The sequence below is a fragment of the Ruegeria sp. C8 genome (assembly GCF_056537565.1).
Map to the genome: position 1 here is coordinate 168,824 of NZ_JBQFRV010000001.1, position 54,193 is coordinate 223,016.

Annotated in this window: 62 protein-coding genes and 1 tRNA gene (2 of these 63 cut by a window edge); 28 read left to right on the forward strand and 35 right to left on the reverse strand. The window is 57.9% G+C overall.

Annotated elements, in window-relative coordinates; all coding sequences use genetic code 11:
* A protein-coding gene (locus ACR0KL_RS00830) for a class II 3-deoxy-7-phosphoheptulonate synthase (RefSeq protein ID WP_170373710.1) crosses the window boundary here: on the forward strand, positions 1-202 show its final stretch. 1,169 nt of this gene lie to the left of the window's left edge; 202 of the gene's 1,371 nt are visible here — the last part of the coding sequence; its start codon lies off the left edge, out of view; the stop codon is at positions 200-202.
* Positions 203-256: 54 nt separating this feature from the next.
* On the opposite strand, the gene ACR0KL_RS00835 is transcribed toward ACR0KL_RS00830, so the two are convergent.
* Entirely contained in the window at positions 257-889 is a 633-nt protein-coding gene (locus ACR0KL_RS00835) for a PAS domain-containing protein (RefSeq protein ID WP_480554383.1), read from the reverse strand.
* A 296-nt stretch (positions 890-1,185) separates the two neighbouring features.
* Here ACR0KL_RS00835 and ACR0KL_RS00840 point away from each other — a divergent pair, with 296 nt between their 5' ends.
* The 12 genes from ACR0KL_RS00840 to ACR0KL_RS00895 all read left to right on the forward strand — a co-directional run bounded on the left by ACR0KL_RS00840 (position 1,186) and on the right by ACR0KL_RS00895 (position 12,916).
* Positions 1,186-2,076: a YicC/YloC family endoribonuclease gene (locus tag ACR0KL_RS00840; RefSeq protein ID WP_170676046.1), complete on the forward strand. Its 891-nt coding sequence runs from the start codon at positions 1,186-1,188 to the stop codon at positions 2,074-2,076.
* Positions 2,077-2,093: 17 nt separating this feature from the next.
* The gene (gene gmk, locus ACR0KL_RS00845; protein WP_170487126.1) at positions 2,094-2,735 is read left to right on the forward strand and encodes a guanylate kinase; all 642 of its coding nucleotides are present in this window, start codon (positions 2,094-2,096) and stop codon (positions 2,733-2,735) included.
* Positions 2,732-3,256: a gamma carbonic anhydrase family protein gene (locus tag ACR0KL_RS00850; protein WP_170676047.1), complete on the forward strand. Its 525-nt coding sequence runs from the start codon at positions 2,732-2,734 to the stop codon at positions 3,254-3,256. Before gmk ends, ACR0KL_RS00850 begins: the two co-directional genes overlap by 4 nt.
* Positions 3,257-3,277: 21 nt before the next feature.
* Positions 3,278-4,324, forward strand: coding sequence for an ATP-binding protein (locus tag ACR0KL_RS00855; RefSeq protein ID WP_170676048.1), 1,047 nt, complete (start codon positions 3,278-3,280; stop codon positions 4,322-4,324).
* A 184-nt stretch (positions 4,325-4,508) separates the two neighbouring features.
* Positions 4,509-5,549 (forward strand): substrate-binding domain-containing protein, encoded by a 1,041-nt coding sequence (locus ACR0KL_RS00860; RefSeq protein ID WP_170676049.1) that lies wholly within the window; start codon positions 4,509-4,511, stop codon positions 5,547-5,549.
* 85 nt (positions 5,550-5,634) lie between these two features.
* Complete coding sequence (pstC, locus tag ACR0KL_RS00865) at positions 5,635-7,107, forward strand: phosphate ABC transporter permease subunit PstC (protein ID WP_170676148.1); 1,473 nt, start codon at positions 5,635-5,637, stop codon at positions 7,105-7,107.
* Complete coding sequence (gene pstA, locus ACR0KL_RS00870) at positions 7,104-8,435, forward strand: phosphate ABC transporter permease PstA (protein ID WP_170676050.1); 1,332 nt, start codon at positions 7,104-7,106, stop codon at positions 8,433-8,435. Before pstC ends, pstA begins: the two co-directional genes overlap by 4 nt.
* 13 nt (positions 8,436-8,448) lie before the next feature.
* The gene (pstB, locus tag ACR0KL_RS00875; RefSeq protein WP_170373719.1) at positions 8,449-9,246 is read left to right on the forward strand and encodes a phosphate ABC transporter ATP-binding protein PstB; all 798 of its coding nucleotides are present in this window, start codon (positions 8,449-8,451) and stop codon (positions 9,244-9,246) included.
* 16 nt (positions 9,247-9,262) lie between these two features.
* Entirely contained in the window at positions 9,263-9,970 is a 708-nt protein-coding gene (phoU, locus tag ACR0KL_RS00880; protein WP_170373720.1) for a phosphate signaling complex protein PhoU, read from the forward strand.
* Between the two features lie 12 nt (positions 9,971-9,982).
* On the forward strand, positions 9,983-10,672 hold the full coding sequence (gene phoB, locus ACR0KL_RS00885) for a phosphate regulon transcriptional regulator PhoB (RefSeq protein WP_170373721.1): 690 nt from the start codon (positions 9,983-9,985) through the stop codon (positions 10,670-10,672).
* A 126-nt stretch (positions 10,673-10,798) separates the two neighbouring features.
* Complete coding sequence (locus ACR0KL_RS00890) at positions 10,799-12,028, forward strand: acyl-CoA dehydrogenase (RefSeq protein ID WP_170676051.1); 1,230 nt, start codon at positions 10,799-10,801, stop codon at positions 12,026-12,028.
* A 120-nt stretch (positions 12,029-12,148) separates the two neighbouring features.
* Positions 12,149-12,916 carry an SDR family oxidoreductase gene (locus tag ACR0KL_RS00895; protein WP_480776546.1) on the forward strand — a complete coding sequence of 256 codons (768 nt, stop codon included), beginning with the start codon at positions 12,149-12,151 and terminating at the stop codon, positions 12,914-12,916.
* Here ACR0KL_RS00895 and ACR0KL_RS00900 read toward each other — a convergent pair.
* Genes ACR0KL_RS00900 through ACR0KL_RS00915 form a run of 4 tightly spaced genes read right to left on the reverse strand, consistent with a single transcriptional unit; the run spans position 12,913 to position 16,922 of the window.
* Positions 12,913-13,782 (reverse strand): acyl-CoA thioesterase, encoded by an 870-nt coding sequence (locus tag ACR0KL_RS00900; protein WP_480776547.1) that lies wholly within the window; start codon positions 13,780-13,782, stop codon positions 12,913-12,915. The genes ACR0KL_RS00895 and ACR0KL_RS00900 overlap by 4 nt on opposite strands.
* A 51-nt stretch (positions 13,783-13,833) precedes the next feature.
* Complete coding sequence (locus ACR0KL_RS00905) at positions 13,834-15,057, reverse strand: serine hydrolase domain-containing protein (RefSeq protein WP_480554386.1); 1,224 nt, start codon at positions 15,055-15,057, stop codon at positions 13,834-13,836.
* A gap of 18 nt (positions 15,058-15,075) precedes the next feature.
* Positions 15,076-16,101: a phosphotransferase family protein gene (locus ACR0KL_RS00910; RefSeq protein WP_170676053.1), complete on the reverse strand. Its 1,026-nt coding sequence runs from the start codon at positions 16,099-16,101 to the stop codon at positions 15,076-15,078.
* A gap of 2 nt (positions 16,102-16,103) precedes the next feature.
* Positions 16,104-16,922 (reverse strand): SDR family NAD(P)-dependent oxidoreductase, encoded by an 819-nt coding sequence (locus tag ACR0KL_RS00915; protein WP_480776548.1) that lies wholly within the window; start codon positions 16,920-16,922, stop codon positions 16,104-16,106.
* A 105-nt stretch (positions 16,923-17,027) separates the two neighbouring features.
* Between ACR0KL_RS00915 and ACR0KL_RS00920 the strand changes: the two genes are divergently transcribed.
* From ACR0KL_RS00920 to ACR0KL_RS00930, 3 genes are all read left to right on the forward strand, one after another.
* Positions 17,028-18,029: an NADPH:quinone oxidoreductase family protein gene (locus ACR0KL_RS00920; RefSeq protein ID WP_480776549.1), complete on the forward strand. Its 1,002-nt coding sequence runs from the start codon at positions 17,028-17,030 to the stop codon at positions 18,027-18,029.
* Positions 18,030-18,144: 115 nt separating this feature from the next.
* The gene (aroQ, locus tag ACR0KL_RS00925) at positions 18,145-18,594 is read left to right on the forward strand and encodes a type II 3-dehydroquinate dehydratase (protein ID WP_170466932.1); all 450 of its coding nucleotides are present in this window, start codon (positions 18,145-18,147) and stop codon (positions 18,592-18,594) included.
* Positions 18,591-19,346, forward strand: coding sequence for a LuxR family transcriptional regulator (locus tag ACR0KL_RS00930; RefSeq protein WP_170717970.1), 756 nt, complete (start codon positions 18,591-18,593; stop codon positions 19,344-19,346). The genes aroQ and ACR0KL_RS00930 overlap by 4 nt, the downstream gene beginning before the upstream one ends.
* 362 nt (positions 19,347-19,708) lie before the next feature.
* Here the strand turns inward: ACR0KL_RS00930 and tsf are convergent, their stop codons facing one another.
* The 5 genes from tsf to ACR0KL_RS00955 all read right to left on the reverse strand — a co-directional run bounded on the left by tsf (position 19,709) and on the right by ACR0KL_RS00955 (position 23,490).
* Positions 19,709-20,584: a translation elongation factor Ts gene (tsf, locus tag ACR0KL_RS00935; protein WP_170373730.1), complete on the reverse strand. Its 876-nt coding sequence runs from the start codon at positions 20,582-20,584 to the stop codon at positions 19,709-19,711.
* Positions 20,585-20,661: 77 nt separating this feature from the next.
* Positions 20,662-21,444 (reverse strand): 30S ribosomal protein S2, encoded by a 783-nt coding sequence (gene rpsB, locus ACR0KL_RS00940; protein WP_170466928.1) that lies wholly within the window; start codon positions 21,442-21,444, stop codon positions 20,662-20,664.
* A gap of 166 nt (positions 21,445-21,610) precedes the next feature.
* Positions 21,611-22,465 (reverse strand): lyso-ornithine lipid O-acyltransferase, encoded by an 855-nt coding sequence (gene olsA, locus ACR0KL_RS00945; protein ID WP_170676057.1) that lies wholly within the window; start codon positions 22,463-22,465, stop codon positions 21,611-21,613.
* On the reverse strand, positions 22,452-23,207 hold the full coding sequence (olsB, locus tag ACR0KL_RS00950) for an L-ornithine N(alpha)-acyltransferase (protein ID WP_170676058.1): 756 nt from the start codon (positions 23,205-23,207) through the stop codon (positions 22,452-22,454). Before olsB ends, olsA begins: the two co-directional genes overlap by 14 nt.
* A gap of 100 nt (positions 23,208-23,307) precedes the next feature.
* Positions 23,308-23,490: a DUF3553 domain-containing protein gene (locus ACR0KL_RS00955; protein WP_480776550.1), complete on the reverse strand. Its 183-nt coding sequence runs from the start codon at positions 23,488-23,490 to the stop codon at positions 23,308-23,310.
* 40 nt (positions 23,491-23,530) lie between these two features.
* Between ACR0KL_RS00955 and ACR0KL_RS00960 the strand changes: the two genes are divergently transcribed.
* Complete coding sequence (locus ACR0KL_RS00960; protein ID WP_480776551.1) at positions 23,531-24,127, forward strand: histidine phosphotransferase family protein; 597 nt, start codon at positions 23,531-23,533, stop codon at positions 24,125-24,127.
* Here the strand turns inward: ACR0KL_RS00960 and ACR0KL_RS00965 are convergent.
* From ACR0KL_RS00965 to ACR0KL_RS01005, 9 genes are all read right to left on the reverse strand, one after another.
* Entirely contained in the window at positions 24,124-25,386 is a 1,263-nt protein-coding gene (locus ACR0KL_RS00965) for a glutamate-5-semialdehyde dehydrogenase (RefSeq protein ID WP_480776552.1), read from the reverse strand. The two genes, ACR0KL_RS00960 and ACR0KL_RS00965, sit on opposite strands and share 4 nt — an antisense overlap.
* 21 nt (positions 25,387-25,407) lie before the next feature.
* On the reverse strand, positions 25,408-26,514 hold the full coding sequence (gene proB / locus ACR0KL_RS00970; RefSeq protein ID WP_170676061.1) for a glutamate 5-kinase: 1,107 nt from the start codon (positions 26,512-26,514) through the stop codon (positions 25,408-25,410).
* Positions 26,502-27,536 (reverse strand): GTPase ObgE, encoded by a 1,035-nt coding sequence (gene obgE / locus ACR0KL_RS00975; protein ID WP_170676062.1) that lies wholly within the window; start codon positions 27,534-27,536, stop codon positions 26,502-26,504. The genes proB and obgE overlap by 13 nt, the downstream gene beginning before the upstream one ends.
* A gap of 38 nt (positions 27,537-27,574) precedes the next feature.
* The gene (locus tag ACR0KL_RS00980; RefSeq protein WP_170458229.1) at positions 27,575-28,111 is read right to left on the reverse strand and encodes a GNAT family N-acetyltransferase; all 537 of its coding nucleotides are present in this window, start codon (positions 28,109-28,111) and stop codon (positions 27,575-27,577) included.
* Positions 28,108-28,716, reverse strand: coding sequence for a LysE family translocator (locus ACR0KL_RS00985; protein ID WP_170676063.1), 609 nt, complete (start codon positions 28,714-28,716; stop codon positions 28,108-28,110). Before ACR0KL_RS00985 ends, ACR0KL_RS00980 begins: the two co-directional genes overlap by 4 nt.
* A gap of 96 nt (positions 28,717-28,812) precedes the next feature.
* Positions 28,813-29,082 carry a 50S ribosomal protein L27 gene (gene rpmA, locus ACR0KL_RS00990; protein WP_039535512.1) on the reverse strand — a complete coding sequence of 90 codons (270 nt, stop codon included), beginning with the start codon at positions 29,080-29,082 and terminating at the stop codon, positions 28,813-28,815.
* Positions 29,083-29,093: 11 nt separating this feature from the next.
* Positions 29,094-29,705, reverse strand: a complete 612-nt coding sequence (locus tag ACR0KL_RS00995; protein ID WP_170373741.1) for a 50S ribosomal protein L21 — start codon at positions 29,703-29,705, stop codon at positions 29,094-29,096.
* Positions 29,706-29,914: 209 nt separating this feature from the next.
* Positions 29,915-30,715, reverse strand: a complete 801-nt coding sequence (locus tag ACR0KL_RS01000) for a DUF2059 domain-containing protein (RefSeq protein WP_170676064.1) — start codon at positions 30,713-30,715, stop codon at positions 29,915-29,917.
* On the reverse strand, positions 30,715-31,557 hold the full coding sequence (locus ACR0KL_RS01005; RefSeq protein WP_170676065.1) for a DUF2059 domain-containing protein: 843 nt from the start codon (positions 31,555-31,557) through the stop codon (positions 30,715-30,717). Before ACR0KL_RS01005 ends, ACR0KL_RS01000 begins: the two co-directional genes overlap by 1 nt.
* Before the next feature lie 123 nt (positions 31,558-31,680).
* On the opposite strand from ACR0KL_RS01005, the gene ACR0KL_RS01010 reads away from it, so the two are divergent.
* Positions 31,681-31,770: transfer RNA gene (locus ACR0KL_RS01010), tRNA-Ser, on the forward strand.
* A 581-nt stretch (positions 31,771-32,351) separates the two neighbouring features.
* Positions 32,352-32,906, forward strand: coding sequence for a hypothetical protein (locus ACR0KL_RS01015; RefSeq protein ID WP_170548657.1), 555 nt, complete (start codon positions 32,352-32,354; stop codon positions 32,904-32,906).
* A 3-nt stretch (positions 32,907-32,909) separates the two neighbouring features.
* On the opposite strand, the gene ACR0KL_RS01020 is transcribed toward ACR0KL_RS01015, so the two are convergent.
* Positions 32,910-33,032, reverse strand: coding sequence for a hypothetical protein (locus ACR0KL_RS01020; RefSeq protein ID WP_480554393.1), 123 nt, complete (start codon positions 33,030-33,032; stop codon positions 32,910-32,912).
* Between the two features lie 47 nt (positions 33,033-33,079).
* Between ACR0KL_RS01020 and ACR0KL_RS01025 the strand changes: the two genes are divergently transcribed.
* The gene (locus ACR0KL_RS01025) at positions 33,080-34,108 is read left to right on the forward strand and encodes an alcohol dehydrogenase catalytic domain-containing protein (protein WP_480776553.1); all 1,029 of its coding nucleotides are present in this window, start codon (positions 33,080-33,082) and stop codon (positions 34,106-34,108) included.
* A gap of 58 nt (positions 34,109-34,166) precedes the next feature.
* Here the strand turns inward: ACR0KL_RS01025 and rpsI are convergent, their stop codons facing one another.
* From rpsI to ACR0KL_RS01040, 3 genes are all read right to left on the reverse strand, one after another.
* Positions 34,167-34,652 (reverse strand): 30S ribosomal protein S9, encoded by a 486-nt coding sequence (gene rpsI / locus ACR0KL_RS01030; protein ID WP_039535473.1) that lies wholly within the window; start codon positions 34,650-34,652, stop codon positions 34,167-34,169.
* Positions 34,653-34,658: 6 nt separating this feature from the next.
* Entirely contained in the window at positions 34,659-35,117 is a 459-nt protein-coding gene (gene rplM, locus ACR0KL_RS01035) for a 50S ribosomal protein L13 (protein ID WP_170373746.1), read from the reverse strand.
* Between the two features lie 162 nt (positions 35,118-35,279).
* Positions 35,280-36,683, reverse strand: coding sequence for an aminotransferase-like domain-containing protein (locus tag ACR0KL_RS01040; RefSeq protein ID WP_480776554.1), 1,404 nt, complete (start codon positions 36,681-36,683; stop codon positions 35,280-35,282).
* A gap of 99 nt (positions 36,684-36,782) precedes the next feature.
* Between ACR0KL_RS01040 and ACR0KL_RS01045 the strand changes: the two genes are divergently transcribed.
* Positions 36,783-37,010: a DUF1127 domain-containing protein gene (locus ACR0KL_RS01045; RefSeq protein WP_170373748.1), complete on the forward strand. Its 228-nt coding sequence runs from the start codon at positions 36,783-36,785 to the stop codon at positions 37,008-37,010.
* 63 nt (positions 37,011-37,073) lie between these two features.
* Here ACR0KL_RS01045 and ACR0KL_RS01050 read toward each other — a convergent pair whose 3' ends face one another.
* Positions 37,074-37,517: a PaaI family thioesterase gene (locus ACR0KL_RS01050; protein ID WP_170373749.1), complete on the reverse strand. Its 444-nt coding sequence runs from the start codon at positions 37,515-37,517 to the stop codon at positions 37,074-37,076.
* Positions 37,518-37,575: 58 nt separating this feature from the next.
* On the opposite strand from ACR0KL_RS01050, the gene ACR0KL_RS01055 reads away from it, so the two are divergent.
* From ACR0KL_RS01055 to gluQRS, 4 genes are all read left to right on the forward strand, one after another.
* Positions 37,576-38,361 (forward strand): enoyl-CoA hydratase, encoded by a 786-nt coding sequence (locus ACR0KL_RS01055; RefSeq protein ID WP_170676081.1) that lies wholly within the window; start codon positions 37,576-37,578, stop codon positions 38,359-38,361.
* Between the two features lie 257 nt (positions 38,362-38,618).
* Positions 38,619-39,959 carry a methylenetetrahydrofolate--tRNA-(uracil(54)-C(5))-methyltransferase (FADH(2)-oxidizing) TrmFO gene (gene trmFO, locus ACR0KL_RS01060; protein ID WP_170676082.1) on the forward strand — a complete coding sequence of 447 codons (1,341 nt, stop codon included), beginning with the start codon at positions 38,619-38,621 and terminating at the stop codon, positions 39,957-39,959.
* 37 nt (positions 39,960-39,996) lie between these two features.
* On the forward strand, positions 39,997-40,611 hold the full coding sequence (locus tag ACR0KL_RS01065; RefSeq protein WP_170676083.1) for a class I SAM-dependent DNA methyltransferase: 615 nt from the start codon (positions 39,997-39,999) through the stop codon (positions 40,609-40,611).
* The gene (gluQRS, locus tag ACR0KL_RS01070) at positions 40,608-41,480 is read left to right on the forward strand and encodes a tRNA glutamyl-Q(34) synthetase GluQRS (protein WP_170676084.1); all 873 of its coding nucleotides are present in this window, start codon (positions 40,608-40,610) and stop codon (positions 41,478-41,480) included. Before ACR0KL_RS01065 ends, gluQRS begins: the two co-directional genes overlap by 4 nt.
* Before the next feature lie 55 nt (positions 41,481-41,535).
* Here gluQRS and hisI read toward each other — a convergent pair whose 3' ends face one another.
* Positions 41,536-41,925 carry a phosphoribosyl-AMP cyclohydrolase gene (hisI, locus tag ACR0KL_RS01075; protein ID WP_170548634.1) on the reverse strand — a complete coding sequence of 130 codons (390 nt, stop codon included), beginning with the start codon at positions 41,923-41,925 and terminating at the stop codon, positions 41,536-41,538.
* 48 nt (positions 41,926-41,973) lie between these two features.
* Here hisI and ACR0KL_RS01080 point away from each other — a divergent pair, with 48 nt between their 5' ends.
* Both ACR0KL_RS01080 and ACR0KL_RS01085 read left to right on the forward strand, forming a co-directional pair.
* Positions 41,974-42,426 (forward strand): iron-sulfur cluster assembly scaffold protein, encoded by a 453-nt coding sequence (locus ACR0KL_RS01080; RefSeq protein WP_170638675.1) that lies wholly within the window; start codon positions 41,974-41,976, stop codon positions 42,424-42,426.
* Positions 42,427-42,485: 59 nt separating this feature from the next.
* Positions 42,486-43,124, forward strand: a complete 639-nt coding sequence (locus ACR0KL_RS01085; RefSeq protein ID WP_170373756.1) for a MarC family protein — start codon at positions 42,486-42,488, stop codon at positions 43,122-43,124.
* 186 nt (positions 43,125-43,310) lie between these two features.
* Here the strand turns inward: ACR0KL_RS01085 and ACR0KL_RS01090 are convergent, their stop codons facing one another.
* The 5 genes from ACR0KL_RS01090 to sciP form a co-directional block, all read right to left on the reverse strand.
* Complete coding sequence (locus tag ACR0KL_RS01090) at positions 43,311-43,433, reverse strand: hypothetical protein (RefSeq protein ID WP_256439826.1); 123 nt, start codon at positions 43,431-43,433, stop codon at positions 43,311-43,313.
* A 113-nt stretch (positions 43,434-43,546) separates the two neighbouring features.
* Positions 43,547-45,637 (reverse strand): ATP-dependent DNA helicase RecG, encoded by a 2,091-nt coding sequence (gene recG, locus ACR0KL_RS01095; RefSeq protein WP_480776555.1) that lies wholly within the window; start codon positions 45,635-45,637, stop codon positions 43,547-43,549.
* A complete protein-coding gene (gene ligA / locus ACR0KL_RS01100) occupies positions 45,634-47,886 on the reverse strand; it encodes an NAD-dependent DNA ligase LigA (RefSeq protein ID WP_170676086.1) in 2,253 nt (750 codons plus the stop codon). Before ligA ends, recG begins: the two co-directional genes overlap by 4 nt.
* A gap of 125 nt (positions 47,887-48,011) precedes the next feature.
* Positions 48,012-48,728: a response regulator transcription factor CtrA gene (gene ctrA / locus ACR0KL_RS01105; protein WP_170466869.1), complete on the reverse strand. Its 717-nt coding sequence runs from the start codon at positions 48,726-48,728 to the stop codon at positions 48,012-48,014.
* 84 nt (positions 48,729-48,812) lie between these two features.
* Entirely contained in the window at positions 48,813-49,106 is a 294-nt protein-coding gene (sciP, locus tag ACR0KL_RS01110) for a CtrA inhibitor SciP (protein WP_170466867.1), read from the reverse strand.
* Positions 49,107-49,234: 128 nt separating this feature from the next.
* Between sciP and mnmA the strand changes: the two genes are divergently transcribed.
* Positions 49,235-50,380: a tRNA 2-thiouridine(34) synthase MnmA gene (mnmA, locus tag ACR0KL_RS01115; RefSeq protein ID WP_170676087.1), complete on the forward strand. Its 1,146-nt coding sequence runs from the start codon at positions 49,235-49,237 to the stop codon at positions 50,378-50,380.
* Here mnmA and ACR0KL_RS01120 read toward each other — a convergent pair.
* The 5 genes from ACR0KL_RS01120 to lpxA all read right to left on the reverse strand — a co-directional run.
* Entirely contained in the window at positions 50,377-50,922 is a 546-nt protein-coding gene (locus ACR0KL_RS01120; protein WP_480776556.1) for a carboxymuconolactone decarboxylase family protein, read from the reverse strand. The two genes, mnmA and ACR0KL_RS01120, sit on opposite strands and share 4 nt — an antisense overlap.
* Before the next feature lie 80 nt (positions 50,923-51,002).
* A complete protein-coding gene (locus ACR0KL_RS01125) occupies positions 51,003-51,578 on the reverse strand; it encodes a hypothetical protein (protein ID WP_170676089.1) in 576 nt (191 codons plus the stop codon).
* The gene (gene lpxB / locus ACR0KL_RS01130; RefSeq protein WP_170676090.1) at positions 51,571-52,737 is read right to left on the reverse strand and encodes a lipid-A-disaccharide synthase; all 1,167 of its coding nucleotides are present in this window, start codon (positions 52,735-52,737) and stop codon (positions 51,571-51,573) included. The genes ACR0KL_RS01125 and lpxB overlap by 8 nt, the downstream gene beginning before the upstream one ends.
* Positions 52,737-53,531, reverse strand: coding sequence for an LpxI family protein (locus ACR0KL_RS01135; RefSeq protein WP_480776557.1), 795 nt, complete (start codon positions 53,529-53,531; stop codon positions 52,737-52,739). The genes lpxB and ACR0KL_RS01135 overlap by 1 nt, the downstream gene beginning before the upstream one ends.
* Positions 53,532-53,535: 4 nt before the next feature.
* Positions 53,536-54,193, reverse strand: the 3' portion of a protein-coding gene (gene lpxA / locus ACR0KL_RS01140) for an acyl-ACP--UDP-N-acetylglucosamine O-acyltransferase (RefSeq protein ID WP_170373766.1). 128 nt of this gene lie beyond the right edge of the window; only the last 658 of its 786 coding nucleotides appear in the window; its start codon lies off the right edge, out of view — the gene reads right to left on this strand; it ends in the stop codon at positions 53,536-53,538.

Sequence of the window (54,193 nt, forward strand, 5' to 3'; positions counted from 1 at the left end):
TGTGCATTTCGAGATGACCGGTCTGGACGTCACCGAATGCACCGGCGGCGTGCGTGCCGTGACCGAAGAGGACCTCTCGGACCGGTACCACACGGCGTGCGACCCGCGTTTGAACGCGTCGCAATCGTTGGAACTGGCCTTCCTGGTCGCCGAAGAACTGACCAACCTGCGCCGCGACCGCACCAAGCGCGAAGCAAGCTAAGGTTCAATCAATCAAAGAAAACGGCGGGTCCTTAGCCCGCCGTTTTTCTTTGGATCAGTCGTCGCGCGATGCAACCAGCCTGAGGTGCCCTTTGGGGCGTTTGAACTCTGCCTTGCCCTCGGCAAAGCCCTCAGCAAAACCGTCCGTGACTTCCAGCTTTGGCTTGGCCGGCGCCTGAACCTCGCTCACCGGTTTGATCCGGCTGTCTTGGATCGAGAAGCGGCGCGGGGTCGCTCCGATCGCGCCGTCACTGACCATGACGCCCATAACGCGGCTGACATCCCCCAGATCGCTTTTCAGCGGCAAAAGCAGCATACGCGCCTGCATCCGGGCGCGCCCGAACGCGCCCCTGGACACCATATCCAATTCGGCAATTGCGGGGTTGGCAAAGACCTGCTCTAGAGCATTCGTGGCTGCCTTACGCGCCTCGGGATCGAAAAACGCGGTCAGAGGCATGCCCCGCACTTCCATCCCGGCCAGCTTGTTCAGGTGGCTGCCCGCAAGGCGAAACCGGGCCAGACCGGGGGCAATCCGCTCGAGAATGAAGGTGTATTCCAGAATATTCTCAAGCCCGCGCGGATCAATCTGCGACCGCATGGGCACGCCATTCCCGTCAAGCAACGCGGTCCAGTAGGCCTCGGCCTGACGGATCGGTGAGAGGCTGCACCCGCTGTCAAAGCGATCCATTGCGACAATCTTTCCAAGTTTGGACTTCGAGCCAGTCCCGAAAAAGGTTCCCATTTTCATTACCCTAGCGCCTAATCACCGTCATTTTCATAAAATGCAACATATCGGAGGCATTTTCGGCCAAACGACCGAGCTAGAGACATGATTGACATGGGTTAAGTCAATTTTGGAGTAATTCTTTAACGAATGGTTAACTTCTGTCGGACAGAGGCGGTCTCAGCAAACTCTTGCTCTGCACCGGGCAATGGCATTAGGTGCGGCAGACACGAAGACTGACAGCGATGGAAAGGGCAGTGATGATCAAATCCATGACCGGGTTCGCCTCGGGCAAGGGAGAATTCGGCCCCCATAGCTGGACATGGGAGCTGCGCAGCGTGAACGGCAAGGGGCTGGACATGCGCATCCGCGTCCCCGACTGGCTGACCGGGCTTGAGGCCGCGTTGCGGGGTGTTCTGTCCAAATCGTTGAGCCGGGGCAATGTGACCCTGTCGTTGCGGATCAGCCGGGACGAATCTCAGCCGGATCTGGCGTTAAATTCGGTTGCGATGTCGGCGGCCTTGGATGCCTTGCAACAGACACAGCTCATGGCCGAGGCAAGGGGGATTGCACTTGCCCCCTCCAAGGCGAGTGATCTGTTGACCCTCAAAGGCATGCTGGATGCGGGGGCCGAGGCAGACGATCCCGCGCCGCTGGTCGCGCAGATGACCACCGAATTCACTCCGCTTCTGGCCGCGTTTCTCGACATGCGTCAGACCGAGGGTGAAGCTTTGGCCGCGATCCTGGCGTCTCAGCTGGATCAGGTCGCGGCATTGACGTCGAAGGCCGCCGAACTGGCCGAACAGCGCAAGGACAAGATGGCCGAGGCGCTGCGCGAAAACCTCGCCCGCGTGTTGGACAACGCCCAAGGAGTCGAACCTGAGAGAGTGGCGCAGGAACTCGCCCTGATCGCCGTCAAGGCCGACATCACCGAAGAAATCGACCGCCTCAGCGCCCATGTCACCGCCACGCGGGACCTTCTGGCGCAGGATGGCGCGGTTGGTCGCAAGTTGGATTTCCTTATGCAGGAGTTTAACCGGGAGGCCAACACCCTCTGCTCCAAGGCGCAAAGCGCCGATCTGACCTCGGTCGGGTTGGAGTTGAAAGCGGTGATCGACCAGATGCGAGAGCAGGTACAAAACGTTGAATAAAAGTAGGAAGAACTGACATGGCAGATCGCCGCGGCCTCCTTATCATCCTGTCATCCCCTTCGGGCGCGGGCAAATCCACATTGGCCCGCAGACTGATGGCCTGGGATACCGACCTCGAATTCTCGATCTCGGCCACAACCCGCGAACCACGTCCGGGTGAAGAACATGGCCGCGAATACTACTTCTTGTCGGAAGACGAGTTCAAACAGCAGGTGGCCGATGGGCAAATGCTGGAACACGCGCATGTCTTCGGCAACTTCTATGGCTCACCCGCCGGCCCGGTGCGCGAGTCCATCGAATCCGGCAAGGATGTGCTGTTCGACGTGGACTGGCAGGGCGAGGTGCAAATCCGAAACTCAGATCTGGGCAAACACGCGCTGTCGATCTTCATCCTGCCGCCCTCGATCCCAGAACTACGCCGCCGGTTGGAAAGCCGGGCTCAGGACAGCGCCGATGTGATCGGCAAGCGCATGCTGAAAAGCTGGGATGAGATCAGCCACTGGGGCTACTACGACTATGTATTGGTGAATGACGATCTGGATTCGACAGAGGAAAAGCTGAAGACCATCGTCAGCGCCGAACGGATGCGTCGCATACAGCAACCGAAACTGCAAAACCACGTCCGCACCCTGCAGATGGAATTCGAGGAGCAGTCATGACGATCTACGCACTGGGAGATCACACGCCCCAAATCCACGAAGACACCTGGGTCGCGCCGGACGCCAATCTGATCGGCAAAGTGGTATTGGAAGAGGGCGCCTCGGTCTGGTTTGGCTGCACGATCCGGGCGGAACACGAAGAAATCCGCGTCTGTGCGGGCAGTAATGTTCAAGAGCACTGCGTCATGCATGTCGACCCTGGTTTTCCGCTGACCATCGAGGCGAACTGTACCATTGGGCACAAAGTCATGCTGCATGGCTGCACGATCGCTGAGAACTCTCTCATCGGGATGGGGGCGATCATTCTGAACGGGGCGAAGATCGGCAAGAACTGCCTGATCGGGGCAGGGGCACTGATCACGGAAAACAAAGAGATCCCTGACAACTCGCTGGTCATGGGGTCTCCGGGCAAGGTGGTGCGGCAGCTGGATGAGGCCGCAGCCCAGCGGAACACGCTCAGCGCGCTGCACTATCAACAGAACATGCGCAAATTCAGGGAAACCCTGAAACCGTTGGCTTAAGCGGCAGGAAATCAATCGGACATGGCTGAAAACCTTCTGGAAGAATATGTATCGGCCATTCCGATGCCCGCGCTTCTGGTCGACCAGACCGAACGGATCATCGCCGCCAATACCGACGCCAAAACCCTGCTAAGCCAGAATATAACGGGCCGCCACTTTGCGACGATCCTCAGGCAGCCTCAGGTTATTGAAGCGATTGAACAAAGCCTGCGCAGTAAGGGTCCGGCCAAAACGCGGCACCTTTCAAATGATGGCGCGCAGGATACGACCTTCGAGGTGGTCTGCCGCTATATGAACGGCATCGGCGCGGTGTCGGGCGGGGCGGTGTTGGCGATCTTTCAGGACATCACGCATCTGGAACAAGCCAGCCAGATGCGTCGCGATTTCGTCGCCAATGTCAGTCATGAACTCCGCACCCCTCTGACCGCCCTTATGGGCTTCATCGAAACCCTGCGGGGTCCGGCCCGCGATGACGCTGCCGCGCGCGAGCGATTTCTGCAGATCATGACGGATGAGGCAAACCGCATGAACCGCCTTGTCGGCGATCTTCTGTCGCTCAACCGGGTCGAAAGCGAGGAACGCGTGCGCCCGAAAGAGGAAGTGGAACTGACGGGCCTGCTGCATTCCACGCTGAACTCAATGCGCCCTCTGGCCGATGATGCCGAGGTGGTGCTGACGCTTGATGCGCCTGAGGATCCGGTGACTATGACCGGCGACAGCGATCAGTTGCGTCAGGTGTTTACCAATCTGGTCGAGAACGGCATCAAATATGGCGGCAGCGGCGGCAGTGTCGAATTGCGCGTGACCACCTCAGAGAGGGATACGGCCATGCGTGGCCCGGCAGTCCGGGTGCAGATCATCGATCGAGGGCCTGGCATTGATTCCATTCACCTGCCGCGACTCACCGAGCGGTTCTATCGCGCCGACAGTCACAGATCGCGCCAATTGGGAGGAACCGGGCTTGGACTCGCGATTGTGAAGCATATCGTCAACCGTCACCGCGGACGGCTTCGGGTGGAAAGCGATTTGGGAAAAGGCACTGTTTTTACAGTGATTTTACCGCGCTAAAGGGCGGGTTTCCGTAAATCCATCATGGCCGTGCCAAAAGTTTTATGACAGCAGGGCGCAAGAAAAACCCGGCTTGTCATAAAACTGTTACGTACCTGTCACAAAAGCCTTACGCACGGGGCCTAGTGGTTCGCGCAAGATCATCATGGGGGTGATCGAAAACCCAATCCTCAGGGAGACTGAAATGTCCTTTGTAAAACTGTCGGCTTCTGCGCTGGCTATCGCTGCTGTCTCGGCCACTGCTGCTGCTGCGCGTGACAACGTTCAGGTTGCCGGTTCGTCGACCGTTCTGCCTTATGCCTCGATCGTTGCGGAACTGTTCGGTGAAAACACCGACTTCCCGACACCTGTTGTTGAATCCGGCGGTTCGTCGGCTGGCCTGAAGCGTTTCTGTGAAGGTGTTGGCGAAAACACCATCGACGTTGCAAACGCATCGCGCGCCATCCGTGAAAAAGAGATCAAAGCCTGTGCCGAAAACGGCGTGACCGACATCATGGAAGTCCGCATCGGCTATGACGGCATCGTGTTCGCCAGCCAGCAGACCGGCCCGGCCTTCAACGCGTTTGAGCCTTCGGACATCTTCAACGCTCTAGGCGCGAAGGTTCTGAAAGACGGCGAGATTGTCGACAACCCATACAACACTTGGGCCGAGTTCAACGGCGACCTGCCTGACGTTGAAATCGCGGGCTTCATCCCCGGTACCAAACACGGCACCCGTGAAGTGTTCGAAGAGAAAGTTCTGCTGATCGGCTGTGAAGCAACTGGCGCCATGGAAGCGATGATCGCTGGCGGCATGAGCGAAGATGACGCGGAAGATGCATGCTTGGCTGTTCGTACCGATGGCAAATCAGTCGACATCGACGGTGACTACACCGAGACCCTGGCTCGTATCGACACCAACCCGAACGGCATCGGCGTCTTCGGTTTGGCGTTCTACGAGAACAACACCGACAAGCTGAAAGTTGCGACCATGTCGGGTATCGCACCATCGACCGAGACCATCTCGACCGGTGAATACCCTGTATCGCGTCCGTTGTTCTTCTACGTGAAAAAAGCCCACATTGGCGTGATCCCTGGTCTGAAAGAATACGCTCAGTTCTTCGTCGCAGACGAAATCGCTGGCCCCTCGAGCCCGCTGGCCAACTATGGTCTGGTTGCCGACCCTGAGCTGGCAAAAACTCAGGAAGCGATCAACAACGAAGTGACCATGGGTTCGGGCAGCTAAGCCGATCTATGGATGAATGTTTGGGGCGGCGGAATTCGCCGTCCCTTTCTGCGACTTTTGCCCAGTCAAGAATAGTGGGGATATGATGCCGATATTTTGGCTTGTTCTGATCGTTTTGGCGATCGCTGTGCTCGGCTATGTTCTGGGACGGGCCCGCGCAATTCAAAGCGCAGGAGGCGAACCGCGAGACTTGCATTCGCTGCCAGCCTATTACGGCGCAAATGTTCTTTTGAAGACAATTGTCCCGGCTTTTGGCCTTCTCATTATCTGGCTGCTGGTTCAGCCGTTGTATGTGAATTCCAAGGTCTCGGGCATGATCCCCGATACATCAGTCAAAGAGGGTTCCTCTCTAAGTTTGGTCATGGCCGAGGTGCGTCGCACGGCTAGCGGACTTCAAGCCGCTGTGTCGCAGGGGAATATGACCGAAGCAGACGCTAGTGACCCCCAAGCCGATCTGACCGAAGTGACTCAGAATCTGAAAGATGCGGGTCAGGTGGTTACATCCGATATCACCCAACCGGTGCTGAACGCGGCACAGAGCCATCGCGCATTAAATGCAACCGGATATGGAATCATGACCGTCGTGGTTCTGGTGGTGGCGCTGATTGGCGCCGGGGCAGGCTGGATGCAAACCAAGGCGGACTATCGCGCCCGCAACGTTGTTGAGCAGGGTGTGCGCTTTTTGCTCCTAGCGGCGGCCTCGATTGCTATTCTGACCACCGTTGGCATTGTTCTGTCACTGGTTTTCAATACGTGGGAGTTTTTCAAGCTTTACCCCGCGCCAGAGTTCTTTTTTGGCCTGACCTGGTCGCCCAGCTTTTCGGGCCGGGGCGGGTTGTCGGAACTTGGGATCATCCCGCTGCTTTGGGGCACGCTCTATATCTCTATCGTTGCTCTGCTGGTGGCTGTGCCAATTGGGCTGTTTGCCGCGATTTACCTCAGCGAATATGCATCGCCCGCCGTGCGGTCTGTTGCCAAGCCGTTGCTGGAAGTTCTGGCGGGCATTCCAACCATTGTATACGGCTTGTTCGCCCTGCTGACCGTCGGTCCTCTTTTGTTGGACGTCTTTGGTGATAATGGATTGGGCTGGATGAAGGCTGGTACCGCCGTGATGACAGCCGGTCTGGTGATGGGCATCATGCTGATCCCCTTTGTGTCTTCGCTATCCGACGACATCATCAACGCCGTGCCACAAGCGATGCGTGACGGGTCCTATGGCCTGGGCGCTACGCAGTCCGAAACCATCCGCCAGGTGGTTCTGCCAGCCGCGCTACCGGGCATCGTCGGTGCGATCCTGCTGGCAGCCTCACGTGCTATTGGTGAAACCATGATCGTGGTTTTGGGGGCAGGGGCGGCCGCGCGGCTTAGCCTCAACCCGTTTGAGGCGATGACAACCGTCACTGCAAAAATCGTAAGCCAACTGACCGGCGACGCAGACTTTGCCTCTCCAGAAGCGCTGGTTGCCTTCGCGCTTGGCATGACACTGTTCGTTGTCACGCTGGGCCTGAACGTCTTTGCCCTTTACATCGTGCGCAAGTACCGGGAGCAGTACGAATGACCGACGCAAGCATGCAAACCCCAGAAACGGGTCGCCAAGCTGTTTCCCTGACTGCGTATGATGCGCGGACCCGCAAACGCGCCAAGGCAGAAAAACGCTTCCGTGCCTATGGTATCGTTGCCATCGCGACCGGGCTATTCTTCCTGATCGTCCTGTTCGCATCGATCCTGTCCGAGGGTATTCCGGCCTTCACCCGGACTGTTGTCAGCGTAGAGTTCACCCTAACCCAGCAAGAGCAGGAAGAGGCCGAAGGCACGCTGTTCAAAACCAAAGCCTATTCGGACCTGTTCATTGCTGCTCTGAACAAGGAGCTTGATGAAAGCGGTCTCCAAGTCGATTTCGACGAAGCGGCAATTGAGCGTCTGCTGGGTAAAGTTGGCGGAACCATCCGGACCTTCTATGCAGACAACCCGGACAAACTAGGCGAACCTATCGAGTTTGATCTAGCAGCCTCAAGCCGCGTCGATGGATACTTTAAGGGCCGGGTGTCGCGTGACACCATACAGGATAGTCGCTTCCTCCAGAAAAGCGATCTGGATCTGGTCGATGCACTTAAGGAAGCTGGAATCATCAAACAGGTCTTCAACTGGCCGTTCATCACCGGGGCAGACTCGGGCGTGGACAACCCTGGCGGCGCCGGCATTGGTGCTTCGGTTGTTGGATCGTTCTTCATGATGCTGGTGGTTCTGGCGCTTTCGCTGCCAATTGGCGTAGCCGCGTCGATCTATCTGGAAGAATTCGCGCCGCAAAACAGGTTCACCGATCTCATTGAGGTGAATATCTCGAACCTGGCTGCGGTTCCTTCGATCGTGTTTGGTATCCTTGGTCTGGCTGTCTTCATTCAGTTCATGCACTTGCCGCAATCGGCCCCGCTGGTCGGTGGTCTGGTGCTGACCTTGATGACCTTGCCGACGATCATCATCTCGACCCGGGCGTCGCTGAAAGCAGTTCCGCCATCGATCCGTGATGCCGCACTTGGGGTAGGGGCTTCCAAAATGCAGGCCGTTTTCCACCACGTTCTGCCGCTGGCCGCACCCGGTATCCTGACCGGCACAATCATTGGTCTGGCGCAGGCGCTGGGGGAAACCGCACCGCTTTTGCTGATCGGGATGGTGGGCTTTGTTGCCCGTGGCTACCCAGATGGATTCCTTGCCGGGTTCACCGAACCAAACTCAGCTATGCCCGCCCAAATCTACACTTGGGCTGCGCGCGCAGACGTTGGTTTCTACGAAAAAGCTTGGGGCGGGATCATCATCCTTTTGATTTTCCTGCTGACAATGAACATCATCGCAATCATTCTGCGCCGCCGCTTTGAACGCCGCTGGTAAGAAGGGCAGACCCATGAACGACATGTCACGAGTGGAGAGACAAGTGGATACCAATGAAATCAAGCTGGAGTGCCGGGACTGCCAAGTCTTTTACGGTGACACTCACGCCATCAAAGATGTGAATGTCGATATCGAAGACAAGACTGTCACAGCCTTCATCGGTCCGTCGGGCTGCGGTAAATCCACGTTCCTGCGCTGTTTGAACCGGATGAACGACACAATTGATGTTGCGCGGGTTGAAGGCAGCTTTAAACTGGACGGCGAAGACATCTACGACAAACGCGTTGATCCGGTTCAGCTGCGCGCCAAGGTCGGGATGGTGTTCCAGAAACCCAACCCGTTCCCGAAGTCGATCTATGACAATGTGGCCTATGGCCCGCGAATCCACGGTCTTGCCAAGAACAAAGCGGAACTGGATGAGATCGTCGAGAAATCCTTGCGTCGCGGTGCGATCTGGGAAGAGGTCAAGGATCGTCTGGACGCTCCGGGCACCGGCTTGTCTGGCGGTCAGCAGCAGCGCTTGTGCATTGCACGCGCCGTGGCGACAGAACCGGAGGTTCTGCTGATGGACGAGCCTTGCTCGGCACTGGACCCGATTGCGACTGCCCAGGTCGAAGAGTTGATTGACGAACTTCGTGCTCAGTATTCGGTGGTCATCGTGACCCACTCAATGCAGCAGGCCGCGCGTGTCAGCCAGAAAACAGCCTTTTTCCACTTAGGTAACCTCGTCGAGTTCGGCGAAACAGGACAGATTTTCACCAACCCGGTGGACCCGCGCACCGAAAGCTACATCACTGGCCGGATCGGCTGAGCACAGGTATTCCGACATGAACGATTCAGAACAACATATTGCCTCTGTCTTCGACCGCGATCTCGAAGCGATCCAGGCACATATCATGAAGATGGGCGGTCTGGTCGAAGCCGCGATCATGGGTGCCGCCCGCTCGCTAGAGACGCGGGACGAGGAACTGGCACAGCAGGTGCGTCAGGGCGACAAAGCCATCGACGCGCTCGAGGACATCATCAACGAAGAAACCGCCCGCCTGATCGCCCTGCGCGCACCCACGGCAAGCGACCTGCGGTTGGTGCTGTCGGTACTGAAGGTCTCGGCCAACCTGGAACGGATTGGCGACTATTCCAAGAATATCGCCAAGCGGACCACGGTGCTTGTGAACTCGGGCGAGATCAACGGCAGTGCCTCGGCGCTGCGCCGGATGGCGCGCGAGGTTGAGGTCATGCTGCGCGACGCTTTGGACGCCTATATTCAACGGGATGCCGAACTGGCCGCCGATGTCATCGACCGCGATGAAGAGGTGGACCAGATGTATAACGGATTGTTCCGCGAATTCCTGACCTTCATGGCCGAGGATCCGCGCAGCATTTCGTCCTGCATGCACCTGCATTTCATCGCAAAGAACATCGAGCGCATGGGCGACCACGTGACCGCGATTGCCGAACAGGTTGTGTATCTGGTCACCGGCGAGCGCCCGACCGAGTCGCGCCCCAAGGCCGACACAACGTCGCAAACCGTCTAGGAGACGCCTCCCATGTCTGCAGATCAACCAACGGTTCTGGTGGTCGAAGATGAGCTCGCCCAGCGTGAAGTGCTGGCCTACAACCTCGAGGCCGAAGGCTTTCGCGTCTCGAAAGCCGCCAGCGGTGACGAGGCGCTGTTGTTGGTAGACGAGGACAGCCCAGACATCATCGTTCTGGACTGGATGATGCCCAATCTCAGCGGGATCGAGGTCTGCCGACGCCTGAAAACACGGCCAGACACCCGCTCTATTCCGATCATTATGCTCTCGGCGCGGTCGGAAGAGGTCGACAAGGTGCGTGGCCTTGAGACCGGTGCAGATGACTATGTGGTCAAGCCGTACTCAGTCGTGGAACTCATGGCTCGCGTGCGCACCCAATTGCGCCGCGTACGCCCAGCCACGGTGGGTATTCGTCTGGAATTCGACGATATCATACTGGATTCCGAAACTCACAAGGTCAGCCGTGGCAGTCATTCGCTGAAACTGGGTCCGACCGAATTCCGCCTTCTCAGCACCTTCATGGAAAAACCCGGCCGGGTCTGGAGCCGTGAGCAATTGCTGGACCGGGTCTGGGGCCGCGACATCTATGTCGACACCCGTACGGTCGATGTGCATATCGGCCGTTTGCGCAAGGCGCTGACCCAGCATGGCGGGAATGATCCGGTGCGGACCGTGCGCGGGGCAGGGTACGCCTTGGGATAGAAAGGGAAGGGGGTGCGTATCCCCCTACCTATGACATTTACTCATAATCGGGTGTCAAACTCTTGCTGTTTTTCCTCGAAGTGCCACGTTACTGTGCAGCAACTTCAGACAGACCGGAGACACCCGATGAACGCCCCTGCCACCAAACCGACTTTGCGCGCAAAAGATGCGCCGGATCTGGGTAAGTTTGCCTGGGACGATCCGTTCCGCCTGTCCGACCAGTTGTCAGAAGACGAGCGCATGATCGCCGACAGCGCACGCGCGTACGCGCAGGAAAAGCTGCAGCCGCGCGTCACCGCCGCGTTTCAGAACGAAGAAACCGACCCCGAGATTTTCCGCGAAATGGGCGAGATGGGCCTTCTGGGCACCACGATCCCAGAAGAATATGGCGGTCTCGGCAGCGGCTACGTTTCCTACGGCCTGGTCGCGCGCGAAGTTGAGCGCGTGGACTCGGGCTATCGTTCAATGATGTCGGTGCAAAGCTCGCTGGTGATGTACCCGATCTATGCCTACGGTTCCGAAGAACAACGCCGCAAATACCTGCCGAAACTTGCTTTGGGCGAATGGATCGGCTGTTTCGGCCTGACCGAGGCGGATGCTGGGTCTGATCCCGCGGGCATGAAAACACGGGCCGAAAAGATCGACGGCGGATACCGCCTGACTGGCACCAAGATGTGGATCTCGAACGCGCCAATTGCGGATGTCTTCGTGGTCTGGGCCAAGTCAGACGCGCACGACGGAAAGATCCGAGGCTTCGTTCTGGACAAGGGTCAGCCCGGGCTGTCTGCGCCGAAGATCGAAAACAAACTCAGCCTGCGGGCCTCGATCACCGGAGAAATCGTGCTGGATGGCGTTGAGGTAGGCGAGGGCGCTTTGCTACCTCACGTGCAAGGTCTGAAAGGCCCGTTCGGCTGTCTGAACCGCGCGCGGTATGGGATCAGCTGGGGCGTGATGGGTGCAGCCGAACATTGCTGGCATGCAGCGCTGCAATATGGCCTAGACCGTAAGCAGTTCAACAAACCGCTGGCGCAAACGCAGCTATACCAACGCAAACTGGCCGACATGCAGACCGAAATCGCTTTGGCTCTGCAAGCAAGCCTGCGCGTCGGTCGCCTGATGGATCAGGCCGAAGCGGCGCCCGAGATGGTCTCAATCGTCAAACGCAACAACTGCGGCAAAGCGCTGGACATCGCGCGCATGGCCCGTGACATGCACGGCGGCAACGGTATCTCGCTGGAGTTCCAGGTTATCCGCCACATGGTCAATCTGGAGACTGTGAACACCTATGAGGGCACTCATGACGTTCACGCTCTTATCCTTGGGCGTGCGCAAACTGGGCTGCAGGCATTTTTCTAGGTCTTAAAGGCGGTTAGGTATAGGGTTTGATCTAGGGCGACACTAATCTGTAATACGTGTAATTGGTATTATGGTAAATATTATGACCGCTAATCAAACCCAACCACAGAGGAAAACGATTTGGAACTCAGCGGAAAGACAGTTGTCATAACCGGCGCAGCTGGCGGTATAGGCAAAGGTCTAGCTAAAAGGTTCTCTGCAGATGGCGCAACCGTTGTCTGTTCCGACATCGACGGAGCAACTGCGCAAGCCTTGGCGGACGAAATCGGCGGGCACGCATTTCCGTGTGACGTCTCCAGCGAAGCGCAGATCAAAGCCCTGATCGAGTATGTAGAGGACGAGATCGTTCCGATCGACCTGTTTTGCGCCAATGCTGGAATTCTGACGCTCGGCGGCTTAGATGTACCAGACGAAGACTGGAACCGCATTTGGGACATCAACGTGATGTCTCATGTCTGGTTGGCGCGTCACCTTGTTCCACGGTTCGTCGAGCGCGGCAGTGGCTACATCATCATCACGGCGTCGGCTGCCGGGCTTTTGAACCAACCCGGCGCGGCGCCGTATGGCGTCACCAAACACGCGGCCATCGGTTTTGCAGAATGGTTGGCGTTGACCTACGGCCACAAGGGTTTGAAGGTTTCGGCGCTTTGCCCGCAAGCTGTCAGATCCGAGATGACACGCGGTCATGAAACCTCGGTCGCGGCTATCGACGGAATGCTCGAGCCGGAGGATGTCGCACAGGCCTGTGTGGACGGTATTCGAGCCGAGCAATTCCTGATCCTGCCGCATCCCGAAGTCCTTCAATACATGCGTCAAAAAACGACCGACTATGACCGATGGCTGATCGGTATGAACAAGTTAAATCAACAGTTTATAGGCGATATTTAAGAACGGCCATTCGGCCGCCGCATCAACCCTTCTTGCGCAACTGACGCAACCAGAACGCCATCTTCGGAATAGATGGAGCCGCGATTGAAAGACCGCCCCTGCCCCGTCCACGGTGATTCCATCACATAGAGATGCCAGTTTTCAAAACGCACCGGCGCATGAAGCCACAGCGCGTGATCCAAGCTCGCTGCGTTTACCTGACCCGTGAACCAACTCAGCCCATGGGGCCGCATGCCGGAGCTCATCAGGCTCATATCTGAGGCATAGGCCAGTATAAGATGTTGCGTACGGGGGTCGGTTGACGCCGCTCCGGGCATACGGAACCAGATCTTGTTGTGATCGTCGGAATTTTCAGGTCGAAATGGATCCAGATGGTCCACTTCGCGCACTTCTATTGGCCGCTCGCGCAACAATTCTTTTTTCATCTTTTCAGGGACTTGATCCACATACTTATGGCGCAATTCGCTACGCGATGGATGGGTTTCCGGGCTCTCAGAAGACGGCATCGGATGCTGATGAGACCACCCTTCATCCTCAACATGAAAGGATGCAGACATATTGAGGATCTGCTTACCATGCTGGATCGCAACAACGCGCCGCGTGGTAAAAGATCCACCGTCTCTGGCACGATCCACTTGATAAACAACGGGAATACTGGGGTCACCCGGACGGATGAAATAAGCATGCAAGGAATGGCAGAGCCTGTCATCGACCGTTCTGTAAGCTGCTGCTAGTGCCTGCGCGATGACCTGACCGCCAAAGATACGCGTGGGTGTCTCTCCACCCGATCCAGTGCCCCGGAACAGGTCGACCTCAAGCCGATCGATGTTCAGAAGGTCCAGAAGAATGCGCTCAGCTTCGGTCATGGGTTGCTCGATCTTGTTCATTTGGGGGATGAGGTACCAACACCCGCAACATCAATCAATCACCGCACCCAAAACCAGAGCCTTGAGTTCGGCGCGTGACGGGTAAGAGCTGGACGGCGACAATTGAGTGAAGAACACAGCCGTCAAATCCAAGGACCGGTCGATCCAGAAATAGGTCGAGGCCATACCACCCCAACTGAAATCCCCGACAGACCCAGGTACTCCAGTTTGACCCGGATTTAGCACGACAGAGCCGCCCAATCCGAACCCCATACCCACCATCGGTTGTTCCGCAAAACTATTGGGGCCCATTGAGGCAATATCGCCGGGTAAGTGATTGATCATCATGAAATCTACCGTTTTAGGACCCAATAGCCGTTCGCCACCGGCCTGACCTCGGTTCCGCAGCATTTCAGCAAACCGGCTATAGTCATCGATCGTTCCGACCAAGCCGCCGCCGCCCGAGAACGTGGTGGTGGCTTCGAATGGCGAAGATCCCGCTTGATCCACCAGCCTGAGCGTATCCTCGGACTGTTCGGCCGAGTTAAGATCCATCGCGTCACCGGCCAGAGGCGTATAGAGCGACGCAAATCTATCACCCGCATCTTTCGGGACCACAAAACCGGTCTCTTGCATACCGAGCGGCTCAAAGATCTCCTGCTGGAAGAACCGGTCCAACGTCTTTCCCGAGACGACTTCGACAACGCGACCTAGGACGTCGGTGCTGACCGAATACTCCCACCGACTGCCCGGTTGAAACGCCAGAGGCAGCTCGGCGAGATCACTTACTCTATCCTTCAGAAGCCCTTGATTGGGCTTGAAGATCATATCCCGCTCGTCCATCGCCGATGGCAGGAGGCCGTGATTGAATGGGTAGCTGAACCCGCTCGTATGGGTCAGAAGCTGATGAAGAGTCGGCGGCGGCGCGGCTTCGGTCTGATCCAACCGCTCGGCATTGGGAACCAACGCTTGAGGCGCGGCAAATTCGGGCAGATATTCGGACAAGGGTGCGCCAAGGTGAATCAACCCACGCTCGACCAGCATCATCACCGCAACTGAGGTGATCGGTTTGGTCATCGAGTAGATACGGACCAGCGTGTCACGCTCAAAAGGCAGTTCGGATTCGATATTGCGCCGGCCGCAGGCGTGGAAGAAGACCTCCTGCCCTTTGTGTTTTAGAAGAACTGAGCTGCCGGGATATTTTCGTTGATCTACATAGCGTTGCATCCACGGGCGAACGCGATCCAACCTGTCTTGATCCAACGTAACCGGCATTCCAAAGTTCCCTCTGCCCTAGGCATCCAAAGCCGACAAACCATGCTGCGCAAAGAGCGGCACGTAGTCACCGAACAGTTTCGCCCGGCCCGGGTCCGATGCGTTGCCGTCCAGCGCGCGTTTGTAGACACCCTGCAGAATGGCGGCCATGCGAAAGAAGTTAAAGGCAAGATAGAACCCAAAATCCTTGATTTCCGCCAGCCCGCGCCGGGCGCAATATTGCTCGATATAGTCTCTATCACTGGGCAATCCGAGGGTTTTGCGGTCAATCCCGGCCAGCCCCCGCCCTTCCGGACCCGGAGGCAACTGCCACTGCATGATTACCGCGGCAAGGTCGGCGTAAGGGTGGCCGATCGTCGACAACTCCCAATCCAGCACGCCTATACACCGGGTGCCGTTGCGTTCAAACATCAAGTTGTCGATCCGATAATCGCCATGCACAAGAGTGCGCTGACCATCGTCTTCGGGCAAGGCCTCCTCCAACCCTGTGATCAGCGCATCCATTTGAGCAATCTTGTTTGTCTCGGAGGCGCGGAACTGCTTCGTCCAGCGCGCGATCTGACGTTCGAAGTAGTTGCCGCTCGGGCCATAGTCGGCGAGGCCGACCGCTTCGATATCGACGGAATGCAAAGCGGCCAGCACCCGGTTCATTTCATCCATGACGGCGGTTCGCGCCTCGTTGCTTTCACCGGTCAGGGTTGGTTCCAGGAAGACACGACCCTCTAGGTGTTCCATCACGTAGAAAGCGGACCCTATGACTGAGGTATCTTCGCATAAAAGAAACATCTCGGGCACCGGGACGTCACTGCCTGCAAGCGCCTGTTGCACGCGAAACTCACGCTCCACTGCATGCGCGGATTTCAGAATCTTTCCCAAAGGCTTACGACGCAAAACGTAAGTGCGATCCGGTGTCTCTAGTGCGAAAGTCGGGTTGGATTGCCCGACATCGAACTTGTGGGCCTTCAGGGGGCCGCGATACCCTCGGAGGTTTGCGGCAAGATAGATGTCAACGGCGTCCAGATCCAATGGGCTTTTCGTATTCATCGTCAAAACGCTTCGGCAAAGATGTTGCCCGCTGTAACTACGTTGATGCCTCCGGACACAGGGATGACGGCTCCGGTCACATAGCTGCCCCCTCGCCCACACAGAAACAGCATGCAGCCCGCAATGTCATCGTCACGCCCAACTCGACCCAGAGGAACCGATTTGCCGACCTTCTCGCGCGTCGTCTCATCCGCAGTTGCAAAAGCGGTCATGCGCGAGACAAACGGGCCGGGTGCCAGAGCGTTGACGGTGACGTGGTACAGTGACAATTCCTTGGCCAGGATTTTGGTCAGATGCAGAACAGCCGCCTTGGAGGCCGAATAGCTGTAGGCCCCGTCGCCCATGGGAACCTCACCCATGACCGAGCCGACATTGACCACCCGCGCCGGGTCTTCGGCGGTGCCGGATTTCATAAGCAAGGGCAACAGTTTCTGCGTCAGCTCAAACACACCCGCGACGTTGACGGACATCACTTTGTCCCACGCGTCATGAGGGAATTGACCTAAAGGCGCACCCCAGGATACACCCGAATTATTCATCAAGATATCAAGGCGTTCCGTCCGTTTGTTGATCTCGGCGACGGCTTCGTCGATTCCGTCTTTGCTGCCCAGATCCCCGGCAAACCCCTCGGCACTGCCGGTGGCATCCAACGCGTTCAGCTCCGCCGCGACGGCTTCGCAGGCGTCACCTTTGCGGGAGGCGATCAGTACATGCGCTCCGGCCCGAACAAGCGCTTCGGCGGCCATGCGGCCAATTCCGGTGGCACCGCCCGTGACCAGCGCCACCTTTCCATCCAAAGAAAACAGGGTTTCCGGGGTCATGCCGCACTCCTCGCTTGTCGTAGGGGAAAGGGGGTGCGCCGTTGACAGCGCGCGATCCCGCCCCAAAATTCTATCTGCAAGAATAACAGGAACAATGAGGGCAACATGCAAGCATTACTCAGCGTCGCAGCGGGTGGACCGGAGACTCTGGAACTGACCACCCTGCCCGATCCGACCCCGAGCCGCGGAGAGATACTGGTTGGAATAAAAGCCGGCGGGGTGAACTTTCCCGATACGCTGATGATCCGCGACCTCTATCAGATGAAGCCACCGCGGCCCTTTGCCCCTGGCGGCGAAATCGCAGGTGAGGTGCTTGCGCTTGGCGACGGTGTCAAAGGGTTCGAGATCGGAGATCGCGTTCTGGCGCTGACCGGTCATGGCGGCTTTGCCACGCATCTTGCGACAAAAGCCAAGGACGTAATCAAGTTTCCTGACACCATGCCCTTTGATGAGGCGGCGTGTTTTATCTTCACCTATGGCACCTCCTACCATGCCTTGAAGGATAGAGCAGCCCTCCAACCAGGTGAGACGTTGTTGGTGCTTGGGGCTGCGGGTGGTGTCGGATCGGCGGCGATCGAGTTGGGCAAAGCCATGGGCGCGCGAGTCATCGCTGCGGTTTCCACGCCAGACAAAGCTGAATTCTGCCGCTCAATCGGTGCGGATGAGACAATCCTGTACCCCAAAGACCCGGACAAAGACGCGCAAAAGGCGTTCTCGAAAGATATCAAGGCACTGGCGGGCGCCGAGGGTGTCGATGTCATCTATGACGCGGTGGGCGGAGCCTATGCGGAACCCGCGTTGCGCAGCATCGCGTGGAAGGGTCGATATCTGGTTGTCGGGTTTCCGGCTGGCATCCCCAGCGTACCGCTCAATCTCGCGCTGCTGAAAGGATGCCAGATCGTCGGCGTCTTCTGGGGGGCCTCCGTCTTTCGCGAACCTGACGCTCACGCCGAAAACCTAAGTGAATTGTTTAACTTATACGCCGCAGGTAAAGTCAAACCCCGCATCACAGCGCGCTTTCCCTTATCCGAGGGCGCGGCGGCAATCGAGCTGCTTTCTCAGCGCTTCGTTCTCGGAAAGGTTGTGGTCACAATGGACGATACCTAACTGGAGCGGGTTGCATCAAAGGCATCTTTGTCAGCCCACTCGCCTCATTGGAGCATTGTCCGGTAGACATCCCCACCAAATGCCGTTTAAGAAACGAATATGGGGACGGAGATTTATGAATAAAATTCTTGTGTTGAATGGCCCGAACCTCAATCTTTTGGGCACCCGACAGCCTGAGGTTTACGGCAGCACCACCTTGAAAATGGTGGAGGAACAATGCGTTGCTCATGGCACGTCTATCGGGCTTGAGGTTTCGACATTTCAATCCAATCACGAAGGAGCGCTTATTGACGCCATCCATCAGGCCCGTGGCACGCAGAACGGTTTGGTTCTGAACGCAGGCGCTTATACCCATACGTCGATTGCCCTGATGGATGCGATTGCCTCAGTGGAGCTTCCTCTGGTCGAGGTTCACCTGTCCAACATCCACGCGCGGGAAAGCTTCCGCCACAAGTCCTACATCGCGTCGGTTGCCCTTGGGCAGATCTGCGGTTTTGGTGCGCAGAGCTATGTTTTAGCGCTGGATGCCTTGGCGGCTCATCTGAAATCAGGGGACGTTGCATGAAGCTGAAGGAATATCTTCGCTTTGTCAGCTATTCCAGAACCTTGGAAGAGCTTTGGGATGCCCATTGCCGACAGATGGCCATATACGGGTTTGACCGGCTAATTTATGGCTACACTCAATATCGTACTGCCACATCCTTGGGCGACCCTGAGGATTTTGTCATCCTCAGCAATCATCGACGTGAATATGTTGACGGTTTTCTCGGCGACAGCAGGTATTCCAACGCTCCGATGCTGCAATGGGCTTTGAACAACGATGGCGCGGCAAGCTGGGGTTTGATTCAGGATTTGGCCTCGAACGGGGAACTCACGCCCGAGCAGCAAAAGGTTGTGGATTTCAACAAGTCGCACAACGTGCTTGCTGGATATACTGTCAGCTTCAACTCGGTCTCCGTTCGGTCCAAGGGCGCGATCTCGCTATCGGCCGAAGAAAACCGCAACCAGGACGAGATTGACGCCATGTGGGAAGAGCATGGCGAGGATATCCTTCTGATGAACAACATCGCTCATCTCAAGATCCTGACGCTGCCCTATACACCTCCGAATCGGTCGCTAACCAAACGCCAGCGAGAGGCGCTGCAATGGGTCGGTGACGGCAAAACGACTCAGGATATAGCCCTGCTGATGGGGCTGACGGCGGCGACAGTGGAAAAACACCTGAGGCTGGCACGCGAATCGCTTTCAGTCGAAACGACAGCCCAGGCCGTTCTGAAAGCCGCCCTACACAACCAGATGTATGTGATGGAAGCCTGACCACAAGAGATTGACGCCAAACCGCGTCAATTTACCTTAGGTAAGGAAATCATGACTTCCCATCTTCACGGGAAAATTGCAGATTGATACCGTTCCGTGAGTGGTGGCTTTAGCCAAGGAACATTCGATTGGATCTTTGCAATACCAGAGCTCTCCAATCACTCTGACTTTTGGAGCGCCTATTCGTCCGCGTACCGACGTCGGAATTTTGGAGGGTCCCGACCATCCCCATCATGCGGGGCCCTCCATTCACCTTCTGCTTGAACAGACAAATCCATCTCTGGCACAAAAAAACCGGCCACGTTCGACGTGACCGGTTCTGAATGTCGTCAGGCCCCGCAACCGGGGCCTGGAGCAAAGGCTTAGCCTTGTGCCGCTTTAGCAACTTCTGCAGCGAAGTCTTCTTTTTCGACCACGATGCCTTCGCCAACTTCCAGACGGATGAAGCCGGTGATGGTTGCGCCTGCTTCTTTGGCCGCTGCTTCAACGGTCAGGTCAGGGTTAACAACGAAGGACTGGTTCAACAGAGTCGATTCAGCCACGAATTTCTTCATGCGGCCTTCGATCATCTTCTCGATCACCTGCTCCGGCTTGCCGGATTCGCGGGCGATGTCCATCTGAACCTGCTTTTCTTTCTCGACAACAGCCGGATCCATGTCGGCCTCGGACAGAGCTGCCGGGTTCACAGCCGCGATGTGCATCGCAACCTGCTTGCCGATTGCTTCGTCGCCACCGGTCAGAGCAACCAGAACGCCGATTTTGCCCATACCGTTGGTGGCTGCGTTGTGAACGTAAGACACAACGGTGTCGCCCGACAGTTTCGACATGCGGCGCACCGACATGTTCTCGCCGATGGTGGCGATCTTGTCGGTGATGGTGTCTGCAACGGACTTTCCGCCCAGATCAGCAGCCAGCAGAGCTTCGACATTGTCGACGCCTTCAGCAGCGTAGGTGATCTTGCCGACCATTTCCTGGAACTCAGCGTTCTTCGCAACGAAGTCGGTTTCCGAGTTCACCTCGACAGCAACACCGTTGCCACCGTTGACGTGAACAGCAACCAGACCTTCTGCTGCGGTACGGCCCGATTTCTTGGCCGCTTTGGCCAGGCCTTTGGTGCGCAGCCAGTCAACGGCCTCGTCCATGTTGCCGCCGGTTTCGGTCAGGGCTTTTTTCGCGTCCATCATGCCTGCGCCGGTTGCGTCGCGCAGTTCTTTAACCATTGCTGCTGTGATTGCCATCTTTTGGCTCTCCTCAATTCAAACGGAATTGGGGCAGGTCATACCCTGCCCCATGTGTCAATTACGTGACGGGCAGCTTACGCTTCGGCCGGAGCTTCGGCGGCTTCTTCTGCAACGACTTCTTCAACCGGTGCTTCTTCGAAGGCACCCAGGTCAACGCCAGCAGCACCCATCTGAGCGGTCATACCGTCCAGAGCGGCACGAGCGGCCAGGTCACAGTACAGCGAGATCGCGCGGGCTGCGTCGTCGTTGCCGGGGATGATGTAGTCAACGCCGTCGGGCGAGCAGTTGGTGTCGACAACAGCCACAACCGGGATACCCAGCTTGTTGGCTTCTGCGATGGCCAGTGCTTCTTTTTTGACGTCGATGACGAACAGCAGATCAGGAACGCCGCCCATTTCACGGATACCGCCCAGCGAAGCCTGCAGCTTCTGCTGGTCACGCTCCATGCCCAGACGCTCTTTCTTGGTCAGGCCTTCCGCGCCCGCTTCCATTGCTTCGTCGATCTGGTTCAGACGGTTGATCGACTGGGAAACGGTTTTCCAGTTGGTCAGAGTGCCGCCCAGCCAGCGGTGATTCATGTAGTACTGAGCCGACTTTTCAGCCGCTTCAGCGATCGGGCCAGCGGCCTGACGCTTGGTACCAACGAACAAAACGCGACCACCTTTTGCAACGGTGTCACGAACAGCCTGCAGAGCCTGATCCAGCATCGGAACAGTCTGGGTCAGGTCCATGATGTGGATGCCATTGCGCGAGCCGTAGATGAACGGGCCCATGCGGGGGTTCCAACGCTGTGTCTGGTGACCAAAGTGAACGCCAGCTTCCAGCAGCTGACGCATGGAGAACTCGGGAAGAGCCATGCTATTTTCCTTTTCCGGTTTACGCCTTGGCGGGGGTGAAAGAAGCGGATGCTCCAACCGGCGGTCTTGATAAGGATGTCTCCCTCAAAAAGCCCAAACCCCGCCTGCGGGTTTGAATGGCGCGCGTATACGGCAGGTTTGGATGCAGCGCAAGGGCCAATCGCCCTTATTTTTCAAGCCGCGCCAAGCTGTGCGCGTGACGGACAGCCTCTTCGCAATGCGCAGCCAGCGCTTTGCGGTTTTCAAAGTCACTGACCTTGGCTGGCGCATGATAAATCAGCTCGACCGCCCCTTGCCTGCGCGCGCCGAGCGTCTTCAGCAAATGCGGGCCGAACTCCATGTCGCCCCACCAACCGTAGAACCGGTCCGGTTCACCCACAGGTGCGTGAAACACCACCGAGACCGGCTGAACGTACATGAAATCTCGCAACTCATCTGCGAAGAACGCGGCAAAGAGCGTTGTTTTAAATGGCAAAACCCTGAGGCCATCGGTCGAGGTTCCCTCCGGGAAAAACAGCAACTTATGCCCCGCTTTCAGGCGAGTTTCGAACACAAGCGTTTGTTCTTTGGCCTTCTTCCGGTCGCGCTCGATGAAGACCGTTCCGGTTGCACGCGCCAACCAACCAATACCTGGCCATTTCGCCACCTCGGCCTTGGATACGAAATACACCCGTTTGCGGGCGTTCAGCGCAAAGATATCCAACCAAGAGGTGTGGTTGGCCACCACTGCACCACGCTCAGCCATCAGATCTCCGGACGTTCGGAAACCTATGCCCAGAATGCGAAAGGCGTTGCGGCAAACAAATTGGGTGATGAACGGAGTTATTGGTCGGCGAATACCGAATAAGGGGAGTTCGATCAGGCGTATTGCCAGCAAGATGATCAAGCCACCAAAGACCACCAGCGCCAAAGGTACACCACGCAAGAAAACCAATACCCACCCCAGAACGCCAAGGTGAACTGCATCGGGCGCGTCGTCACTGTTCCAAAGCGGATCACTCACGGGCTTAGGCTCCGCCATAGATGCGCTTTTGCCGCTCGTTCATGCGCGCGGTATCTAGGATCAGACAAACATCGGTGGTGTTAAAGCTATGGTCGACAAAGGCCCCCTCGCCCACGAAACCGCCCAAACGCAGATAGGCTTTGATCAGCGCAGGCACCTGCACCATGGCCACCCGGCGGTCGAGGTCTTCGGGTGCCACAAGGTTCATGGATTGAAACACATCTGGCTGCGCGCGCACCCGCAGATCTTCGGGCGCCAGGTGGTTGTGATGCAGCATCGACAAGGGCTGGGCGAGCGCTGTGACATCGGTGCCGTGAAAGCTGGCAACACCGAACAAAACCTCGATCTCACGCTCGTTGACATAGGCCGCCAAACCGTTCCACAGGTGATACATGGCCGTGCCGCCGCGATAGTCCGGATGCAGGCAAGACCGGCCAAGCTCCAGTAGCTTGCGACCGCTTTGCTTCAGAACGGTCAGATCATACTCATCTTCGGAGTAAAACTGGCCCAACTCTGCTGCACGTTCGCCCGGTAACAGCCTGTAAACGCCGACAGTTTCCCCAGTTTGATCATCTATCGCCAACATGTGATCGAAATACGGATCGAACTTGTCCTGCTCCAGTCCTGCATCGTGATCGACCATTTCTCCACCACCACCTAACTCGCGTACAAACACGTCGTACCGCAGGCGCTGCGCGGCGCGCAGGTCCTGTTCGGTTTCAGCGAGTCGGATGGTGAAAGAAGGGCCTGAATCCGGCATGTCGTTCCTTGAAGTTGCCTCCGGCTGATACCGCAGCTGTTCCCCCAAAGGCAATACGGGTCCCATCCGATGACTGGCGTTAACCTTTCCTAAACCAGTTTCACGGATCAAAGACCGGCATCAAGTCGATACGCGTTCCGTCGATTACCACTTTCCCCTGCTCGCGGAAGTTCACGGTAATCTTGCCCCCGATATTGGACTGCACCTGTCCAACGCCCCAATCGTGGAAATCGGGGTGGCGGACGAACATGCCCGGTGCAAGTATGGCATTGAGGTCTGTCATGGGGGCTCCGGTCCGGTGGCAGATACAGAAGGAGGTACGCATGGGCGCCACAGACGTCAACCTGGCCGAGCTGATTGGCTCGCGCATCTGTCATGATCTGATCAGCCCGATCGGGGCCATCACCAACGGGCTTGAGCTGTTGGATATGGTTGGCGCGGTACAAGGCCCCGAGATGGAGCTGATCTCGGGCAGTGTCGGCAGTGCCGGCGCGCGCATTCGGTTTTTCCGAGTGGCCTTTGGCTCGGCCAGTGACCAGCCATTGGGGCGCAGCGAGGTTGCCGAGTTGCTGAAAGACGTGGAGCGCGCGGGTCGTGTGCGGGTCAACTGGAACCTGACAGAGGCTGTGCCACGCAATCAGATCAAACTGGCCTTCCTGGCCCTGATGTGCTGCGAGAGCGCGATGCCGTTTGGTGGGCAGGTCGATATCTCTGCCTCTGACACCGGTTGGCAAGTGACTGGGACAGCCGACAAACTGAACATTGACAATGACTTGTGGAAGAATGCTGCCACGGGCAACTTCGCCAACAAACTCACCCCAGCGCAGGTTCAGTTTGCCTTGCTGTCGGAAACAGCCGCAGCAATGGGGCGGCGGGTTGCAGTCGAAACCGGCACAACCCGCGTCAACCTGAGGTTCTAGGCGCGGGTCGTTCCGTTCCCGCGCACCAGATATTGAAAGCTGGTCAACTGCGCTGCACCGACAGGACCACGTGCATGCATTTTGCCCGTGGCAATGCCGATCTCAGCGCCCATTCCGAACTCACCGCCATCCGCAAACTGGGTTGACGCGTTGTGCATCAGGATCGCGCTGTCCAGTCGTTCAAAGAAACGGGCAGCAGCCGCGTCATCCTCGGTCATGATGCAATCTGTGTGGTTCGAGCCATAATGCTGGATATGCGCAATGGCGGCGTCAATGTCGGCAACAGGTTTTGCGGCAATGATGCAGTCCAGAAACTCTTTGCCCCAATCCTCAGAGGTGGCTTGGGTGGTTCCATCGACGGCCAGAGCACCTTCGGCATGAACCTCGACCCCGGCGGCCATGAGCGCGGCAACCACGTCGCGCCCGAGGGTTTCGGCCACGTCCTGATGGATCAACAGACACTCTGCCGCGCCGCAAATACCGGTACGGCGGGTTTTGGCGTTCAGCACCACATCCAAGGTCTTTTGCGGGTCGGCGGCCTTGTCGATGTAGATGTGCACGATACCCTCAAGATGGGCGAAGACCGGCACGCGCGCCTCACGCTGAACCAGTCCGACCAGTCCTTTACCGCCACGCGGAACGATAACGTCGACATAGTCGGTCATGGTCAGCAATTCCTGCACCGCCGCGCGGTCACGGGTCGGCACAAGTTGAATAGAATCCTCAGGCAGGTTCGCGGCCTTCAAACCCTCGACCAGACAGGCGTGAATGGCGGTGGAGGAGTGAAAACTCTCGGACCCGCCGCGCAGGATCACGGCATTGCCGGATTTTAGGCACAACGCCCCCGCATCAGCGGTCACGTTGGGACGGCTTTCGTAAATCACCCCAATGACACCCAACGGCGTGCGCACGCGCTGGATATTCAGGCCCGAGGGCATGTCCCACTCGGTCATCACCTCGCCCACCGGATCGGTCTGATCAGCCACTGTGCGCAGGCCATCAACCATGCCCTGAATGCGGTCCTCATTTAGCATCAGACGGTCCATCATGGCAGGGCTCAGGCCCTTTTCACGCCCGAACTCCAGATCCTTCTTGTTGGCGTCGATAATCTGAGCGCGATTGGCCCAGACAGCTTCAGCCGCGGCGATCAGGGCTGCATGTTTACGCTCGGCCGAGGCAAAGGCCAGCTCGCGCGCGGAAGCTTTGGCGCGTTTACCCAGATCGGCCATCAGAGCGGGAATATTGTCGAGATCCTTCATAACCTTAGCCTTTCTGCGCCTTTATAGCGCCAAATCGTCCCTGTGAATCAGCGCTGCGCGACCAGGATAGCCCAGCGTTGCCTCAATCTCTGAGGATTTTCGCCCTTTGATTGCGTCCGCCTCTTGCGCGGTATAGCGGCTGATGCCCTGTGCCAGCCGACGCTCTTGCAGGTCAAGAATGGCAACCGGATCGCCCCGGCCGAAATCACCGGTCACTTCGACGATACCCGCAGGCAAGAGACTTTTGCCATTCGAAAGCGCCTTTGCGGCGCCGTCGTCGATCGTGATCTCTCCGCGCGGCTTCATCGCTGAGATCCAGCGCTTGCGCGCCGCATGCGGATCAAGCGTTGCCGTGAACCACGTGCTGTTCGCGCCATTCTCAAGCGATTGTAATGGGTTGAGCGTCGATCCTTCGGTGATCGCCATATCGCAACCTGCAGCCGTCGCCATCTTGGCTGCCATCAGCTTGGTCTTCATACCGCCTTTGGAGAGGCCGGATCCAGCATCACCGGCCATCGCCTCAATCTCGGGCGTGATTTGGTCGATCGTGTCATAGCGCGCGGCCGAGGCGTCCTCGTTTGGATTGCCGGTATAAAACCCGTCCACATCCGACAGAAGGATCAGTTGGTCCGCACCAACGGTTACCGCGATCTGTGCTGCCAGCCGATCATTGTCGCCGTAGCGGATTTCATCCGTGGCGACTGTATCGTTTTCGTTGACGATGGGAACAACGCCAAGGCCCAAAAGCGTCTCAAGTGTCGCGCGTGAATTCAGATAGCGGCGACGATCCTCGCTATCCTCGAGCGTCACCAACACTTGGGCCGTGGTGATCTGGTGCGGGGTCAGCGCCTCTTCATAGGCACGCGCGAGACGGATTTGTCCTACAGCCGCCGCAGCCTGTGACTGCTCCAGAGCCAAAGCCGCCGCAGGTAAGCCCAAAACACCGCGCCCCAAAGCGATTGAGCCAGAAGACACCAGAATCACATCCGTGCCCTGCCCTTTGAGCCAGGCCACGTCCTGAGCCAGTGATTTCAACCAATCTGAGCGCAGCTGTCCCGTGTTCCGATCCACCAGCAAGGCGGACCCGATCTTGACCACCAGCCGACGGGCTGCGGTCAGGGTTGCCACGGCGCGGCCTCCTCGGCAGGTTTCTGACGCAGGCGGTTTTCGTCGATCTGAGCACGGAGCGCGCGCAGCACTTCGGTCACGCCCAGATGCGCGACACCTGACATCGTCATGACGGGGCCGCCAACGGCCTCTTCCAGCTCGACCTTGGCCAAATCTCGTTCTTCATCATCCAGCGCGTCGACCTTGTTCAGCACCGTGATGCGAGGTTTCTCGGCCAGTTCACCGCCATAAGCCTCAAGCTCATGGATGATGGTGCGGTAGTCATCCGCCACGGTTTCCGAGGTGCCATCGACCAGATGCAGCAACACGGCGCAGCGTTCAACGTGACCGAGGAACCGGTCGCCGATCCCGCGCCCTTCATGAGCGCCTTCGATCAGGCCCGGAATGTCGGCCACCACAAATTCCACATTGTCTACACCGACCACGCCCAGATTGGGGTGCAGAGTGGTAAACGGATAGTCGGCGATTTTAGGCCGCGCGTTCGAAGTTGCGGCCAGAAAGGTCGATTTGCCGGCATTGGGCATGCCTAACAGGCCAACATCCGCGATCAGTTTCAGCCGCAACCAAATGGTGCGATCAATACCCGCCTGCCCCGGATTGGCCCGACGCGGCGCCTGGTTGGTTGCGGATTTGAAGTGGAGATTGCCAAAACCGCCATTGCCGCCTTTGGCCAGCAGAACCCGCTGCCCAACCTCGGTCAGGTCGCAAATCACGGTCTCTTCGTCCTCATCGAGGATCTCGGTCCCGACGGGAACGCGCAGGATGATGTCGTCACCATCCTTACCGGTGCGTTGCTGACCCCGGCCCGGTTGTCCGTTCTTGGCAAAGAAATGCTGCTGATAGCGGAAGTCGATCAGGGTGTTCAGCCCGTCCACGACCTCGGCCCAGACGGACCCGCCTTTGCCGCCATCCCCGCCATCAGGGCCGCCGTATTCAATGTACTTTTCGCGTCGGAAGCTGACGCAGCCGCCACCTCCGGCCCCGGACCGGATGTAGACCTTTGCTAGATCGAGAAATTTCATGGTCTGTCCCCTACTGCAAAGGCCCCACCGGCCACAAGTCAGAGTTTCTTTGTATAGGTCCAGGTGGGCACATTCGCGTCGCGCGCCACCGAATAGCTTTCCGCATCGCCCAGATACTGGAACCCGCAGTGGGTCAGTACCCGCGCTGAGGCCGGATTGTCCTGAAACACGCTGGCGAACATATTGGCGTTCTCAAGCGGGTTGGCACCGACCAGGGCCTCAACGGCCATCGAGGCAATGCCCGTATTCCAATAGACAGGAGCAACCCAATAGCCAACCTCGGACTGGTTGCGATCAAGCCGCTGCAGAGAGATCAGGCCGATCAGCTCGGGCCCGCCGTCCTTGGTGGCGTCCATCGCCCAGACGTCCTCATCCCGGTCTTCCGCCATCGAGCGCGTCACGAAGGCCTCGATCGAGCCCGGCGGCAACGGGTGTGGGATTGACGTGGTCATGCGCGCCACTCGCTCATCACCTGCGTAATGTTCGATAAGCCCCATGTCCGACCGACGCAGAGGGCGCAGATCGAACCGCTCGGTTTCGATGACCGGCTGATTTATGATTGCTTCAAGTTTCATGAGTGCGTTCCTCCTCCGAACAACACAAAAAGTACGGACGCAACAGTCAGACTGGCGAGCGTCCACATCAGATATTTTTCCGCAGGCCGACCTTCAACCACATGGGCGATCCGGTCCCCTGCAAATGTCCAGATCGGGTGCAAAACGATCTGGCAGAACAACAAACAAAGAGCGATCGTGAGCGTCGCCTCAAAACTGGACGTCCCCGCCGCAACAAACCCCGTGAACCCTGCAATGATCATCGCCCAGGCCTTGGGGTTAAGCGGATGCACGATGAGCCCGGACACAAAGCCCGGTGCTTTCCCGTCCGCCGTTGCCCGAGACAGCCTTAGATTGGCGATCTTCCATGCCAGCCAGCAAATATAGGCAGCAGAAGCGTATTTCAGCACCTCAAACGCCAGCGGAGCCTGATCGGCAACCTGCATCAGACCAAAGCCCATAGGCCAGATGATCAACTGCTTGCCCAAAACGACCCCGGCCACAAAGGGCAATGCGGCGCGAAAACCATAGCGCGCACCTGTTCCCATCAGGACCATGTTGGCCGGTCCCGGCGTGCCAACCTGTGAGGCGGCAAAGATGAGAAAGCTAGTGGTTGCGACGGGCATTGTTGTTCTAGATCACGACTGCGTTAAAACGAAAAAGGGACCGGCATTTTCTGCCGGTCCCCCATGAATTTTTTATTAAACCTTCTGGGTTTCGGCTTACTCTGCGGCCTCCGCCACTGGCAGGACCGAAATGAAGGTGCGGTTTTTGAGTCCCTTGTGGAACTTCACGGCGCCATCGGTGGTTGCAAAGATTGTGTGGTCTTTGCCCATGCCTACGCCCTCGCCCGGCCAGAACTTGGTGCCGCGCTGACGTACGATGATGTTGCCTGCGATGGCCGCTTGGCCACCATACAGTTTCACGCCAAGGCGGCGACCAGCTGAGTCGCGACCGTTACGGGAGGAACCGCCAGCTTTTTTATGTGCCATTCTCTCTCTCCTTAGCCTTGAGCCAGCTCTTTGGCTTGCTCAACCCATTCGGGCTTCACTTTGATGGTGTCGATAGCAGCAATCTGCTCGTCCGACAAGGCGGCCAGAGCGGCAAAGCTTTCGATACCGGCTTCGACCAGCTTCTTGGCAGCGGCAGGGCCAACACCGTTCAGCTTGGTCAGATCGTCAGCGGCAGCAGCGGCGGGTGCCTCTGCTTTGGCTTCTGCTTTCTTGGCAGGCTTTGCAGCAGGTGCCGCTTCGCCGGCCGGAGCAGACCCGGTTGCAGCCTTGATGCCCGACTTGTCAGCGCCCGACGACAGGATGTCGGTGATCTTGACCAGAGTCAGCTTCTGACGGTGGCCAACGGTACGCTTCGAGCTGTGCTTACGACGGCGCTTGACGAATTTGATGACCTTGTCACCTTTGATCTGTTCGATCACTTCGGCCTGTACGCCTGCGCCTTCAACGAAAGGTGCACCAACAACCGGAGCGTCGCCGCCCAGCATCAGAACATCGTTGAATTGAACTTTTTCACCTGCGTCGGCAGCCAGTTTTTCAACGCGGAGCACGTCGCCCGCCTGAACCTTGTACTGCTTGCCGCCAGTCTTGAGGACCGCAAACATGCGTCTTTCCTTTTCTAACCCGCGTTCTGTGGTCCCCTAACGGGCGTTTTTGGCTTGAAAGCCACCTCGAACAGCGCGCCCTGTTTGGGCTGTGTGGAAGACCCCGTGAGGTATCATAGGGTCATATAATAACGACACCCGGCGCGGAGAACCGGCCGGGATGCGCGCTTATCCACATAATGAAAGGCAAAGTCAACACCCAAGACCGGTCAGAGATCAGAGGATTGCCAAACCTGCGCCACCGCCGCCCCCAGACGGTAGGAAATCCCATCAAACATCTCGTCAAACCCTTTGAAAAGGGCCGCGTTCAAGGCCTGCCCGGTCTCGGTTCGAGAAAACGCAATATTCTCGCGCATCTCGACCTCATCCAGCGGTTGATAGGCCAGAAGCAGAAAGGAATACAACCACGTCGTCGTCTCTTCCATCACAGTGTCTTTCTGCGCCAGCAACCCATCCAGAACCTCTTCGTATTCGGCCAGACTGTCCCCGTAGAGCCCCAGGAAAAAATTGTAATCCGCACTCAGCGAGCCTTGGACGTTCTGGTCAATCAGGTCGTTCGCGCGGATGTATTCCTCGACCAGTTCGAACCGGGGCGAGTCAGGTTCGGTGCCCTCATAGGCCTCATTCGCCATCTCTTCGATTGCCTCATCGGCAAAGGCTTTGCGGGCCGAGTTCTCCAGCGTCACGATCGTCTGCCCCAGATCGCTTTCGAAGAAAACGATTGCCTGGTCCATCTGCTCTTTCGTCATGCCTTCGGCGAAAGCTTCGGTCAGACGGGATTTCATCCAGGAGTGGTTATAGATCTCTTGAACCTGATCGTGAAACAGAGGGCCTCCGTCACCGTCCAACAGGCTCTCTTCGAGTTCCTGCTGATGGACCATGCCCTCGTCGATCAGAATGCCTACAACCTGATCCAGCTTCATGGCATGCGCCAGCCGATTGGCCCGTTCATTCGCGACAGCTGGCAGTGCGCAGAGAATCGTCACTACTAAGGCAAGTGCCAGACGCATCAGATATCCTGAGCCGGATGAAGGTCTGCCATGCGGACAGCCAGAACCTCAAACCGCATGGCCATGATCTCATACTGGATCGCATTCAGAAGCTCATAAACCTCTTGCATCAGAGGCTGTTCAAGCGCCTCGGCATAGGCCTCGACCTCTTCGTCCGAGAAATCCTGATAGGTATAAGCTGCCCCTGCCAGCGCAGAAAGCTGCAGCGCTTGACGCATCCCGGCCTCGTTTTGCCGCAGCATCAACCGCAGCTCATCCGCTTCCAATTGCAGATCAATCACGCCAGACGCGCTGGCCGCCAAAAGAAACCGCAATTGGATCTCCTGCAAAGCACGCAACGAAGTCCCGCTGGCATCAATCGCATTGTTCATCCGCTTGAGCTGCTCCACACGGGGCGAACCATCCTGCACGAGAACAGCCACGATTTCCTGCCCCTCCTGCTGCTTGGCCTCTTCATCCTCATTCAGATGCGCGGCGTTTTCGACCTCGACCAGCCTTTGCCCCAGATCCGAGGCATAAAACTCGACCGCATGGGCCAGCGCCTCATCGCTCAGCGTCTCTTCGAGAATCGAAACAGCGGTTTCATGCATGAGCTCGGTATCGAACACCTCTTCGGTCAGACGGGTCCAGTCGGATCCGAAGCCATCGGGATCAATGCCCAGCATTTCAGGGGCGGAGCCAGACGCTAGCGCGATACTCTCCAGCGCCACATCAAACCCGGTGGTATTGAGGAAGGCTTCGATCCGGTCGCGATTGGCCGCAGCCGAAGAAACAGGGACCAAAACAAGCGCGACAAGCAGCGCGAGCAATGGGACAACAGAACACTCAACTCGATTTTTCATGACTATCAGCCTAGGTGTTTTGTTGCGGCAGGCAATGGAAAATCCAAGGAATGTGATTTCTGGGAATTTTCTGCTTGCACCCCTGAGCGTTCCTCACTAAATCCCCCCCTCACAGACCCCCGCGGAGAGGTGCCGGAGTGGTCGAACGGGGCGGTCTCGAAAACCGTTGTGGGTGCAAGCCCACCCAGGGTTCGAATCCCTGTCTCTCCGCCATAATCTCCAATTGGGTTCTTTGCTTTTACAGACCGACTGGCTTATTGCTCTGCGCAAAGAGAGGGGCTGGCCAAGACCCCCTCATCCAGCCCCCCTCACACCGCCCCTCACATTCAACCACAAAGTGAGAGATCAGTGCCCCTTTTGGCCCAATAGGCCTATTCAAACAAAAACGTTACTCGTTAATTTGGGGACCAAACCCGAGCGCGACCCCCACAATGTCACTTTTGCCCCGTCTGACTGCAGTGTCGGTCATTTTGGGGTCAAAGGCAGTGAAGTCCTTCACATAAGACCAAAAATTCGACCGAGCAGTAAAGTGCGAGCATCGTCGCAGGTTTCGCTCGGCACCACGTTCTCGTGCAACGCCCATACCTCAAACGCCAGGCTCAACGCGGTAATGCGATATCCTCGAAATTCAATGCAAAGCGCAAAGCGGTGGGCGCTTTGTCGCCGGAACAAGCCGCACAATCAGCGTAGCTTGGCCCAAACCCGTATTCTGCTGAGAAATCACAAGAATTCCCCTTTGAGTCGTCCTAGATTTGGATCATCCCAGCGGCACAAATTTCCAAAGGAGACTCATAATGTCGCGTACTCTTCTTATAATCATCGTCCTCGTCGGTCTTGGCGCGGGCGGGTATTTCTATCTCAACCAACCTGAACCGACGCCGGCCGAAAGACTTGAAGCCGCAGCCGAGGATGCGAGCGATGCCGTCAGCGAAGCGGCCTCGGCCGTGCAGGACGCCGCAAGCGAAGCGTTGGAATCGGCCACGGAACAAGCCAGCGAAGCGGCGTCATCTCTGACCGAACAGGCCTCTGAGGCCGCGTCATCTGTTGCGGATCAGGCTACTGAGGCCGCCAATTCAATCGCGGATCAGGCGTCCGAGGCTGCAGACCAAGCCGGTGATCAGGTTGCCTCGCTGGCAGATCAAGGTCAGGAGCTGTTCAACTCCTGGGTTGAAGAGGGCATGCTGACAGCTCAGAACTTCGACTATGACGCTATGGTCGCCTCGGTCCAGAACAGCGAGATGGCACAGGGTGTCAAAGATCAGGTGATCAAGATCCTGGATGAGATCAAAGCCTCGCCCGAGGCCGTTCTGACCAAGCTTCAGGACCTGCAGAATGCGATGAGCCAATGAGGGTCAGGCCGTCCACTGTCGGCCATCTCCACATGCCGCGACGTTAGACAGCGGCAGAATTGACGCGGCGCGGAGCTTTTGTTTGGCTTGACCCAACAAGAACCCCGCGCCGTTTTTCTTTGCCATCAGGCTAACTCCTGATCCGGAGAAACGCGCAATTCAAGGACTGACCAATGACCGACTTGCCCTCCACCATGCGCGCCGTTGTCCTGAAACATGACGGCTATTCCGGCACCATGACAGGCCCCAAAATCACAGACGCGTCTGAGTGGTTGGCAGACGCCGAATTACCCGTCCCTACCCCCGGCCCCGGACAGGTTCTGATCCGGCTGCGCACTGCCTCGGTCAATCCGTCAGATATTCACTTCATCAAGGGCGAATACGGCCAACCCCGTGTCAATGGTGCCGCTGCGGGCTTTGAAGGGTGCGGAGATGTTGTGGCAACGGGAAAAGGAGCGGAAGGCTTACAAGGCCTGCGCGTCGCCTTTGTCGCCGCCGGATCGGGGGCGTGGGCCGAATATGTCGTGACCCAAATGCAAATGTGTATCCCTCTGCGCCCCGACATCTCGGACGATGACGGGGCTGCGCAGATCGTCAATCCGCTAACAGCGATGGCCATGGTCGATATAGCCAAGAAAGACGGCGATGCGTTTGTTGTTTCAGCCGCAACCAGCCAGTTGGGTAAGCTGATGTGCAGCCTTGGGCGGGATCTGGGCTTAAAGCCCATCGCCATGGTGCGGCGCGCTGAGGCCGCTCCGATGCTGAAAGCGCTTGGGGCTGCGGAAGTTCTGGTCACAACGGACCCTGACGTTGCGCACCAATTTGCCGAACTGAGCGCCAAGCTGAAGCCCCGCGTCTTTCTCGACGCTGTTATGGACCCTCTGTCCGAGCAGATATTCTGCGCCATGCCCAATCGCGCGCGCTGGATTTGTTATGGCAAACTCGGCAGCGACGCCCCGACCCTGACCCAAACCGGGCAGCTGATATTCATGGGCAAACGGATCGAAGGGTTCTGGCTGACCAACTGGATGATGACCACCCCTCCAGCCGACCAGATGCGCGTTGTGACCGAGGTTCAGGCGCGCTTTGCCGACGGGCGCTGGAAAACGGACGTATCCGAGCGTCTGGCGCTGGGCGATCTGATCGCCAACCTGGCGGACGCTTTGAAAACGAGTGACGGGAAGGTGATGATCACGCCCTAACCCTATGAAAAAAGGGCCCGCACTTGCGAACCCTTTTGAATTTCGTTGTTCGCAGCGATTAACGCTTCGAGAACTGGAACGAACGACGCGCTTTGCGCTTACCGTATTTCTTACGTTCCACAACGCGGCTGTCGCGGGTCAGGAAGCCAGCGGCTTTCAGAGCACCACGCAGCGAGGGATCGTACAGCTGCAGCGCTTTCGAGATGCCGTGCTTGACCGCACCGGCCTGACCGGTCAGGCCACCGCCTTTGACGGTTGCAACAACGTCGAACTCACCTTCAACACCAGCAACCTGGAACGGCTGGCGCAGGATCAGCTGCAGAACCGGACGAGCGAAGTACTTGTCCTGGTCTTTGCCGTTCACGGTGACCTTGCCGGAACCCGGCTTGATCCAAACGCGGGCAACAGCGTCTTTACGCTTGCCGGTGGCGTAGGAACGGCCCAGCTCGTCACGTACGGGTTCACGCACGATGACTTCTTCGGCCACGGTTTCAACGCCTGCGACGGCGCTCAGCTCTTCGAGAGTATTGATCTGATCAGCCATCGGTCATTAGCTCCGGGTGTTTTTCTTGTTCATGGACTTAACGTCCAGAACTTCGGGGGCCTGGGCTTCATGCGGGTGCTCGGCACCGGCGTAAACGCGCAGGTTGGTCATTTGCTGACGCGCCAGACGGTTGCCCGGCAGCATGCGCTTGACGGCCTGAACGACAACGCGCTCAGGATGTGCACCTTCCAGGATCTGCTGTTTGGTGCGCGACTTGATGCCGCCCGGGTGGCCAGTGTGCCAGTAGAAGTTCTCTTCGCGCTTCTTGCCGGTCATCTGGATTTTGTCAGCGTTGATCACAATGACGTTGTCGCCCATGTCCATGTTCGGGGTGAACGACGCTTTGTGCTTGCCACGCAGACGCATGGCGACGATCGAAGCAAGACGGCCCAGAACAACGCCCTCGGCGTCGATCAGGATCCATTTCTTGTCGATGTCTGCAGGTGTTGCAGAAAAGGTTTTCATGGCAGGATAGTCCTGTTTGATGTGAAAGACCGCCCCAAGACAGAGCGGTCCGAATTCGATGGAGGGGGTTTAGACCTGCTTAGAATGCACGTCAACACACGTAATCAAGTTTTTATTGTTCTTTTTTAATGACTTATAAAATAGGTATTATTTTACCCCACTCTAAACGCTGATTTGTTCAGGCGGATTATCCAGTAAAGCCCGCAGGCGGAGCATCGCATCCTCGAACCTCTGCAGGGATACATGCCCGTTCATCGCAATGCGCACCGCATTCGGGGCGCGCCCGTCCCGCAGCGCGAACTCATCCGCAGATCGCAGTTGAATCCCTTCTCGCTCAGCGGCACGGCTGAACGCAGCAGCCCGCCAACCCGACGGCAAATGCAGCCAAACAAACGGCACATCAGGCGCCCAGTTTAGATCGAACCCGCCCAGAGCATTCACTGTCACCCGCACATACTCTCCCATCCGCGAGCGCACATCCCGCGCGATTTGGCGCGTGCGAGGGTCAGAGAGCAGCAGTCTGGTCAGTTCAGCCAGCGGCTGTGCCAGACCAAAGTATCCGTATTCGGCTGATCGGCGCAGATCCACGCTCCGGTCTCTGGGCGCAATAGCGAAGCCGACGCGCAAGGACGGTGTCAGCACTTTCGAGATCGAAGACACGTGCCATCCCCGCTCAGGGGCCAACGCGCGGAAACTGGGTTCTTTTGCGTCTCCCATCCGGTAGCAGTCGTCCTCGACAATTTGCACATCGAATTTCCGTGCAATTTCCACGATTTCTTTACGCCGCTCCAAAGGGGTATGCAGTCCGGTCGGGTTCTGAACCTCGGGCGAGACACAGACTGCCTGCGCTGGCGTCTGGCGCAAGACATGCTCCATCGCTGCCGGGTCGATGCCCCATTTGTCCATTCGGATGCCAACCACATCGGCCCGCATCAACTCTGCCGCACGACGGAACCCGGCATAGGAAAGATCTTCGACCATAACGATCGGTTTGGGACCCTGCAGGATGGTCTGGAATACAAGGCACAGGCCGTTCTGACCTCCGTGTGTCAGTACAATGTCGTCGTCGCTCAACTTGCCAAGCGGCAAGTCCGACAACCATTCAACAACCGCCTGACGCATAGGTCTATACGCATCGCGTGTCGGATAATTCATGAACAAAGCCGGATCCGACTGCGCGACTTTCTGTAGACACTCGCGGATAAGAGACACCTGCCCCATATCCGCGAGCCTCGGGCTGAACAGGCTGACGTGATTGGCATTCTGAGCCTCAGCCAGATGAAGCTGCCTGGACCAGACATCGTCCAGAATCGGGGATTTGGGAGGAGCTACAAATGTACCACGTCCGACCTCAGCTTGTAGTAAGCCCTCTTCGGTCAGAATCGTATAGGCCCGCGCGACGGTTCCCGGAGTGATCTGGAGCCGATACGCAAGTTCGCGCACAGGGGGCAGTTTGGCCCCGATATCTAACGTCTTACTTTCAATCGCTTTTCGTATTGTATCAGCCACTAGCGTATACTTGGGCCCTTTGGATTTTGGCAGCGTCTCCGGCCAAATTGTATCCATTACAATTCTTCCTTTGCATTTGACACAATTGCGAATGTATCAAACACATGTACCGAACATTGCTACTTTGTGTCAATACAATTTGAAAGGAATACTGAGATGACACGCACAATGCACACTCCCGCCCTTACACTGCTGAACGCCAGCCCCCGGCTGCCGCTGATCGCTGTGCTGGCCGTGCAGTTTGCGGCGGCGGTCACTCAATGGGAACGCCGTCGTCGCAGTCGCGTCAATCTGGGAAAGCTGGATGACAGGTTGCTCAAGGACGTAGGCCTGACCCGTCTGCAAGCCGACCGCGAAATCAAGCGCTATTTCTGGCAGCTTTAACCCATCCCCAGTCCCAAATTCATTTGGGACCTCTTCCCTGGCCGGGGTTCGCCCCGGCCCTTTTTATCCGAATTTTGCAGCCGAAGACCCGGCGGGCGGGATGGAATAGGTCATACTGGCCCGCGCCACGGGCTGATCTGATCCGACCGAGTAAATCAATACATCGCCAACGGCCAGAGTGCGCCCCAGTTTCAGAAGGCGACATTCAGCGATCAGATCTTTGCCACCTTCAGGTTTGCGCAAAAAGTCCAGAGAGCTGTTGGTCGTCACCGCCAAGGACTGACGCCCCTTGCGCGCCAACACCATGGCATAGACACAAACATCCGCCAGACCGAACATGGACGGTCCTGAAACCGTACCGCCGGGGCGCAAATGACGGTCTTCGACCACGAGGCGCATGGTAATTGTCTCCTCGGTCAGGTTCTCAACCACGAAATCGCGATGAACCTGTGGGAATACCTCCTTAAGGTACTGCGACAGCTCGTCTTTGCTTAACGCCAATCCCATGCTTCCCCTCCTTCACTTCTCACCCTAGAGTTGGCCCAACAGCCAGCGGGAGGGCAAGATGGCAATTTTAGAACGTAACGACACAGGTGCCATCGCGCGGTTGCACATGAACGCACCTGAAAGGCTGAACGCGCTGAGCGACGAGATGCTGGCCGCGTTGCAGGCCGAGTTCGATGCGCTGCGCGTCGACCGTTCGATCCGGGCCGTTGTCCTGTCCGGCGAAGGCAAGGCCTTCTGCGCCGGGCATGATCTAAAACAGATGACAGCCGGACGTCAGTCTGAGGATGGCGGCAAGGCCTACTTTCAGGACCTCTTTAACCGGTGCGCGCGGATGATGATGTCGATTCAGTCCCTGCCCCAACCCGTTATTGCGCAGGTCCACGGCATTGCGACAGCTGCGGGTTGTCAATTGGTCGCCACCTGCGATCTGGCTGTCGCAGCCGAAGGTACGCGTTTTGGGGTGAACGGAGTGAATATCGGCCTGTTCTGCTCGACCCCCATGGTCGCGCTCAGCCGCAATATTCCCAGAAAGCAGGCATTTGAGATGCTGACCACCGGAGGTTTCCTCTCAGCCGAACGCGCGCAGGAACTGGGGTTGATCAATCGGGTTGTCCCTGAATCTCAACTCAACGACCAAACCCTCGCCTTGGCCGAACAGATCGCAGACAAGCTGGGCATCGCCGTCAAAATCGGAAAAGAGGCGTTTTATCAACAGCTTCAGATGCCGCTGGATCAAGCCTATGCCTATACCGGAGAGGTAATGGTGCAGAATATGCTGCATCGCGATACCGAAGAAGGCATTTCTGCGTTTATCGAAAAACGCCCCCCGAATTGGTCTCAATAAGACAATTATTCCGAACATTTTTCATCAATGTCATCATTTTTGCACTTTTCAAAAGGGCAACAATGTGGCAATGCTGGGACGAGGCTAAGGCCTCAGCTACACTTTTGGGTCGCCGTGGGCGGAAGGTCCCTCCAAGCTGGTTTCTCTCACTGGCGTTGACATTCCCGCAGCGGCGACCCCAAGACCTCCCCTAAAATCTGAATCATTTGACGGTTGCTCAGTTGCGCCTGCTTGGGCTCTGCCCTATGTGGCAGCGCATGACACAAGCATTGCATATCGTGGGCGGCGGCATGGCCGGGTCCGAGGCCGCATGGCAAGCGGCGGAAATGGGCGTGGATGTTGTGATCCACGAAATGCGCCCCACCGTGGGCACCTTTGCGCACCAGACCGGCAATCTGGCCGAGATGGTTTGTTCCAACTCGTTCCGCTCAGACGATGATGAACAAAACGCCGTGGGTCTGCTGCATTGGGAAATGCGCGCTGCGAACGGCTTGATCATGACGACTGCAGATGCCCACCGCTTGCCCGCAGGCGGGGCGCTGGCCGTCGACCGCGATCCGTTTGCCGAGACGGTCACGGCTAAACTGCGCGCGCACCCGCGGATCACGGTGACGGATGAAGAGGTTACCTCTCTGCCTGACGACGGGCAGTGGATCTTTGCCACCGGCCCTCTGACCTCAGCCAAGTTAGGTGAGGCCATCCAAGCCGAAACCGGATCGGACGCGCTGGCCTTCTTTGATGCCATCGCGCCGATTGTCTATGCCGAGAGCATCGACATGAGCAAAGCCTGGATGCAGTCGCGCTATGACAAAGGCGAGACCGAGGAAGAGCGCACCGCCTATCTGAACTGCCCCATGGACCGCGACCAGTACGAGGCTTTCATTGATGCCCTTCTGGCCGCTGATAAAACCGAGTTCCACGAAGGCGAAACCGCCGGCTACTTCGATGGCTGCCTGCCGATTGAGGTGATGTCTGAACGGGGCCGTGAAACTCTGCGCCACGGGCCAATGAAACCCGTCGGTCTGACCAACCCCCATCAGCCAGACGTGAAACCTCATGCCGTTGTGCAGCTGCGTCGCGACAACGCTCTTGGCACGCTGTTCAACATCGTGGGCTTCCAAACCAAGATGAAATACGGCGCCCAGACCGAGGTATTCCGCATGATCCCCGGCCTAGAGAACGCCAGTTTCGCACGCCTTGGCGGGATACACCGCAACACGTTCATCAACTCTCCGACGCTTCTGGACGCGCAGATGCGTTTGAAATCAAAGCAAAATATCCGCTTCGCCGGTCAGATCACCGGTGTCGAAGGCTATGTCGAAAGCGCGGCTATGGGGCTTTTGGCAGGTCGACTGGCGGCAGCTGAAATTCTCGGCCGCGCCCTGCCCGAGCTACCGCAAGACAGCGCCATGGGTGCCCTGATCCACCACATTACCGGCGGCGCGGAGGCCAAGACGTTTCAGCCCATGAACGTCAATTTCGGCCTGTTCCGCCCTGTGGATGGCCTGAAAGGTGGCCGCCGGGGACGCAAAGACCGCTACAAAGCCTACACCGACCGCGCCAAGGCTGAATGGACGGAGTGGCTCGCGCAAAGCTGACTGGACGATAGCGGACCCAGCGGCTTAACATGCGGCTATGAGTGACAAGTTTTTCAAGGACACATACGGATCGAAATCTCCGCAGGACACCCAAGCGCATTACCAGAAATGGGCCGCAACCTATGAGGATTCTGTGGCGGAACAGGGATATGCCACCCCGGGTCGGGTTGCTAAAGCGCTGTGGTCCAAGAGGCCTGAGGCACAAACGCCCATTCTCGACTATGGCTGTGGAACGGGGTTGTCCGGTGTTGCGCTGCGCTCAGTCGGGTTTGAAGTGATCGACGGAATGGACCCCACGCCCAATATGCTTGAGGAGGCCAAAGCGAAGAACGTCTATCGATCGCTGATCGGCTTTGATATATCGGATCCCGAACCCATTGAACACGGCGCTTACTCAACCATTTCAGCCATCGGAGTGATCGGTGCCGGAGCAGCACCGCCTGAAACTCTGGACCTCCTCATGCACGCGTTGCCCAAGGATGGTCTGCTGGCATTTTCTTATAACGATCATTCACTTGCGGACTACTCTTATACTTCACGCCTGAACGACTGGTTGGACATGGGTGCCGCGCGCCTGCTGTTTAAGGAATACGGGCCTCATCTGCCCGGAATGAACATGAAATCTGACGTGTACATACTTGAAAAGACGTGACTTTTACGACTCGCTTTGCGCCTTCCCCTACAGGTCCTCTGCATCTTGGTCACGCCTATTCGGCGATGCTGGCCAGTGACATGGCTGCCTGCGAAGGCGGCACATTCCTGCTGCGGATCGAGGATATCGACCAGTCCCGCGCGCGACCGAAGTGGGTGGATCAGATCTATGCAGATCTCGAATGGCTGGGCCTCAGATGGCCGACACCCGTTATGAGGCAATCCGAGCGCATGCAGATCTATGAACAGGCCCTCGATACCCTATGGTCGAAAGGTCTTTTGTATCCTTGTACCTGCAATCGCAAGGATATCGCCGCAGCGGCCAGCGCCCCGCAGGAAGGGGCACCTCTGCACGGGCCGGATGGGATCATCTATCCCGGCACCTGTCGGCATAAAGCCAGCCGAAACAGCAAGGAACGACCTAAAGACACGCCCCTGAGGCTTGATATGGCCATGGCGGCGCAATCCGCTCTGTCACATGGAAGCAGCAGTTTTCTCGAATTGGCCACTGGCCCAAACGGAGAAACCGGACGGATTTCCTTCGACAAAACCGAACTGGAAACAACGATCGGTGATGTTGTCCTGTCCCGCCGAGGTATGGGCACCTCCTACCACCTGTCCGTGGTCCTCGACGATGCGGCACAGGGGATCACCCGCGTCATTCGCGGTCAGGATCTGTTCGAGGCAACGCGTATTCACGTCTTATTGCAGGCTCTGCTGGGCTTACCCACGCCCGAATACCTGCACCACCGCTTGATCCGCGACCCGAACGGCAAACGCCTCGCCAAACGAGACGACGCCCGCGCCATCGCAAAATACAGGGCCGAAGGCGCAAGCCCTCAGGACATCCGCGCCATGGTCAACCTCTGACCCCGCATTGTCTTTTCAAAAATACTCAGACCGAAGGTGGCGACATCTGCGCCACTCACTCCATCGGCTTCATCAACTCGACTTCTTCACCGTCGCGCACGGCCGTGTAGAAGCACGACCGGCGGTTGGTATGACACGCCGCGCCGGTCTGACGGATCACGACCAAGATGCAATCACGGTCGCAATCAAAGCGGAAATCGACCAGTTCCTGAATATGCCCGGACGTCTCGCCCTTAATCCAGAACGCCTGGCGCGAGCGCGACCAGTAGGTTACGCGCCGCGTCTCCAGCGTGCGCTCAACCGCTTGCTGGTTCATCCAGGCCATCATCAACACCTCACCCGAGGCGTGATCCTGCGCAATTGCGGGGATCAACCCGGCTTCATTATATTTCAGATCCGATGGATCGAACGTGACTGTGTCAGACATGACAAAAACCTTTTGCATCCCGAGGGCTGACCACTATGTATGGGGAACACGGAACGAGGGAAAGCCATGAGCGGCGAGAACGACCTGATTAAGCTGTACTCCGGGCGCATTCTGGCGCTGGCGGCTGATATCCCGCATCTTGATCGGCTGGATCAGCCTGATGCGACGGTCAAGAAACGCTCGCCGCTTTGCGGATCAACCGTAACCGTTGACGTGACGATGAAAGACGGTCGCGTTGTTGAATTTGCGCAGGACGTCAAAGCCTGCGCCCTCGGTCAAGCGGCCGCTTCGGTGGTGGGTGACGCCGTGGTTGGGGCCACGCGGGCGCAAGTTGAAACCGCCCGCGATCAGCTGAAGACCATGCTAAAAAAGGATGGCCCCGCCCCGGATGCCCCGTTTGACGGGCTTGAGGTTCTGATCCCCGCCCGTGAATACAAAAACCGCCATGCCTCAATCATGCTGGCGCTTGAGGCAACAGCTGAAGCGATGGAACAAGCCGAACAGTCGAACTGCGCCTAAGCTTGGCGTTCTAAACCAAACCTGTTTAATTTCACCCAAACTTCGGTGGAGGAATGGGCTTGAACAACCTGCTCGAACACTTCGTGACGTTGTGGGTTGTCATTGACCCGATCGGCACAATTCCTGTTTTCATCGCCGTCACTGCGGGCCTCGAAGCCGCTGCACGGCGCAAAACGGCGATGCTCGCGTCGTTGATCAGTGCCGGCGTGCTGCTGTTCTTCCTCGTCTTCGGACAACTGCTCATCGAGGCGCTGGATATCGGGTTGAACTCGTTCCAGGTTGCCGGAGGGATCATCCTGTTCCTGTTCGCGCTGACAATGATCTTTGGCGAAAGTAAACAGGAGATCGAACAACGCGCCGCCGAAGACGACAAGGAAGATAAGGTCCATAAGCACAACCCAGCGATCTTCCCTCTGGCTGTACCATCCCTGGCGTCACCCGGTGCGATGCTAGCGATCGTGATCCTGACCGACAACCACCGCTACAGCGCCGCCGACCAGGGGATTACTGCGTTGGTCATGCTGTCGGTCGTGCTTATCGCCTTTATTCTGATGCTGTTGGCTGAACCGATCATACGCCTGATCGGCCATTCCGGCGCGGCAATCATCAGCCGGGTGATGGGGATGATCCTGGCCTCGGTCGCGGTGAATTCCGTTCTGTCGGCCATGTTGGAAATCATCAAAACCGGTCAGCTATAAAAAAACCGCCGCTCCTTCCGGGCGGGAAGGGCGGCGGCAGGCAATGCGTTTCTCGTGTGGGGTCCGGGACACCGCGCGGGGCCGAGGCATGGCCCCTCAAGGGGTTTGGGACAGGCAGGTCACCCTTGATTTCACTGGGGATGACAGGCGCGGGCTATTCGGCACGAGATCGCAGGCAAAAAAGGGTTAGAAACCAACCGGAAGGTGAAGAGCCACCATCAGCATAACGACCAGAGACGCAACACCCGCAGCATCCTGCAGGATGGTCGAGTGCGAGCGCGTGATTACGGTCTTGATCTGGGTCAGCATGGGTCACCTCCGGGTCAGGGATTTAATCCTTTGTTGACCTTTTGTTCTCATATTTCCCCAAGTCGGTAAAGAACTTTTTGAGAACATTTGCGAACTTTATGGATACTTTGGTACTAACCTACTGAAATCAAACGGATCGCCTGATCCTGTTTCATCAGCCAAAGCAGAACACGCGCGGCCTTTCCCCGGTCCGAGGTCAGTTTGGGATCGGTATTCAGCAAGGCCCGCGCATCGGTCTGGGCCACGGCCATCAATCCTGCCTGCCGTTCCAGATCCGCAATACGAAACTTCGGCAGGCCCGACTGGGCGGTTCCAATCAGATCTCCCGCACCGCGCATCTGTAGATCGGTCTCAGAAATGCGAAAGCCATCCTCGGTCTCACGCAGGACCTCCAACCGTTTGCGGCCGCCCTCACTGAGAGGTGCCTGATACATCAGAAGACAGGTCGAATCCGCATCCCCTCGGCCAACGCGTCCGCGCAACTGGTGCAGTTGAGCCAGACCAAAAATCTCAGCCCGTTCGATCACCATGATCGAGGCATTGGGGACGTTTACGCCGACCTCGATCACAGTCGTCGCCACCAGAACCTTGGTTTCACCTGTCTGGAAAGCGGTCATGGCGGCATCTTTTTCGGCAGGCGGCATCTGCCCGTGGACCAAACCAACGGTGCCCTCGCCCAAGATAGCGCGCAGCCGTTTGAACCGCTCTTCCGCCGCTGTCAGGTCGGAGACCTCGGATTCGTCGACCAGCGGACAGACCCAGTAACACTGCCGCCCTTCCTCAATGGCGCGGCGCAGATGGGCGACGACTTCTTCCATCCGTCCCGTGCTTACAATCGCGGTCTTGATCGGTTTTCGCCCCGGCGGTTTTTCGTCCAGAACCGAGACATCCATATCGCCATATTGCGCCAAAGCGAGACTGCGCGGAATCGGCGTGGCCGTCATGACCAGAACATCGGCACCCTGCCCTTTTTCCGAAAGCTCCATCCGTTGGCGTACGCCAAAGCGATGCTGTTCGTCGACAATCGCCAGACGCAAGGCCTTGAATGCCACATCACCCTGGAACACTGCATGGGTGCCCACGAGAATCTGAATATCGCCAGCCTCCAAAGCAGCCAGCTTGGCCCGCCGCTCTGCCCCCTTGTCGCGTCCGGTCAGGATTTCCAACACAACGCCAGCCTCTTCCGCCAAAGGGCGTAACCCCTCGAGATGCTGGCGCGCCAGAATCTCGGTCGGAGCCATCATGACCCCCTGCCCTCCGGCCTCGACCGCGACTAGCAGAGCCATAAACGCCACCAGAGTTTTTCCTGCGCCCACGTCACCCTGAAGCAGCCGGTTCATGCGCGATTCCGAGGCCATATCGCCCGCGATTTCATCTATCGCCCGTGTCTGCGCACCAGTTGGCCGGTACGGCAGGCTCGCCAGAACCTTTGATTGCAACGCGCCCGTGCCAACGCTGACAATCCCGCGTGCTTTGCGTTCCCGTTGCCGCGCCAGAGCCAGCGTCAACTGATGCGCCAGCAGCTCATCATAGGCCAAACGCTCGCGCGCCGGGGCGAATGAGGCCACGTCATCCGCGCCTTGAGGGTTGTGTGCGGCCTGAATTGCCGCGTGCCATGAGGGCCAGTTCTGACTGCTGATCTGCGCCGGATCAGCCCATTCGGCCAGGTCTGGTGCACGCGTCAAAGCGCTACGGACGGCCTTAAACATGGTCTTTTGCGTGATCCCCTGCGTCAAATGATAGACTGGTTCAAACTCCGGTATTTCCGAGGCTTGTTCTACCGGCAGCATATGATCGGGATGCACCATCTGCGCCATGCCGTCGAACAGCTCCAACTTGCCCGAGATCACACGGCGCGATCCCTCCGGCAGGACTTTCTTCAGGTAGTCGCCACGCGCGTGAAAGAACACCAGTTGGAAATCGGCCTGACTGTCCTCGACATGGACCCGATACGCGCCGCCCCTGTTCCGAGATGGGCGATGCGGGCCGACCGTCACCTCAACCGTCAACGTCGACGGCAGATCAACCCCTTGGATCGTGTCGCGCCTGCGTTGATCAATCACGGCATAGGGCAAGCCGAAAAGAACGTCGCGCGGGCTTTCCATCCCGGCCTGCGCCATCGCCTGAGCAGTCTTCGGGCCGACCCCCTCTAAGGTTTCAACCCCTGCAAACAGGGGAAACAAGGATTCTGGCCGTCCGCTCATGCGCCGTCGATCAGCTGCAACCAGCCATCCTCATCCAGGGTTTCGATCCCCAGCTCTGCCGCCTTTTTGGCCTTCGAACCAGCGCCCGGCCCCGCAACCAAAATATCGGTTTTCTTACTAACCGACCCTGAGACTTTGGCCCCCAACGCCTCGGCCCGCGCCTTGGCTTCGGCACGTGTCATCTTTTCCAGCGTGCCGGTGAAAACCACGGTCTTGCCCGCCACCGGGCTTTCTGCGGCGGGCGCATCAGGCGGCACGACAGTCAAATGCGCCTTGAGCGCATCAAAGGCCTGTCGCTCCTCAACATTGGCGAAGGCGTCGGACAGGGCCAGACCAACCGTCGCGCCGATGCCGTCAACCGCAATCAGATCCGACCACGCGGCCGAGGCCTCCTCGGGGACGGACAATTCCGCGATGGCGGCGGTGCGGCTTTCCTTGATCCGTGCCCGGCGTCCTTGAGAGGCTGCGGCCACCCGTTCAGCCTCTTCCGCTTGATCCGCGGCGCGATACGCAAGCGCCGCCGACCGCGCGGCATCGACCGCTTGGGACATTGCCTCCCAGTCGCGGTAATGCAGCGCAAGATCACGCGCGACGACCTCACCTACATGGCGGATGCCAAGGCCAAACAGCAATCGCGCAAAGGGAATAGTCCGTTTTTCATCTATGGCCGCAAACAGATTACTGGCCGAGGTGTCCCCCCATCCTTCGCGATTTTTCAAACGGGACAGAGCACTTGAGTCCCGCTCTTGCAGATTGAAGATATCGGCAGGCGTTTTGATCGGCAGGACGGGATCTTCATAGAACATCTCGATCTGTTTTGCGCCCAAGCCTTCGATATCGAAGGCTTTACGAGACACGAAATGCTTTAACTTCTCAACGGCTTGCGCCGGGCAGATCATACCGCCCGTACAGCGCCGCACCGCGTCACCTTCTTCGCGCACCGCCGCACTTCCACACTTCCCACACGTGCGCGGGAACTCATAAGGAACCGCATCTTCAGGCCGTTTCGACAGGTCGACATCGGCGATTTTAGGGATCACATCCCCGGCGCGGTAGACCTGCACCCAATCCCCCTCGCGGATGTCCTTGCCATCCCGGATGGTGCCCCCCTTGGCATCGCGCCCGGCGATATAGTCTTCGTTGTGCAGCGTTGCATTCGAAACCACAACTCCGCCAACTGTGACCGGATGCAAACGCGCAACAGGGCTGAGCGCGCCGGTGCGGCCGACCTGAATGTCAATCGCTTCAAGCCGGGTCCAGGCCAGTTCAGCGGGAAATTTATGCGCGATGGCCCATCTGGGTGTCGTCGATCGAAACCCGAGACGGGCTTGCAGGCCAAGGTCATCCACTTTGTAGACCACACCATCGATATCATAACCCAGCGTCGCGCGCTGTTCTTCGATCGACCGGTAGTGCGCCAACATGTCCTGAGTTGTCTTGCACAAACGTGTCAGCGGATTGGTCGAGAACCCAAAGCTTTTCAGACGCTCAATCGCCCCATCTTGCGTCTCCGCCAGAGGGGCCGACAGCTCTCCCCACGCGTAGGCAAAGAACTTCAGCGGTCGCGCGCGCGTGATTTCGGCATCCAACTGTCGCAACGAACCGGCTGCAGCATTTCTGGGGTTGGCAAAGGGTTTGCCGCCAGCCTCAGCCTGACGTTGGTTGAGCGCTCCGAAATCCGCGTGAGACATGTAGACCTCACCGCGCACCTCCAGAATATCGGGGGCGCCTGCGATAGTATGTGGGATATCCGAGATCGTTCGGGCATTCGCCGTCACATTCTCTCCCACTTCTCCATCGCCCCGCGTGGCGGCTTGGACCAGTTTTCCCTGCTCATACCGCAGGGACAATGAAAGCCCATCGATCTTGGGCTCAGCCGTATAGGCCAAAGGCGCGTCCGCAGAAAGGCCGAGATATTTGCGAATCGAGCGGTCGAAATCCGCAACATCCTCATCATCAAAGGCATTGCCCAATGACATCATGCGCTGTGCATGCGTGACTTTGGAAAAGCCGTCCGCCGGTCGCGCGCCAACTTGATCACTTGGACTGTCAGAGCGTTTTAGATGCGGAAATTTCTCCTCTATTTCGATATTTCGCCGTTTCAGCGCATCGTATTCGGCATCCGAAATCTCGGGCGCGTCTTCCCCGTGATACAGCCTGTTGGCCCGCGACAGCAGGTCTGCAAGACGCGCGAGTTCGGCGCGTGCCTCGGCCTCTGTCAGGTCTGCTATCGAGATAGAAATGCTCATGGCCTCGCCCTGTCACTTTATTCTGGACTTCAGTGATAGGGCGAGGTCATGGCTAGGTCCAGATGTGCTGAGCCGTGAGTGGAAATGCCACCCTCTGGACCATAGGGGGCAAACGTCTTCGAACGTCAGGCGTTGACCGCCATCCGCGTCTCGTCGAGGGAGTTGCTTTGCGGGTCACGCAAAACGTAGCCGCGCCCCCATACGGTTTCGATGTAGTTGTCACCGCCCGTTGCGTTGCTGAGCTTCTTGCGCAGCTTGCAGATAAACACGTCGATGATCTTCAACTCGGGTTCATCCATGCCACCGTAGAGATGGTTGAGGAACATCTCTTTCGTAAGGGTTGTGCCCTTTCGCAAGCTCAACAGTTCGAGCATCTGATATTCCTTGCCGGTCAGATGCACCGTCTGACCATCAACCTCGACGGTTTTTGCATCCAGATTGACCGCAACACGACCGGTGTGAATCACCGATTGCGAATGGCCTTTTGAGCGGCGAATGATGGCGTGGATACGGGCCACCAGTTCTTCGCGATGGAACGGTTTGGTCAGATAATCGTCTGCTCCAAACCCAAAGCCCTTAATTTTGCTTTCGGTGTCATCGGCACCGGACAGGATCAAAATTGGCGTTTCCACCCGAGCAATGCGCAATTGGCGCAGAACCTCATGCCCATTCATATCCGGCAGGTTCAGGTCCAAAAGAATGAGATCGTAATCATAGAGCTTCGCCAGGTCGATCCCCTCTTCCCCAAGGTCCGTCGCATACACATTCAGGTTGGCATGAGTCAGCATCAATTCAATGCTTTTGGACGTGGTAGGATCATCCTCGACAAGAAGTATTCTCATTTCACTGCTCCAATTCGGGTCAAAACTTCCAACTAAAAATAAACCTGACCAAGAATGGTTAATCTTGCGTTACCGTTGAATCATTTATTCACTTTCGCCTTTAGGTTGTCGATATTTTTTTAGCGCGGTAACTTTCAGTGCATCAACGCCATGCTCTGCCACGGCAGAGACCCAGATGTTGAATTCCTCATCGCTGATGCCGTAGCGTTTCTTGGCCTCGGACAAGGTGATCAGGCCATAAAGTACCCCGCGCACGACAAGGATCTTGCGCGACGCCACCCAGCGCCGCGTGTCCGGCGGAGGCAGGTCGGCCTGCGACAAAATCGTGCCATCCGGCAGGGTTACAGACCGCGGACCTTCAACTTTGTGCAAATACATCTCTCAACCCTTTTCTGCTGCGACAAAGTTGACACCAGCCTACTTAATGCTGCGTGAAACCGCCCCTTGAGAGTGTGTAGAATTTTCCTATATTCTGCCGGTCTTTCTTAACCCGGACTGGAATCGCCATGGCCCTCGCCGCCGAGACCCAACTCAATTCGCTTGGCTTTGCCAAACCGCCCTCGGAAACGCGGGTGGTGGTTGCTATGTCGGGCGGCGTCGACAGCTCCGTCGTGGCCGCGTATCTGGCGGATCAGGGCTATGATGTCGTGGGCGTGACGTTGCAGCTTTACGACCACGGTGCTGCGCTGGCCAAAAAAGGCGCGTGCTGTGCCGGAATCGACATCCATGACGCGCGCCGTGTGGCCGAAGAGCGTGGGTTCCCGCACTACGTTCTGGATTATGAGAACGTCTTCAAGGACGCGGTGATTGACGAATTCGCCGATAGCTATCTGGCGGGCGCGACCCCGGTGCCCTGCATTCGCTGCAATGAGCGGGTGAAGTTCAAAGACCTGCTTGAAACGGCGAAAGACCTGGAAGCTGATTGCATGGCGACCGGCCACTATATCCAGCGGAAGATGGGACCCAATGGGCCGGAGCTGCACAGTGCCGAGGATGCGAACCGAGATCAGTCCTACTTCCTATTCTCGACCACGCCCGAGCAGCTGGATTTCCTGCGCTTCCCTCTGGGCCACCTGCCCTCGAAGGATGCGACCCGCGAAATGGCGGCGCAATACGGATTGGCCGTAGCGGACAAGCCCGACAGTCAGGACATCTGTTTCGTGCCCAATGGCAACTATGCCAGCGTCATCGAAAAGCTGCGCCCCGGTGCTGCCGAATCCGGTGAGATTGTCCATGCCGACGGCCGCGTTCTGGCGCAGCATAACGGCGTGATCCACTACACGATCGGACAGCGCCGCGGGTTGGGTATCGGAGGCCTGAGCGAGCCGCTTTACGTGGTGAAACTGGATGTCGACAAGAAGCAGGTCGTTGTCGGCCCGAAAGAGATGCTGGCCACGCGAACCGTTCCCGTGCGCGAGATCAACTGGCTGGGCGATGAACCCTTCACGTCACGCGACGAATGGCATGTGTCGGTCAAAGTGCGATCAACCCGTCCCCCGCGCGAGGCGATCATTCGACCATTGTCTGACACCACAGCCGAGGTCGAATTGCTGACACCCGAAGAAGGCATCTCTCCCGGTCAGGCCTGCGTGTTCTACGACCCAAACAGCAGCCGCATTTTTGGTGGCGGCTGGATTTGGCGCGGCTACTAGGCCGAGACCGGCGTAACCTCGGGTTCGATCTGAATTTGAAGGGCGTCGTTGAACCGGTTGAAGGCCCCGCACAGGGCAATGCGCCATGTCAGTTCAACGATCTGCGCGTCAGTGAACCACTCTTTCAGGTCTGCGACCTCCGCGTCGCGCATCCGGCCTGAGCGGGTGGTCACCGCTTCGGCATAACGGACCACCGCCTTGTCACAGGCGTCCAGCTCGGGGTGATCTTCGACCTCCGGCAGCCGTGCGACACCTTCTGCGCTGAGACCTGCCACGGTCAGCAAGGGCGCGTGATGCGACACGCAATAGTCACAGGCATTCAGCTTGGATACCGTAACCATCGCCAGCTCCAACGCGCGGCGCGGAAGGGTCGCCTGCGCGCGCAAGGTGGTGAGCATCCCGCTGACATGTTCCAGAACCGGCGGGCAATGCGCCGCCACCCGCGCCCAATTGTCGAACGGCCCATATGCGCCCAATTCCGCATGCGCGGCTCGCGCGGCCGGTGTCATGTCATCGCCGGTCAAGGCGGGAATACGGGTCATCGAGGCTCTCCTTCTGCCGCAAGATATCGCAAGCTGCAGGTCCAACTGCAACGCTGCTTCATTCACAACAGCGACACAGATTAGAGTATATCCGTCGGCGAGTTCAGCAGAATGTAGAGACCGACGCAGACCATGATATAGGGCGCGATCTTTTCTAGCCGAGTGACGCGTGGACCCAGTTTCTGCGCATGAGGCGCGCCCCAGGCAGCAACGGCTGCCAAACTTGCCGAGGCACAGCCCGCACCAATCAGAGCCGCCAGCCGGAACGCAGGACTGGAATCTGCCAGCAAGGGTGTCATCACGGCGAATGTATCGACGGACAGGCTGAGAAACAGTGTCACAACCGAGGTCACAGCGCCCTTTGGCGTGTCGTCTGTTTGCTCAACACCTGAAATCTGGTGCCAGATACCGCGCAGGCCAAGTGCCAATGGAACGATCCCAAGATACCCGATCCACTCTGGCAAGCCGCTCTGGCTTAGGCCTGTTGCCACGGCTAATGACAGGCACAGGACAAGCCCATGCGCGACGGCGAACCCCACAAGCGAGCGGCGGTGATCCATCACCAGCATCAGCCCCAACAACACGGCCAGATTGTCGAGATTGGTCGACACCATCACAACCCCGGCCGAGATCGAAAAGAGAAGATACTCAAGCATCAGCTTTGGCCATCCCGGCCAAAACGGCCTTGGCGGCGCGTAGGCCCGGCGCCTCACCACCGCGGCCCAGACGATCCATCGTGACCGCCATGGCCTCACGCTGGGCCTCCGGCTGCGCTGCAACACGTTCCAGGGCTTCGGCGATCCGGTCGGGCTGGCAATCGTCCAGCAGACACTCTGGCACTGTCCGCGTGTCCGAGACCAGATTGACCAGCGTCGCCGTGTCCAGATGCACCATCCGCTTTGCGATCAGAGTTGTCAGCCAGTTGAGGTTATAGGCAATCACCATCGGCGTGGCCTGCGCCGCCAACTCCAGTGACACAGTCCCTGACGCGGCCAATGCCAGATCCGCCGCCGCAAAGGCCGCCCGCTTTTGCGTCACCGCCTGATCCGAGGGCAGATCACGTGGATCAACAACCACTGGCGATCCGGGCCAGTTGCGCAAATGATCGGTCACGGTGTCAACCATATGGGCCACCGCTGGCACAACAACCCGCGTTTCGGGGCGGGTTTTCAGGTAGAGCGAGAGCGCCTCGCCAAAGACAGGTGCAAGCCGGTCGACCTCGCCCCGGCGCGACCCCGGCAGGGCCAGCAACAGCGGCGCATCCCCCAGATCATAGGCATCACGAAAGGCCTTGATATCCGCCTCCGTCGCCTGCGGTTCGCTGGCGACCGGATGGCCGACAAAATCGCACTCCATCCCCGCGCGCTCCATGTAGGGCGGCTCGAAAGGAAGCAGAGCCAGAACGTGATCGATCACCTTCGCCATCTTGTCCGCTCGACCCGGGCGCCAGGCCCAGACGCTGGGGGCGACATAGTGAACAGTGCGAATGTCGCTGCTCGCCTTGACCAGTTTGGCCACTCGCAACGAAAAATCCGGGCTGTCGATGGTTATCAGAACATCTGGTTGGGTGTCCAATACCGCCTGCGCCGTCTCAGATATCCGGCGTTTGAGGTGGAAGAACTTGGGCAGCACCTCAACCAGGCCCATGACGCTGAGTTCGGACATGGGAAAGCGGCTGTTCAGACCCTGCGCCTGCATCAACGGCCCGCCTACCCCGTCAAACGCGACGTCAGGGACCAGCGCCTTTAGACCCTCCATCAAAGCGCCGCCCAGCCGGTCGCCCGAAGGTTCTCCGGCGACCAGAAAAACGCGCATCAGACGGCCCGCTCGCGCACATAGAGGAACAGGCCAAGGCGGTTGCACTCCGCGATCACGTGATCCCGTCGCAGCACCATCACGCCACCTTTTTCGATAACGATGCCCGTGAGACCCGCGGCCACCGCATCGGTAACGGATTCCGGGCCAATGGCAGGCAGATCAACGCGCCGATCCTGATCGGGTTTCGGACCTTTGAACAGAACCCCGCCGCCCGCATCCGGGCGCTGGGTTAGGGATTGCAACATCCAGGCTGTGCCAAAAATGCTCTCAACCGCCAGAGCCTGGCCTTTGGAGACGGCACAGGCCTGACCGATATCGGCGCTGCCCATCGCGCGCAGAATACCTGCGGCGCGGTCGGCATCTGCCAGATCACCCTCGGACGGGCGCGCCTCGGTCAGACATCCCAGCGGAGGCAGTAGATCAGGTACGATCTCATGCGCGGCTTTGACGGCCAGGCCCGCATCCTCAAAGATACCGATCACAGCGCGTAAAGCGCCATCATCACCCGACATCATCGCCTTTTGAATGATCGGCACCAAAGGTATCGTTGCGGCATCAATCCGCGCGGGATCGACTTTGGGCCGCTGCACCGCACCCGCCATGCAGATCTGCGTCACGCCACGCACCTTGAGATCTGCGAGAAAGCTGCCGAGCTGCTCCAGACGGAAAACGACGTCTACAGACAGGCTCTCAGGTTCGAACCCCTCCATCGCGCAGACCAACGGACGGTCTGGCAGAGCGTCCACGACAGCGTCCGGCAGAACACCCGTTCCTGCGATCAAAGCCAGCATTTGGTTATTTCCTCGGCGTCAGGAACGAGCGATCTGATTGGCCGGTGACGAACTCGACAATGCGTTGAACATATTCGCTGTCGGTGTCCTTGCCTGCGCGATGGGCGCGTTCCTGAAAGGTCCCCTCGCCGCCGGACAGTTCCTTGAACGCCGCCCGCAGTGCCGAGATATCCTCACGCGATACACCGCGCCGTTTAAGACCGACAAGGTTCAACCCGTCCAACTCGCCACGCGGCGCTTGAACCAGACCATAGGGAATGACGTCATTCGGCACCATGGTCAGCGCGCCGATGATGGCACCACGACCGACACGCACCCACTGGTGCAGACCCGAGATACCGCCAACGATTACGTCATCTTCGACGATACAGTGTCCCGCCGCGCCCGCATGGTTCACCATGATCACACGGTTGCCGATCTGAACGTCATGGGCCACGTGAACTCCGGCCATGAACAGGCAATCATCACCGATCCGAGTCACACCACCACCGCCTTCGGTGCCGGTGTTGATCGTCACATGCTCGCGGATGCGGTTGCGTTGGCCGATCTCAAGCCGCGTATTCTCGCCGCCGAATTTCAGATCCTGCGGAATCTCACCGATCACCGAGAAATTGAAGATCACAGTATCGTCGCCAACCGTAGTATCACCTGTGACGACCACA

Coding starts and splice junctions, on each gene's coding strand:
- ACR0KL_RS00955 (WP_480776550.1), bottom strand. CDS start 23,490: ATGACAGACCTCAATGCCATACTTGCACCGGGCATGTTCGTCCGCCAC.
- sciP (WP_170466867.1), bottom strand. CDS start 49,106: ATGTATTTGCACAAAGTTGAAGGTCCGCGGTCTGTAACCCTGCCGGAT.
- phoU (WP_170373720.1), top strand. CDS start 9,263: ATGAACGATTCAGAACAACATATTGCCTCTGTCTTCGACCGCGATCTC.
- rpsI (WP_039535473.1), bottom strand. CDS start 34,652: ATGGCTGATCAGATCAATACTCTCGAAGAGCTGAGCGCCGTCGCAGGC.
- gmk (WP_170487126.1), top strand. CDS start 2,094: ATGGCAGATCGCCGCGGCCTCCTTATCATCCTGTCATCCCCTTCGGGC.
- ACR0KL_RS01080 (WP_170638675.1), top strand. CDS start 41,974: ATGAGCGGCGAGAACGACCTGATTAAGCTGTACTCCGGGCGCATTCTG.
- ACR0KL_RS01020 (WP_480554393.1), bottom strand. CDS start 33,032: ATGGCAAAGAAAAACGGCGCGGGGTTCTTGTTGGGTCAAGCCAAACAA.
- ACR0KL_RS01090 (WP_256439826.1), bottom strand. CDS start 43,433: ATGCTGACCCAGATCAAGACCGTAATCACGCGCTCGCACTCGACCATC.
- rplM (WP_170373746.1), bottom strand. CDS start 35,117: ATGAAAACCTTTTCTGCAACACCTGCAGACATCGACAAGAAATGGATC.
- ACR0KL_RS01000 (WP_170676064.1), bottom strand. CDS start 30,715: ATGCGTCTGGCACTTGCCTTAGTAGTGACGATTCTCTGCGCACTGCCA.
- ACR0KL_RS00860 (WP_170676049.1), top strand. CDS start 4,509: ATGTCCTTTGTAAAACTGTCGGCTTCTGCGCTGGCTATCGCTGCTGTC.
- ACR0KL_RS00915 (WP_480776548.1), bottom strand. CDS start 16,922: ATGACCCCGGAAACCCTGTTTTCTTTGGATGGAAAGGTGGCGCTGGTC.
- ACR0KL_RS00930 (WP_170717970.1), top strand. CDS start 18,591: ATGAAGCTGAAGGAATATCTTCGCTTTGTCAGCTATTCCAGAACCTTG.
- ACR0KL_RS00905 (WP_480554386.1), bottom strand. CDS start 15,057: ATGCCGGTTACGTTGGATCAAGACAGGTTGGATCGCGTTCGCCCGTGG.
- ACR0KL_RS00920 (WP_480776549.1), top strand. CDS start 17,028: ATGCAAGCATTACTCAGCGTCGCAGCGGGTGGACCGGAGACTCTGGAA.
- ACR0KL_RS00840 (WP_170676046.1), top strand. CDS start 1,186: ATGATCAAATCCATGACCGGGTTCGCCTCGGGCAAGGGAGAATTCGGC.
- aroQ (WP_170466932.1), top strand. CDS start 18,145: ATGAATAAAATTCTTGTGTTGAATGGCCCGAACCTCAATCTTTTGGGC.
- ACR0KL_RS00850 (WP_170676047.1), top strand. CDS start 2,732: ATGACGATCTACGCACTGGGAGATCACACGCCCCAAATCCACGAAGAC.
- ACR0KL_RS01065 (WP_170676083.1), top strand. CDS start 39,997: ATGAGTGACAAGTTTTTCAAGGACACATACGGATCGAAATCTCCGCAG.
- ACR0KL_RS00900 (WP_480776547.1), bottom strand. CDS start 13,782: ATGACCGAAGCTGAGCGCATTCTTCTGGACCTTCTGAACATCGATCGG.
- recG (WP_480776555.1), bottom strand. CDS start 45,637: ATGAGCGGACGGCCAGAATCCTTGTTTCCCCTGTTTGCAGGGGTTGAA.
- ACR0KL_RS01050 (WP_170373749.1), bottom strand. CDS start 37,517: ATGGGATTGGCGTTAAGCAAAGACGAGCTGTCGCAGTACCTTAAGGAG.
- ctrA (WP_170466869.1), bottom strand. CDS start 48,728: ATGAGAATACTTCTTGTCGAGGATGATCCTACCACGTCCAAAAGCATT.
- olsA (WP_170676057.1), bottom strand. CDS start 22,465: ATGGCGGAGCCTAAGCCCGTGAGTGATCCGCTTTGGAACAGTGACGAC.
- ACR0KL_RS00980 (WP_170458229.1), bottom strand. CDS start 28,111: ATGAAACTTGAAGCAATCATAAATCAGCCGGTCATCGAAACCGAGCGG.
- rpsB (WP_170466928.1), bottom strand. CDS start 21,444: ATGGCTCTTCCCGAGTTCTCCATGCGTCAGCTGCTGGAAGCTGGCGTT.
- pstA (WP_170676050.1), top strand. CDS start 7,104: ATGACCGACGCAAGCATGCAAACCCCAGAAACGGGTCGCCAAGCTGTT.
- pstB (WP_170373719.1), top strand. CDS start 8,449: ATGAACGACATGTCACGAGTGGAGAGACAAGTGGATACCAATGAAATC.
- ACR0KL_RS00890 (WP_170676051.1), top strand. CDS start 10,799: ATGAACGCCCCTGCCACCAAACCGACTTTGCGCGCAAAAGATGCGCCG.
- ACR0KL_RS00965 (WP_480776552.1), bottom strand. CDS start 25,386: ATGAAGGATCTCGACAATATTCCCGCTCTGATGGCCGATCTGGGTAAA.
- hisI (WP_170548634.1), bottom strand. CDS start 41,925: ATGCAAAAGGTTTTTGTCATGTCTGACACAGTCACGTTCGATCCATCG.
- ligA (WP_170676086.1), bottom strand. CDS start 47,886: ATGAGCATTTCTATCTCGATAGCAGACCTGACAGAGGCCGAGGCACGC.
- tsf (WP_170373730.1), bottom strand. CDS start 20,584: ATGGCAATCACAGCAGCAATGGTTAAAGAACTGCGCGACGCAACCGGC.
- ACR0KL_RS01015 (WP_170548657.1), top strand. CDS start 32,352: ATGTCGCGTACTCTTCTTATAATCATCGTCCTCGTCGGTCTTGGCGCG.
- ACR0KL_RS01045 (WP_170373748.1), top strand. CDS start 36,783: ATGACACGCACAATGCACACTCCCGCCCTTACACTGCTGAACGCCAGC.
- ACR0KL_RS01055 (WP_170676081.1), top strand. CDS start 37,576: ATGGCAATTTTAGAACGTAACGACACAGGTGCCATCGCGCGGTTGCAC.
- ACR0KL_RS01040 (WP_480776554.1), bottom strand. CDS start 36,683: ATGGATACAATTTGGCCGGAGACGCTGCCAAAATCCAAAGGGCCCAAG.
- olsB (WP_170676058.1), bottom strand. CDS start 23,207: ATGCCGGATTCAGGCCCTTCTTTCACCATCCGACTCGCTGAAACCGAA.
- ACR0KL_RS01125 (WP_170676089.1), bottom strand. CDS start 51,578: ATGCTTGAGTATCTTCTCTTTTCGATCTCGGCCGGGGTTGTGATGGTG.
- ACR0KL_RS00855 (WP_170676048.1), top strand. CDS start 3,278: ATGGCTGAAAACCTTCTGGAAGAATATGTATCGGCCATTCCGATGCCC.
- pstC (WP_170676148.1), top strand. CDS start 5,635: ATGCCGATATTTTGGCTTGTTCTGATCGTTTTGGCGATCGCTGTGCTC.
- trmFO (WP_170676082.1), top strand. CDS start 38,619: ATGACACAAGCATTGCATATCGTGGGCGGCGGCATGGCCGGGTCCGAG.
- phoB (WP_170373721.1), top strand. CDS start 9,983: ATGTCTGCAGATCAACCAACGGTTCTGGTGGTCGAAGATGAGCTCGCC.
- ACR0KL_RS01005 (WP_170676065.1), bottom strand. CDS start 31,557: ATGAAAAATCGAGTTGAGTGTTCTGTTGTCCCATTGCTCGCGCTGCTT.
- ACR0KL_RS00995 (WP_170373741.1), bottom strand. CDS start 29,705: ATGTTTGCGGTCCTCAAGACTGGCGGCAAGCAGTACAAGGTTCAGGCG.
- rpmA (WP_039535512.1), bottom strand. CDS start 29,082: ATGGCACATAAAAAAGCTGGCGGTTCCTCCCGTAACGGTCGCGACTCA.
- ACR0KL_RS01120 (WP_480776556.1), bottom strand. CDS start 50,922: ATGACCCGTATTCCCGCCTTGACCGGCGATGACATGACACCGGCCGCG.
- ACR0KL_RS00910 (WP_170676053.1), bottom strand. CDS start 16,101: ATGAATACGAAAAGCCCATTGGATCTGGACGCCGTTGACATCTATCTT.
- ACR0KL_RS01135 (WP_480776557.1), bottom strand. CDS start 53,531: ATGCTGGCTTTGATCGCAGGAACGGGTGTTCTGCCGGACGCTGTCGTG.
- lpxB (WP_170676090.1), bottom strand. CDS start 52,737: ATGCGCGTTTTTCTGGTCGCCGGAGAACCTTCGGGCGACCGGCTGGGC.
- ACR0KL_RS00960 (WP_480776551.1), top strand. CDS start 23,531: ATGGGCGCCACAGACGTCAACCTGGCCGAGCTGATTGGCTCGCGCATC.
- ACR0KL_RS00835 (WP_480554383.1), bottom strand. CDS start 889: ATGGATCGCTTTGACAGCGGGTGCAGCCTCTCACCGATCCGTCAGGCC.
- obgE (WP_170676062.1), bottom strand. CDS start 27,536: ATGAAATTTCTCGATCTAGCAAAGGTCTACATCCGGTCCGGGGCCGGA.
- ACR0KL_RS01025 (WP_480776553.1), top strand. CDS start 33,080: ATGACCGACTTGCCCTCCACCATGCGCGCCGTTGTCCTGAAACATGAC.
- ACR0KL_RS00985 (WP_170676063.1), bottom strand. CDS start 28,716: ATGCCCGTCGCAACCACTAGCTTTCTCATCTTTGCCGCCTCACAGGTT.
- mnmA (WP_170676087.1), top strand. CDS start 49,235: ATGGCCCTCGCCGCCGAGACCCAACTCAATTCGCTTGGCTTTGCCAAA.